Below are 57671 nucleotides of genomic sequence, written 5' to 3' on the forward strand. Positions count from 1 at the left end.
GCGTGCGCCTCATAGATATTTTTTTTAGCCCCCGCGGGGGCCCCCGCGGGGGGGGCCCGCGGGGGGGGGGCGCGGGCCCCCCGGCGCGTGGTCAGGCGTGCGGGGAGGCCGTCCGCAACGCGACCACGTCCTGCAGGGCCCGTACCACCCGGGCCAGGGCCGGGGCGGACTCCGCTCCGCGGCGGGTGGCCGCGATGACGTGCCGGGTGGGGCGGTCGTGGGCGAGGACGCGGACCGCCACGCCCGCGGCCCGGCTCGACACCATGCGGGGGACCAGGGCCACGCCCATCCCCGCCTCCACCATGGACAGGATCGCGGTCCAACCGGCCGCCGTGTGCGCCTGCTCGGGGACGAAGCCGGCGGCCTCGCAGGCCGTGCGGGCGATCTCCTGCCAGGGGCCGCTGCCCCCGTAGATCCACGGGTCGCCGGACAGGTCCGCCAGCCTCAGGCCGGGCGCCTGCGCCAGCGGGTGGTCCGGCGGCAGGGCCACGTCGAGCGGGTCCTCCAACAGGGTGATCCGGGTGAACCGGGCGTCGCGCGCGGTCGGGGCGTGCGCCGCCAGCGACAGGGCCAGGTCGACCGTGCCGGCGGAGAGCAGCTCGTACGACTCCGCGGCCTCGGTTTCCCGGACCCGTACCTCCACCCCGGGGTGGGCGGCGCGCAGGGCCGCGACCGCGGGGACGACGAGCACCGGCACGGCGGTGGAGAAGGCGCCGATCCACACCTCCCCCGCGTCCCCGGCGAGGTAGCCGGCCAGCTCCGCGTCCGCCCGCTCCAGCTGGGCGAACACCGCGTCCGCGTGCCGCAGGACGAGCTGTGCGGCGTCCGTGAGGCGGACCCGGCGGCCGTGGGCCTCCAGCAGCGGTACGCCCAGCTGCCGGGCGAGGTTCGTCAGCTGCTGCGAAACGGCCGAGGGCGTCATGTGCAGCGCCTCGGCCGTCGCGGTCACGGTGCCCCGTTCGGCGAGGGTCCGCAGGATCCGCAGCTTCTTGATGTCCCACTCGGTCACGGGACGAACCTACCGCCGGGCCCCCAGGCCCACGCCGCCCAGGATCAGCGCCATGCACAGCAGTTCGGCCGGGCCGGTGCGCTCGCCGAGCAACAGCAGGCCGAGTCCGGCGACGCACACCGGCTGGAGGTAGTAGACGACGCCCGCGCGGGCCGCGCCGATGAGGGAGACGGCCCTGTTCCAGGCGAAGAAGGCCACTGCGGAGGACATGACGCCGACGTAGAGCAGCATCCCGGCGGTGCCGGGGGTGACCGCGAAGCCGCCCTGGAGCCGCAGCGAGACGGCGTACGCGGGCGCCAGCATCAGCGCGCCGAGGACGAAGGTGGTCAGGAGGAAGGCGAGCCCGCCGAGCTCCGCGGGCTTGCGCCGCAGCAGTGCGCTGTAGGTGGCGAACGACAGGGCGGCGGCGAGCATCCACAGGTCGCCGGCACCGAAGTCGAAGCTCAGGGAGCCGTCCCCGACGAGGAGCAGGACGCCGAGGACGGCGAGGAGCAGGCCGGTGGTGCGCCGGAGGCCGAGCCGTTCGCCGCCGAGGCGGGCGTACAGCGCCATGACGACCGGCGAGGCCGCCATGATCATGCCCATGTTGGAGGCGGAGGTGGTCAGTCCGGCCTGGTGGACGAGGGTGTTGTACAGGGCGACGCCGAACAGCGAGGCGAGGGCGGTGAAGCCGAGGTGCTCGCGGATCAGCGCCCGCTGCCGCCAGGCCTGCCGGGCGGCGAAGGGGGCCACGGCGACGGCGGCGATGATCCAGCGCCAGAAGACGGCCTGGACGGGCGGGACGCTGTCGGCCATGCCGCGGGTGGCGACGAAGCTGCCGGACCAGACGACCGTGGCGGTCAGGGCGAGGAGCACACCGAGCCCGGCGGGCCCGGAGGTCCCGGTGCCCTTGCTCGCTGCCCGGCCTGCGGGCGTGGTGGGGCGGGTGGTGCGGACCCGGTCCATGACGGCCACGGCGTGTCTCCCCCTCGGGGTCTGGTTCTCCGACTGCTGCGGGAGCTACCGTCGCACCCGTCCATCGGTCAGGTCCATCGAAACGTTTTGATCGTTCTTTTCAGTAGAACTGAAAGATCGGGAGGAGCCCGCCGCGGCCGGGGATGTGGCCGGGGCAGCGGCCGCCCGGGCGGCGAACAGCTGACCGGCCACGGTGGCTCCGAAGGCGATCGCCATGCCCAGCAGTTGTACGGGCGTCAGCGCCTGCCCGAGGGCCGCCCAGCCGATGACGGCCGCGGTGAGCGGGGACAGCGGTCCGAGCAGGGTGACCGAGGTGGCGGAGAGCTGCCCGATGCCGCGGAACCAGAGCCAGTACGCGATCCCGGTGTTGATCAGCATCATGTAGCCGTAGCCGAGGAGGGCGTTGCCGTCGAGGGCGGGCGGCGCTCCCTCGACGAGGAGCGCCACCGGGACGATGACCAGCCCGCCGGCCGTGAGCTGCCAGCCGGTCATGGCCAGCGGGCCGACGCCCTCGGGGCGGCCCCAGCGCTTGGTCATGACCGTGCCGGCGGCCATGGAGACGGAGGAGACGAGGCCGGCGGCGATGCCGACCGCGTCGAGCCGGGCCTCGGCGGTGAGGACGACCATGCTGACGCCGAACGCGGCCGTGACGGCGGCCAGTACGGTCCGCAGCCGCGCCCGCTCCCCGAGGAGCAGGGCGGCGAGCCCGACGACGAACAGCGGGCCGACCGAGCCGAGTACGGCGGCGACACCACCGGGCAGCCGGTACGCGGAGAGGAACAGCAGCGGGAAGAAGGCGCCGATGTTGAGCGTGCCCAGCACGGCGGCCCGTCCCCACCACCGGCCGGTGGGCAGGGTCCGGGACAGTGCGGTGAGCAGCAGCCCGGCGGGCAGGGCCCGCATGACGGCGGTGAACAGCGGCCGGTCGGGTGGCAGCAGCTCGGTGGCCACGGCGTAGGTGGAGCCCCAGGAGACGGGGGCGAGGGCGGTGAGGGCGACGGTGGCGAGGCGCTTCATGAGGGGTGACTCCTCGGTCGGTGAGGAACGCGGGTGGAAGTCCGACGGGGTGGTGAGGGGCGGGCGCCCGGTCAGCCGGCGGTCGGCGAGGCCGGGGCGGGCGCAGCACCGCCGGCGCCCCGGGTGGCCGCCGGCCCCTGGGCCAGGGGCGCGGTCGGCGGCTCGGCGTACACAGCCTCGGCCGGGAGGTGCCGCTCCAGGCGGACCAGGGCGAAGGCGGCGCCGACCGCGGCGACGGCGAGGAAGGCCCAGGGCAGCCGGCCGTCGACGGCCAGCAGGGCGGTGAACAGGGAGGGGGCGAGGGCGGTGGCCAGCGAGTAGGACAGCTGGTAGGTGGCGAGGTAGCGGCCGCGCACGGCCTCCGGGGCGGCGGAGACCGACAGGGCTCCGCCCGAGGGGCTGTGCACGAGCTCGCCCAGGGTGTAGACGACGACGATGGCCAGCAGGGCGACCAGGGTGGCGGTCTGCCCGGGGCGCAGCGTGCCGAGCACGATCTGCCCGGTGAAGGCGGCGGCGAAGAGCAGGGCCCCGAAGGCGGCCGAGCGGGTCCGGCGGGCTCCCGAGCGGCGGACCCGGCTCGCGACGAGGACGCCGATCCCGGCGCACAGCGCGGTGTTGACGGTGAACGCGGCTCCGGTGAGGGAGTCGGGGCCGTTCAGCCAGGTGGCGATGTAGAGCGGGAAGAGCACGGACAGGGCGGCGTAGCCCAGCGCGGTCAGGAAGTTGGCGGCGGTGAGCCCGAGGAAGGGCCGGTCGCGCAGCACCGTCCGGTACCCGGCGGATGCCCGCGGGGCACTGCCCGCCGGGGCGCCGACCGGGGCGCCGGCCGCGGGGCGGACCCGGGCGACGAGCAGCCCGGCGAGGGCGAAGGCGAAGGCGTTGCCCCAGGCGGTATGGGTGAAGGCGGAGGTCCCCCAGAAGGCCAGCACGCCGGAGACGATCAGGGCGCCCGCGCCCATGCCGGCGTTCTGCAGGGCCCGGAGGGAGGCCTGGAGCCGGTCGCGGGCGGAGCCGAGCGCCACCTCGCCGATGAGGGACTGCTGGACCACGGGGAAGGAGCGATCGGCCACGGCGGTGACGAGGGCGACGGCGGCGAAGGCGGGCAGCGAGTCGGCGAACGGGTAGAGCGCGAAGCCGACGGCGCGCAGGGCGTAGAGCACCAGGTTGGCCCGCTTGGCGCCGAACCGGTCGACTGCGGAACCGGCGAGCGGCATGAACGCGAGCCCGGCGAGCCCGGTGGCGGTCAGGACGAGCCCGACGAGGGCGAAGGAGAGCCCGGTGACGTGGTGGAAGAAGACCAGCGAGAACGGCACGTACATGCCGATGCCGACGGCACTGATGCCGACGCCGACGAGCAGCGACCGCTCCCCCGCGACGCGCTCCCCCCGCGTCCCCGCCCCTGTCCTTGCGCTGGCCCCTGCCATGGATTCCCCCCGAGTAGGTCGATGGCAAGTAGCTTACCCCTAAGCTACTTTTCGTCAAGCAACTTTCTTGCGAACGATCAGGGAGAGACCGGATACTGCCGCCATGACCACCGAGGCCAACAAGGACGCCGTCGACGCGATCATCAACCAGTGGGCCGCGGTGCGGCCGGACCTGGAAACCGCCCCCATGGAACTCTTCGGGCGCATCTACCGGATCGCCCGGGCCATGGGGGACGCGACCGAGCGGGCCTACGCCCGCTACGGGATCTCACGCGGCGAGTTCGACGTCGTGGGGACGCTGCGCCGCTCCGGCGCGCCCTACACCCTCTCGCCGCGGCAGCTGTCGGCCACGCTCATGCTCACGACGGGCGGCATGACGGGCCGCCTGGACAAACTGGAGAAGGCCGGACTGCTCTACCGCAAGCCCGACCCGTACGACCGGCGGGGACTCCAGGTCGTGCTCACCGACCGCGGGCGCGCCCTCGTCGACGAGGCCGTCAGCGCCGGCCTGGAGGTGCAGCGCGCCGCGGTGACCGGGCTGACCGAGGAGGAGGTCGCCATCCTCAGCGGCCTGCTGCGCAAGCTGCTCGCCGGCCTCTAGCGGAGCACCGCCCGGCCGCCACAGCCGGATCCGGTGACCGGTGCCGGTCCCGGAGCCGGATCCGGAGCCGGAGCCGGAGCACGACAAGGCGCCGGAGGTCCGCACGGGAGCCGATGCGCATCGCATCGGCCCGCGGACCTCCGGCGCCCCGGAAGTCTTGGATACTGCCGGTCCCGGACGGGACCGGCTGCTAGGCCTGCTTCTTCTGCGGCCGGTCGGACTTGTCGAGGACCATCACGAGACCCGTGATGACCAGGAACAGCGCGATCGGCAGGAACACGAACCAGCCGAGGGTCGCGGCCACGCTCAGGCTCGATCCCGGGTCGTCGCCGTCGTCGCGGGTCAGCGCGAGCGCGGGAGACGTCATCAGCAGCATCATCAGCGCCGATCCGGCCGTGACGGCTCCGGCGCGCAGGGCGTTCTTCTTGTCCACGGTGCAAACGTAGCGAACACCTAAACGCAGCGCGCGCCCGGGGGTGCCGTACGGGCGCGCGCGCCCTCCCGCACCGCGCTCAGCAGGGCGTTCGCGCGGGGCGAGGCGGCCAGCTCCTCCAGGGTCAGCGGCCGTCCCGCCGCATCCGCGAGCGGCAGCCGCCAGTTGGGGTACTGGTCCCAGGTCCCCGGCAGGTTCTGCGGCCGCCGGTCGCCGACCGCGTCCGGCAGCCATACGCCGACCAGCCGCGCCGGGGTGCGCAGCAGGAACCCGTACAGGGCCGCGACGGCGGCCTCCTCGCCCTTGGTGTCCAGGCCGAGCTCCGCGAGGGCGTCCAGCCAGCGGGCGGTGTTGGCGGTGTCCTCGGCCCGCTCCTGCTCGACCGGGCGGGTCAGCAGACCGAGCCGGTCGCGCAGTTCGACGTGGCTGCCCGCCAGCTTGGCCGCGGAGGGCGGCAGATCGTGGGTGGTGGCGGTGGCCAGGCAGTCGGCCCGCCAGGCCGCGGGCGGCAGCGGCTCCCCGTCGCCCGCCCAGTCCCGCTCGAACCACAGCACGGAGGTGCCGAGCACCCCGCGCCGCGCCAGTTCCCGGCGCACCCCCGGCTCCACCGTCCCGAGGTCCTCGCCGATGACCAGGGCGCCCGCCCGGTGCGCCTCCAGCACGAGGAGGGCCAGCATCGCCTCCCCGTGGTACGACACGTACGCGCCCTCCGCGGGCGACGCGCCCTCCGGGATCCACCACAGCCGGAACAGGCCCATCACGTGGTCGATGCGCAGCGCCCCGGCGTGGCGGAACACCCCGCGCAGCAGCTCCCGGAACGGCGCGTACCGGGTCGCCGCCAGCCGGTCGGGGCGCCACGGCGGCAGGCCCCAGTCCTGGCCCCGCGCGTTGAAGGCGTCCGGCGGCGCGCCGACGCTGAGGTGCTCGGCGTACAGGCACGAGCCGAAGACGTCCGAACCGTTCGGGTGCACCCCGACGGGCAGGTCGTGGACGATGCCGACCGCCATGCCGGCCCCGCGGGCGGCCTCCTGGGCGGCGGCGAGCTGGCCGTCCGTCAGCCAGACCAGCCAGCGGTGGAAGTCGGCCCGCCCCTTCGGGTCCTCGCCGGCGCGCCCGGCGCACCAGGTCGCGTGGACGTCCAGGGCCGGCCCCTGCCGGGCGCAGAACTCGCGGTAGGCGGTCTCCCGTTCGGGGGCGCGCGGGACGGCGTACAGCAGCTCCAGGGCGGCCCGCTTGAGCTCCCAGACGGCGTCCCGGTCGATCAGGGCACCCTTCTCCAGCACCTCGCGGCGCAGGGCGGCGCCGCGGGAGGCCAGCGCGGCGAGGGCCTCGCGGTCGGGGCAGTCGGCCCACTCGGGGACGTCCTCGATCCGCAGGTGCACGGGGTCGGGGAAGCAGCGCGAGGACGGCCGGTACGGGGACGGGTCGGTCGGCGTCCCGGGCACGGCCGCGTGCAGCGGGTTGACCTGGATGAACCCGACCCCGTGGGTGCGGCCTGCCCAGCGGGCCAGGTCCGCCAGGTCGCCGAGGTCGCCCATGCCCCAGGAGCGGTCCGAGAGCAGGGAGTACAACTGGACGAGCAGCCCGTGGGCCCGCTCGGGCGCGGCCGGGGCCCGCTCCGGGGCGACGATCAGCGTGGCGGCGCCGGTGCGGCCGTCCGGGGTCTCGGCATGGAGCCGGTGCACGCCGAGCGGGGGCACGGTCCCGGAGTCGGGCCGCCACTCGGCCGCGGCCCCCGGCCCGCCGTCCCCGCCGGCCGCGCCGTCGTCCTCCAGCTCCAGCCGGAAGCGCGTGCCCGGCGGCAGTGCGGCCGGCTCGGCGGGCGGCGCGGATCCGGCCCACCACACCAGCACGCGCGGCAGCAGCCGCTCCGCCGCGGCCCGTTCCGCCTCGATGCGCGCGATGCGGACGGCATCCGGGGTGTCGGCGCACACCCCCAGCAGGCCGAGCACCGCGATGACCGTGGCATCCGGGACCCGGACGGTGACGCCCTCGGAGGGCTGGTAGGTGGTGGCGACGCCGTGCAGCGCCGCGAGCCGGGCGAGGTCGTCCATGCGTGTCCCTGGGTCGGTGGAAGGAGTGTTCGGCGGCTAGTCGCCGGCGGCGGCTGCCGCGGCGGGCGTGGTCGGCTCGCTCGTCAGCGGCGCCTCGCCGACGAGCGGGGGCTCGCTGGTCAGCGGTGCGTGTGCGGCGCCGACGAGCGGGGGCTCACTGGTGAGGGGTCCCTCGGCGGGCCCGGCCTGAGCCGGCAGGTGCGCCAGGAGCGGGACCCGGCGCGCTGCCGTGCCGGCGTGTCCGGTACGGGCGGCGGCGGGTGCGGAAGCGGGCGGGACGGCGGCGGTGACGGTGACGGCGTTGGAGAGGTTGGAGGCGTTGACGGCGTTGACGGCGTTGTCCACGGGGCGAGGGCCTTCCTTTGTCCGTACGGGCGGTGAGGACGGGTCAGCATCAGGGAACAACGCCGTTCGACACCGCAGCCATACCCAGCGAACGGCCCGGCATTCCTGGCGGTTCCGGGGCAGAACACCCGCCCGCATTGACACTCCGCCCACGCGGGTGGTGGGCTCGGGCTCGTTCGTACGAGCGGGGGAGCAGGCGGGACGAGGAGGCTTCGTGCAGCTCAGGGGCAGGAAGCGGACCATGGCGGCGGCCATTGCCGTCATCGGGGCGCTGGTGGGCGGTGCGGTGGTCGCCGGACCGCTGGGCTCCCTGGTGGCGTCCAGCGCGCCGGACGCGGCAGGCGGCCCCGGCCCGGGCGTCGGCACCGGCAACGGCGCGGCCGCCGGCCCCGGAGGCGCGCCGTCCGGTGCGGCCGCCGGCCCGCTGCTCGACCCGGGCGCGACCGTGCAGCGCACCGCCGCCGAAGGGCCCGCCGTGTGGCCGCGGCCGCAGTCGATGACCGCCGACCCGGCGCGCGAGGTCCCGCTGGACGGCCAGGCCGTCCTGGTCGCGGCGCCCGACGCCGACCCGTACGCGGTCGACGCGGTCCGCACCGCCCTGCGCGAGGCGGGCGTCCGCATCCTGCACGAGCCGGGCCCTGGGGCGCCGCTGCCCGAACGGGGCACCGTCGTACGGCTGGACGGCCCCGGCGCCGACGAGGCGCTGCGGGCGCTGGGCGCCACCGAGGCCGGGGACCTGCCCCGCGGCGGCTACCGGCTGGCCGTCGGCAAGGTCGCGGGCCGGGACACGGTCGCGCTGGCCGGCGTGGGCGAGGACGGGCTGTTCCACGGGGCGCAGACGCTGCGCCAGCTGCTGGCGGCGGGCGGGGCGAAGGTGCCCGGCGTACGGGTGCGGGACTGGCCGGCCGCGCCGGTCCGCGGGATCACCGAGGGCTTCTACGGGCAACCGTGGACGCAGGAGCAGCGGCTCGCACAGCTGGACTTCATGGGCCGCACCAAGCAGAACCGGCTGTTGCTGGCGCCGGGTGACGACCCGTACCGCACGACGGACTGGCGCGCGGAGTACCCGCGCGCGCAGCAGGACGAGTTCCGGGAGCTGGCCGAGCGGGCCCGCGCCAACCGGGTCGTGCTGGGCTGGGCCGTGTCGCCCGGACAGTCGATGTGCCTGGCCTCGGCCGCCGATCGGGCGGCCCTGGCGCGCAAGCTGGACGCCATGTGGGAGCTGGGCTTCCGCGCGTTCCAGGTGCAGTTCCAGGACGTCAGCTACTCGGAGTGGGGCTGCCGGGCCGACCGGGTCCGGTACGGGACGGGCCCGGCGGCGGCCGCCAGGGCCCACGCGGAGGTCGCGGGGGAACTCGCCGCGCACCTGGCCGCACGGCATCCGGGCGCGGCCCCGCTGTCGCTGCTGCCGACGGAGTACCACCAGAACGGCGCGACGAAGTACCGCACCGCCCTGGCCGACCGGCTCGACGAGCGGGTGGAGGTCGCCTGGACGGGCGTGGGCGTGGTGCCGCGGACGATCACCGGCAAGGAACTGGCCGGGGCCCGCAGCGCCTTCGGCCAGCACCCGCTGATCACCATGGACAACTACCCGGTCAACGACTGGGACCCGGGCCGGATCTTCCTCGGCCCGTACACGGGACGCGAGCCGGCGGTCGCGGGCGGCTCGGCCGGGCTGCTGGCCAACGCCATGCAGCAGGCCTCGCTCTCCCGGATCCCGTTGTTCACCGCCGCGGACTTCGCCTGGAACCCCGGCGGCTACCGGGCCGGGGACTCCTGGGCGGCCGCCGTCGCCGAGCTGGCGGGCCCCGACCAGCGGGCCCGCAAGGCCATGGCCGCGCTGGCCGGCAACACGGCCTCGTCGGCCCTGGCCCTGCCCGAGTCGGCGTACCTGCGCCCGCTGGTGGACGAGTTCTGGCAGGCCCGCGGCACCGGCGACGCCGCGGCCGGGGAGCGGCTGCGGGCGGCGTTCACCGCCATGCGGGAGGCCCCCGACCGGCTGCCCGGCCTGGCCGGCGAGGCCGGGCCGTGGCTGTCGCGGCTGTCGGCGTACGGGAAGGCGGGCGAGCTGGCGGTGGACCTGCTGCGCGCCCAGACCCGCGGGGACGGGGCGGCCGCCTGGCGGACCTCGCAGGCGCTGGCGGAGGCCCGCCGGCAGCTGGCCGAGCCGGACGCCGCCGGGCGCGTCGACAAGTCCGTGCTGGACGCCTTCCTGGCGAAGGCGGTGGCGGAGTCGGACGCCTGGACGGGTGCGGCCCGGCAGACGGGCACCGCGTCGCGGGAGCCGGGCGCCTGGACGGTCCGGCTGGACGCGGCCCGGCCGGTGTCGGCGGTGACGGTCATGACGAACCCGCTGCCGGAGGGCACGCGGGGCGCGGCCGTGGAGGTGCACGTGCCGGGCGAGGGCTGGCGCAAGGTGGCCCAGGCGGCGGCGTCGGGCTGGACCCAGGCGGACGTCGGCGGGGTGGCCGCGGACGCGGTCCGGCTGTCGTGGGCCGGGGACGACCCGGTGGTGCACCGGGTGGTGCCGTGGCTGGCGGACGGACCGGAGGCGGCGTTCGAGCTGCCGGAGTCGGTGGACGTGGAGATCGGCGGGGCCGCGAAGACGGTCACCGCGGAGGTGTCGGCGCTGCGGCCCGGCGAGGTGCGGGGGCCGCTGACGGCGACGGCGCCGCAGGGCGTCGCCGTGAAGCTGCCGGCCGAGGCGAAGGCGCCGCGCGGCACCCGGGTCCAGGTGCCGGTGGCGGTGACGGTCCCGGCGGGCACGCCCGCGGGCAGCTACCGGGTGCCGGTGGCGTTCGCGGGGCAGACCCGGGTGCTCACGGTCCGCGCCGTCCCGAAGACGGGCGGCCCGGACCTGTTCCGCTCGGCGAAGGCCTCCTCGTCGGGGGACGAGACCCCGGCGTTCCCGGCGTCGGCGGCGGTGGACGGGAACGCGGCGACGCGGTGGTCCTCCCCGGCGGCGGACGGCGTGTGGTGGCAGGCGGAACTCGCGTCGCCGGCCCGGATCGGGCTGCTGGTGCTGCACTGGCAGGACGCGTACCCGTCGGCGTACCGCGTGGAGACCTCCACGGACGGGTCGTCCTGGCGCCGGGCGGCGACGGTGACGGGCTCCCGGGGCGGGCTGGAATCCGTCCGCCTGGACCCGGCTGACGCCCGGTTCGTCCGGGTCACCTGCGAGAAGCGCGCGACGAAGTACGGCTGCAGCCTGTTCTCGGCGGAGGCCTACGCCGTCGTCCGCTGACCGGCAGCCACGGCCGGATCCGGGCGTTTCGGCCGGATCCGGTCTGGCACCGGCGCCGGGCGGCGGGCCAGACTGGGGATCATGGAAACCACGGTGTCCGTCGGCAACGGCGAGGTCTGGGCAGAGGATTCGGGCACGGCCGCGGCAGGGGAGGCCGGCGGGCTGCCGCTGGTCCTGCTCCATCCCGGTGTCGCCGACTCGGCGGTGTGGGACCCGGTGCTCCCGACCCTGACCGCGCGGCACCGGGTGATCCGCTACGACGCCCGCGGCTTCGGCCGCTCGCCCGCGCCGACCGCCCCGTACTCCCAGGTCGAGGACCTCACCGCGGTCCTCGACCACTTCGGGCTGGACCGTGCCGTGCTGGTCGGCTCCAGCATGGGCGGCTCCACCTCGATCAGCCTGGCCCTGGCCGCCCCGGAGCGGGTGGCGGGCCTCGCCCTGTTCGTGCCCGGGGTCACCGGCTACGACGGGCTGATGGCGCCCGGGTTCTTCGAGCGGGTGGGCGAGCTGGCCGCCGCCGGTGACCTGGAGGGCATCGTCCGGCTCGGACTCGGCCTGTGGGGGCTGGCCGGCGGCGGCACCCCCGAGGCGGATCCCGTCGCGGCCGACCTGCTCAGGGCGGTGCTGCCCGCCTGGTTCGCCAGTGCCGGGCTGCAGCGGGAGGACGCTCCCGCCTTCGACCGGCTCGGGGAGATCACCGCTCCGGCGCTGCTGGCACTGGGCGAGCAGGACCGGGTCGAGGTCGTGCGGTGCAACGAGGAGATGGCGGCCCGGATCCCCGGCTGCAGCCTGGTCCGCCTGGCCGGTTCCGACCACTACCCGACGCTGCGCGAGCCGGAGGCCGTCACCCGCCTGATCGAGGAGCTCCACGCCGAAGCGGCCCGCTGACCGGAGCGGCGCACCGCGCGAGGGCCCCGGCGGCCGGCCGGGGCCCTCGCGCGTGCCCGGACCGCCGCGCTAGGAAACGGCGGCGGCGGCGCCGATGCGGTCCAGTGCGTCGTCCGCACCGTACGGCTGGAGGTACGGCATCCAGCGGGGATCCCGGTGCCCGGTCCCGATGATCCGCCATGCGAGCCCCGACGGCGGGGCCGGCTGGTGGCGCAGCCGCCAGCCCAGGTCGACCAGGTGCCGGTCGGCCTTGACGTGGTTGCACCGCCGGCACGCGGCGACCACGTTGTCCCACACGTGCTGCCCGCCGCGGCTGCGCGGGATGACGTGGTCGACGCTCGTGGCGACGCCGCCGCAGTACATGCAGCGACCGCCGTCACGGGCGAACAGCGCGCGACGGGTGAGTGGAACGGGCCCCCGGTAGGGGACCCGCACGAAGCGCTTGAGCCGTACCACGCTGGGAGCGGGGACGACCCGGGTTGCACTGTGCAGAAAGGCGCCGGATTCCTCCAGGGAGACTGCCTTGTTCTCCAGGACGAGGACGAGCGCGCGGCGGAGCGGTACGACGCCGAGCGGCTCGTACGACGCGTTGAGGACCAGGACGTGCGGCACGGACTGCCTCCTTGTACGCCGGCGGCGCGTGGCTCGCGCCGGGACGATCTGCTCTCCAGTCTCTCCTTACGGCTGGTCGAAGCGCCACCACGCGCCCGTAACGGGTCGGAGGTGTTTTCAACCACACTTCCTTCATCCCCAGGTGAACCTGGTCTCTCCCTCGAACAAGGCAACGGGGTCACGGGAATGCCCCGTTAGTGTGGATGGCCTGCCCGGCACACCCCTTTCACGGGCAGACCGCTATACCTGGAGGTTCCCGCCGTGCCCTGGCCCGCCGCCCTGTTGCCCCTGGCAGCCCCCGCCCCGGACCCCGCCGCGTCGGTGAAGGAGGCCCACGAGAGCGTCACGAACGCCGCCAGTTTCATCGAGGAGAACTGGGCCGGGTGGCTGTACCTGGGCCTGAAGATCCTCCTGATCCTGGTGATCGCGGCCGCACTCCGCTCCCTGGTCCGCAAGTCGCTGACCAAGCTGATAACCAGGATGAACCGGGGCGCCGAGGCCGTCGAGGGCATGGCGCTCGGCGGTCTGCTCGTCAACGCGGAACGGCGCCGGCAGCGGTCCGAGGCGATCGGGTCGGTCCTGCGTTCGGTGGCTTCGTTCCTGATCCTGGGCACGGCGAGCCTGATGGTGCTCGGCGCCCTGGGCCTCAATCTGGGCCCGCTCCTCGCGAGTGCGGGTGTGGCCGGTGTGGCGATCGGTTTCGGCGCCCGGAACCTGGTGACGGACTTCCTGTCCGGCGTGTTCATGATCCTTGAGGACCAGTACGGCGTCGGCGACAAGATCGACGCGGGGGTGGCCTCGGGCGAGGTCGTCGAGGTCGGCCTGCGCGTGACCAAGCTGCGCGGCGACAACGGTGAGATCTGGTACGTCCGCAACGGCGAGATCAAGCGGATCGGCAACCTCAGCCAGGGCTGGGCGACCGCGGGCGTGGACATCCAGGTCAAGCCCACGGAGAGCCTGCCCCGGATCCGCGAGGTGGTCGATGCCATCTCCGCCCGGATGGCCAAGGAGACCCCGTGGGACGAGCGGCTGTGGGGTCCGGTCGAGGTGCTGGGTCTGGAGGAGGTGCTGCTGGCCTCCATGACCGTGCGCGTGTCGGCGAAGACGATGCCGGGCCAGCAGTTCGCCGTCGAGCGCGAGCTGCGCTGGCGGATCAAGGAGGCCTTCGACGAAGCGGGCATCGGGATCATCGGCGGGCTGCCGCCCGCGGACGAGGAGGAGGCTGCGGCGGACCCGGCGGCGTCCGTGGCCCCGCCGTCCGCTCTGGCCAACCCGGCGTCCCCGCAGGCCCAGGCCGCGGCCCCAATCCCGGCGCCGGCCGCGTCCGGCTCTCCGCGCATCACGAAGTAGCCGGGGAACCCGGGAAGACTGCCCCTGCAGGCCACGGCCTGCGGGGGCAGTCCCGTTGACAGGCGTCAAAAACCGACAGGAAACTTAACTGACAGTTCCCGGACGAGAGCGAGCGCCCGTGGCCGGCACGTCCTCCCGCACACCTCCCGGCCGGCCCCCCGACCCGGGCTCCGGAACGCCCGGTCCCGGAACGCCCGGTCCCGGAACGCCCGGTCTGCTGCGCGCCATGAACGACCGCGCCGCGCTCGACCTGCTGCTGGCCCACGGCCCCCTGTCCCGTGCCCGGATCGGCGACCTCACCGGCCTCTCCAAGCCCACCGCCTCGCAGCTACTGGCCCGCCTGGAGGCCGCCGGGCTCGTCGTGGCCGCCGGCACCACCGCCGGCCGCCCCGGCCCCGCCGCCCAGCTGTACGCGGTCGATCCGCACGCCGCACGCGTCGCCGGTGTGGACGTCACCCCGGGCCGTGTCGTCGCGGCCGTCGCCGGCCTCACCGGCGAGGTGATCGGCAGCCACGCGCTCCCCTATTCCGAGGGCGTCGGGGCCGCCGGCGCCGCCGACCAGGTCACCCGGGCCCTGGACCGGGCCCTCAAGGCCGCCGGACTCCACCGCTGCGACCTCCACCGCGCCGTCATCGCCACCCCGGGATCCTTCGACCCGCGTACTGGAGTCCTGCGCCACGCCGACCACCTTCCGCGCGGCTGGCACTCCCCCACCCTCCGGGAGGAGCTGGCGGCGGCCCTGCCGGTGCCGGTCGCGTACGAGAACGACGTCAACCTCGCCGCCATCGCCGAACAGCGGCTCGGCGCGGCCCGCGGTCACCGGGACTTCGTCCTGCTGTGGAACGAGGAGGGCCTCGGCGCCGCCCTGGTGCTCGGCGGCCGGCTGCACCGCGGCTCCACCGGTGGCGCGGGCGAGGTCGGGTTCCTGCCCGTGCCCGGGCACCCGCTGGTCCGGCAGGCCGCCCGGCTGGGCTCCGGCGGCTACCAGGCGCTGGCCGGAGCGCAGGCCGTGCCGGAGCTGGCGGCCGAGCTGGGCATGGTCCTGCCGCCCGCGGTCCCGGCCGGGGAGCCCGTCGGGGCGGCCGTGGCACTGCTCCGGCAGGCCGCCGCGCACCCCGAGGGCGCGCAGCTGCGGCTGCTCCGGCGGTACGCCACCGCACTGGCGACCGGTCTCGCGTCGCTGGTGGCCGTACTGGACCCGGAGGTCGTGGTCCTCTCCGGCGCGGTGAACGACGCCGGCGGGGACGTCCTGCGCGAGCTGCTCGCCGCCGAGCTCGCCGACCTCGCCCCGTCCCGGCCCCGCCTGGTGCCCGGGACCGTACGCGAACGCCCCGTCCTGCGCGGTGCGCTGGAGAGCGCCCTCGCCGCCACCCGCGACGAGGTCTTCGACACCACCCGCCGCTGACCCCTTCCCGCTCGCCCGCAGGGCATTCTTCGAAGCGTCACCCGACCCGTGCTCGACCCGACTGAAAGGCCGGCGACCGTGACCATGAAACTCGCAGTGGTGGGCGGCGGTTCCACCTACACCCCCGAGCTGATCGACGGCTTCGCCCGGCTGCGCGACACCCTGCCGGTCGGCGAGCTGGTACTGATCGACCCCGCCGCCGAGCGGCTCGGACTCATCGGCGCGCTGGCCCGGCGGATCTTCGCCCGGCAGGGCCACCCGGCCGAGGTCACCACCACCGGCGATCTCGACGCGGGCGTCGAGGGCGCCGACGCGGTCCTGCTCCAGCTGCGCGTCGGCGGCCAGGCGGCCCGGCTGGGCGACGAGACCTGGCCGCTGGAGTGCGGCTGCATCGGGCAGGAGACCACCGGCGCCGGTGGGCTCGCCAAGGCGCTGCGCACGGTCCCGGTGGTCCTCGACATCGCCGAACGGGTCCGGCGGACCAACCCCGACGCCTGGATCATCGACTTCACCAACCCGGTCGGGATCGTCACCCGGGCCCTGCTGCGGGCCGGGCACAAGGCGGTCGGACTGTGCAACGTGGCCATCGGGTTGCAGCGGAGGTTCGCGGCGCTGCTGGGCCTGGCGCCCGCCGACCTCCACCTGGACCACGTCGGCCTCAACCACCTCACGTGGGAGCTGGGGGTGCGCCGGGGTGGCCCGGCCGGGGAGGACCTCCTGCCGGGGCTGCTCGCCGACCACGGGGAGGCCGTCGCCGCCGAGCTGCGGCTGCCGCACGCGGTGCTGGACCGGCTCGGCGCGGTGCCCTCGTACTACCTGCGGTACTTCTACGCCCACGACGAGGTGGTGCGGGAGCTGGGCGGGAAGCCGTCGCGGGCCGCCGAGGTGGCCGCCATGGAACGGGAGCTGCTCGCGCTGTACGCCGACCCGGCGCTGGACGAGAAGCCGGCCCTGCTGGCCCGGCGGGGCGGGGCCTTCTACTCGGAGGCGGCCGTGGACCTGGCGGCGGCCCTGCTCGGCGACGGCAACGGCGCTGGCGCTGGCGCTGGCGGCCCGGGCAGCCCGGGCCGCCCGGGCCGCCCGTCGGCGGGCTCCGTGCAGGTGGTCAACACGCTCAACAACGGGACGCTGCCGTTCCTGCCGGACGACGCGGTCGTCGAGGTGCAGGCCCGCGTCGACCGGTCCGGGCCGGTGCCGCTGGGTGTGCCGCGGCTGGACCCGCTGTACGCCGGGCTGATCGGGCACGTGACGGCGTACGAGGACCTGGCGCTGGACGCGGCTCTGCGCGGGGGCCGGGAGCGGGTGTTCCGGGCGCTGCTGGCGCATCCGCTGGTCGGCCAGTTCGACCGGGCCGAGGGGCTGACGGACCGGCTCCTCGCGCACAACAAGGACTACCTGCCGTGGACGTGAGCAGGCCGCCCGCCGGGGTGCGGGCCGCGGTCCTCGCCATCGACGCGGGCAACAGCAAGACGGACGCGGCCCTGGTCGGCGCGGACGGCCAGGTGCTGGGCACCGGGCGCGCCGGCGGCTTCCAGCCGCAGCTCGCCGGGATCGGCGCGGCCGTGGACGTACTGGAGCAGGCCGTCGCGCAGGCCGCCGGAGCGGCCTGGCCGTCCGGGGCGGGCGGGGCCTCCGGGGCGGGCGGGGGGACGGCCGGTCTCCCGTACGCCGACACGGTCTCGGCCTGCCTGGCCGGCGCCGACTTCCCGGTGGAGGAGCAGCAGCTCGCCGACGCGATCGCGGCCCGCGGCTGGGGCGCGGCCACGCAGGTCCGCAACGACACCTTCGCGATCCTGCGGGCCGGGCTCCCGGCGGGCCGGCCGCCCCGCGGTGTCGCGGTGGTGTGCGGGGCCGGCATCAACTGCGCGGGCATGCTGCCCGACGGGCGCACCGCCCGGTTCCCGTCCGTCGGCACGATCTCCGGCGACTGGGGCGGCGGGGGCGGCCTGGCCCGGGAGGCCCTGTGGTCGGCTGCGCGGGCCGAGGACGGCCGGGGCGGGCCCACCGGGCTGGCGGCGGCGCTGCCGGGCCACTTCGGGCTGGGCTCCATGGCCGCCCTGATCGAGGCGCTGCACCTGGGGCACCTGGCGCAGCGGCGGATCCACGAGCTGGTGCCCGTGCTGTTCGAGGTGGCTGCGACCGGCGACCGGGTGGCCGCCGCCCTCGTGGAGCGGCAGGCGGAGGAGGTGGTGACCCTGGCGTACGTGGCGCTGGCCCGGCTGGACCTGCTCGCACAGGAGGTTCCGGTGCTGCTGGGCGGGGGCGTGCTCACCGCCGGGCATCCGCAGCTGGACGGGCCGATCAGAACCGGGCTCGCCGAACGGGCGCCGCTGGCCCGGGTGTCGGTGGTCGCGGCTCCGCCCGTGCTGGGGGCCGCGCTGCTGGGGCTGGAGGCTGTGGGGGCGCCGCCCGCAGCCCACGCGGAACTGCGTGCCCATTTCGGGTGAACCTGCCCGCGGCGGCCCGGCGTCTGGAACCGTGACGGGCGGGCAGACGTATCGACGGTGAAGGGGAGCGGAGAGGGCGGGGGCGCGTCGGGGGGCGCGTACGGGGCGGTTCGTGCGGGATCCGGCACCGGGTGCTGTGATCGACCGTCCTTCCGGCCATACTGCTTCGAAGCATTTCAGGCACCGAGGGGCAGCACCGAGGGGGAGGTCAGGGTGGCCATCACATCACGCGCGCACGCGCCCGGCAGCGACGCCGCCGGGCCGGCTGCGGGTCCGCCCGCGGCACCCCCGGACGGTCCGGCCCGGCCCGGTACCGCCTGGGCCGAGGGCGTGGAGCGGCTGCGTGCCGCCGCCACGACCGAGCCCGGCCGGCTGCGCATCATCGGCGCCGTACTGGCCGCACTGGTGCTCCTGTTCGGCGTGGTGACCGTGTGGGAGGTGTCCGACCGGGTCGCCGCCGCGGACGACGTGGTGGGCCGCAGCCAGCCGCTGAGCGCGGACGCGGCGAACATCTACCGTTCCCTCGCGGACGCGGACACGGCCTCCTCCAGCGGCTTCCTGGCGGGAGCGGACGAGCCGCGCGAGGTCCGCAAGCGGTACGAGGAGGACATCGCGGGCGCCTCCCGGCTGCTGGTGAGCGCGGCCGCCAACACCGCGGCGGACGAGGACTCCCGCAAGCAGATCGCCCTGCTCGGCGAACAACTGCCCCGCTACACCGGGCTCATAGAACAGGCACGGGCCACCAACAAGCAGGGGCTGCCGCTCGGCGGCGCCTACCTGCGCCACGCCAACGAGCAGATGAGCAGCCAGCTCCTGCCGGCCGCACAGCGGCTGTACGAGGCGGAGACGGGCCGGCTCCACCGCGACCACGACGACGCCCGCGCCCTGCCGCTGGCCTCGCTGGGCACCGGGCTGCTGGCGCTGGCCGCGCTGGTGTGGGCGCAGCACCGCACCTACCGGCGCACGAACCGGGTCTTCAACCACGGTCTCGTCGCGGCGACCGCCGCCTCGCTGGTGGTGCTGCTGTGGCTGGCCGTGGGGCACGGGCTGGCACGGTCGGCGCTGGCCGAGGCGCGCACGGACGGCCAGGAGTCCCTGAAGGTCCTCAACGACGCGCGGATCGCCGCGCTCCAGGCCCGCGCGAACGAGAACCTGACGCTGATCGCGCGGGGCGCCGTCCTGGCCGGGGACAACAAGTCCGACAAGTACGACGTGGACTTCGCGGCCAACATGAAGGACCTGGACGCGGGCCTGGCGAAGGCCGGGCGGCTCGCCGACGACGCCCCCGGCAGGGAGCCCGTGGCCCGCGCGGCGGACGCCGTCCGGCAGTGGAAGCAGCGGCACGCGGCGGCCCGGGAGACGGACCTGAAGGGCGACTACGAGGACGCGCTGCCCCAGGTCATCGGGGACAAGGACCACAAGGACAGCAGCGGGGCCTCGTTCGACCGGGTGGACGCCTCCCTGGAGCAGGCCCTGGCCCACGAACAGCAGGAGTTCACCCTGGCGGCCCGGGACGGGCTCGGCGCGCTGGGCGGTCTGATGACGGGTTCGGCGGCCCTGGCCGTCGTCGGCGCCGGCGCCGCCCTGCTCGGCATAGGGCGCCGGCTTTCGGAGTACAGGTGACAGCGATGCGGATACGCGTGAGCGAGGACGGAAGCGGGGACGGGCACAACCCCGGAGCCGGAGCCGGCGGCGGCCCGACCGCCGGGCGCGCCCGCACGTCCGGGGTGCGCCGCCTGGCGCGCCGGCTACGCGGCTGGGGCGGGGTCAGCGCGATGGCCGCCGCCTGCGCGGTGACGGCGGCGACGGTCCTGCTGCCGCTGGCCCAGGCGTCCCCGGACGGCGGCCGCCCGGCCGTCGTCAGCGCGCCGGACGCGGTGCCGGCCGCCCCGCAGACGCCCTGGACGCTCACCGACACCTGCCCGGACCCGGAGGCCAGCCTGCGCCCGTCCGGCGTGGACGGGCCCACGATCGAACGGATCCGCAAGGCGGGCAAGCTCGTCGCGGGCATCGACCAGAACAGCTTCAAGTGGGGGTACCGCAACCCGGTCGACGGCCGCCTCGACGGCTTCGACATCGCCCTGGTCAAGGCGATCGCCAAGGACATCCTGGGCGACGAGGACGCCGTCATCTACCGGGCGATCCCCACCAGCCAGCGCATCCCGGCGCTGCAGGACGGCCGCGTCGACGTCGTGGTCCGCACCATGACGATCAACTGCAAGCGGCTGGAGGACGTCGCCTTCTCGACCGCCTACTTCGAGGCCGGGCAGCAGGTGCTGGCTCCCAAGGGCTCGCCGATCACCGGCTACAACACCTCGCTGAAGGGCCGCAGGATCTGCACGGCCGCGGGCTCCACCGCCGAGGCCGCCCTGAAGGGCCAGTCGTACGGTGCGGTGCCGGTCCTCGTGCCCAACCAGCTGGACTGCCTGGTCCGGCTGCAACTGGGCGAGGTGGACGGCATCATCACCGACAACGCGCTGGCGGCCGGGCAGGCCGCGCAGGACCCGTCGGTGCGGCTCGTCGGCGCCCCGTTCACCAAGGAGTTCTACGGGGTGGCCATGAACAAGGAGGCCACCGACCTGGTGCGGCGGGTCAACAAGGTGCTGGAGGGCTACCGCGCCGGCGGTGACGGCAGCCCCTGGATGCAGGCCTACACCGCGCACCTCAAGCCGGTGCTGCCCGGTGTGGCCGGGCCGCCCGCGCCCAAGTACCGGGACTGAGACCGGTGGCGCAAGGGAAACCCGACGGCAGGAAGGCGGAGGCGGGTCAGGTGGAGGCTGGTTCGGCCGTGATGAACCGGGACGACGTCGACCGCGCCCTGGCCCGGCTCGGCGCGGAGCACGAGGCCGTGGAGACCTCGTTGCTCGCCCTCCAGGACCACGCCGGGCGCCGGCTGCTGGAGGGGGCCGACCTGACCGGGGTCACCCAGGAGCGGTGGGCGGCCGCCGATGCCGCCATCACCCGGCTGTGGACGTACTTCGACGCCTACAGCGGGGCGCTGAACGCGGCCCGCGAGATAAGGGAGCGGCGCCGCTGGCCCGCCCGCGAGGAGCTGGTCGAGCTGACCGAGCGGCTGCGCGGGCCCGGCGTGCTGATCGCCGGGGCCGGGGCGGAGGGCGCGGCCATGGCGGAGCGGCTCTCCCTCGCCGAGCTGGTGGCCCGGATGAACGAGCTGTACGCGAGCTCGCTGGACGTGGTGGTGGCCGCCGACGCGGTGTGGACGGCGCTGCCCGCCCGGATCGACCTGCTCTCCGCGGAGCTGCGCCGCACCCGCTCCCTCGCCCACTCGGTGGGGGTCCGCCCGGGCGAACACCCCTCGGGTGACGACCTGGAGGCCATCACCGCCGAACTGGCCGGGCTCCGCGCCCGGGTCATCGCCGACCCACTGGCGTTCTGGCAGCCCGCTGCGGGCAGCTCGGCGCCCGGCGGCGGCCGTCCGGACACCGCCCGCTACGACCGGGCCGCGCTCGCGCTGGAGGACGTACGCCGGGAGATCGAGGCGGTGCTGGCCGTCCGGCAGGACGCCGAGCAGCGGCTGATCAGCCTGCGGGACGTGCTCTCGCGGGCCGACCGCACCCTCGCGGAGGCGCGCGCCGCCCGGACCGAGGTGCTCGCGAAGATCGCGGCATCGGAGGTTCCGGTGGTGAGCGGGCCGCCGACCGCACTGCAGGAGCAGCTGGCCCTCGCGTCCGACCACCGGCGCAACTCCCGCTGGCACCGGCTCTCGCCGCTGCTGGAGGCGCTGGAGGTGCGGGCCGAGGAGGAACTGCGACGGGCCCGCGACTCGTTGACCGCGGTGACGGCACCGCTGGCGGTGCGGGCCGAGCTGCGCGGCCGGCTGGACGCGTACCGTGCGAAGGTGGCCCGGCACGGGCTGGCGGAGGACCCGCTGCTGGTGGAGCGGTACGACGCGGCCCGGCGGATGCTGTGGAGCGCCCCGTGCGACCTGCGGGTCGCCGAACAGGCCGTGCTGCGCTACCAGCAGGCGGCCGCCGAGTCACTGGCACCGCAGCAGGACCGGCCCGCAGGGCCGGGTGAGGAGGAGGCATGAGCCTGGCCGGAACCGCGTGCACGCGCCCCGGCTGCCCGGGGGCGTACGAGGACATGGGCGGCGGCGTGCCGTACTGCGACACCTGCGGTCTGGCACCCGTCGGCTCCGTCGCGGCCGGCGCGGAGGAGCTGGTGTCGCCGCCGACCGGGATGACGAGCCCGGCGCGGCAGGCCGACCCGCGGGGTTCGCAGGGCTCGGGCCGGCCGGGGGCGTCGTCGAACTCGTCCTCGGCACGCTCCTCCCGCTCCTCCCGCTCCTCCGGGTCCTCGCGGTCCTCGCGTTCCTCCCGGTCGTCGCGCTCCTCGTCCTCGCGGCGCTCCGTGTCGGGCCGGCTGCCCGGGGTCGTGTCCACCCGCTCGGTGTCGGTGCGCAGTTCGGGCTCCTCGGCCGGCTCCTCGGGCCGCAGCAGGCTCGGGGCCGGGTTGGTCAACGTACCGGAGGTGCCGCGCCCGGACCCGTCGACGGCGGTGCTGCAGAACCCGGAGGTGCCGGAGCGCAAGCGGTTCTGCTCGCGGTCGGACTGCGGGGCTCCCGTGGGTCGGGCCCGCGGGGACCGGCCCGGCCGGACCGAGGGGTTCTGCACCAAGTGCGGGCACCCGTACTCCTTCGTTCCCAAGCTCCGTCCGGGGGACGTCGTGCACGGCCAGTACGAGGTGGCGGGCTGCCTCGCGCACGGCGGCCTCGGCTGGGTGTACCTGGCGGTGGACCGGGCCGTCGCCGACCGGTGGGTGGTGCTCAAGGGCCTGCTGGACACCGGGGACCAGGACGCGATGGCCGCCGCCATATCGGAGCGGCGCTTCCTCGCCGAGATCGAACACTCCAACATCGTCCGGATCTACAACTTCGTGGAGCACCTGGACCAGCGGACCGGTTCGCTGGACGGGTACATCGTCATGGAGTACGTCGGCGGCAAGTCGCTGAAGGAGATCGCGAACGACCGGCGCCGGCCCGACGGCCGCCGCGACCCGCTGCCGGTCGAACAGGCCTGCGCATACGGGATCGAGGCGCTGGAGGCCCTCGGGCACCTGCACAGCCGCAACCTCCTGTACTGCGACTTCAAGGTCGACAACGCGATCCAGCAGCAGGACCAGCTGAAGCTGATCGACATGGGCGCGGTGCGCCGGATGGACGACGACCAGTCGGCCATCTACGGCACGCTCGGCTACCAGGCGCCGGAGGTGGCCGAGCTCGGCCCGTCCGTCGCCTCCGACCTGTACACGGTGGCGCGCACCCTGGCCGTCCTCACCTTCGACTTCCAGGGCTACACGAACGTCTTCGCGGACTCCCTGCCGGATCCCGAGCACATCGAGGTGTTCCAGCGGTACGAGTCGTTCTACCGGCTGCTGGTGCGGGCCACCGATCCGGACCCGGACCGGCGGTTCTCGTCCGCGCAGGAGATGGCGGACCAGCTGACGGGCGTGCTGCGCGAGGTCGTCGCCCTCCAGACGGGCACGCCGCGGCCGCAGCTGTCCACGCTGTTCGGGCCCGAGACCCGGGTTCCGGACACGCGGCTGTTCGCGGACCTGGCCGGAGCGGAGGTGTCCCGGCTGGGCGTCCGGGAGCTGGCGGGGCGCGGGGCCGGTGCAGGCAGCTGGGCCTCGCGGCTCGGCAGGACGGGCCGGGGCGGCGGCGGGGGCGGCCGGGCCCGCAGAACCGGAGCCGCCCCTGCGGTGACGGGAGCAGCCGCCGGCGCGGTGCCGGCAGGAGCTCCCGCGCCGGGTTCCGGGGTCGCGGCGGCACCGCTGGGCTCCGAGGCGACCCGCCGGAGCGGTGGCCCCGCCGCGTCCGTGTTCGTGCCCGCGCCGCGGCAGGAACCGGCGCCCGCTCCTGCACCTGCCCCCGCGCAGACGCAGGTGCCGGAGCAGGCGCTGCTCGCGCCCACCCGGCTGGCGCCGCTCGACGCCCGGGACATGGCGCTGGCGCTGCCCGTGCCGCTGGTCGACGCGGGGGACCCCAATGCCGGGTTCCTGGCCGGGCTGCTCGCGTCCGCGCCGGCCGACCTGCTGACCGCCCTGGGGTCGGCGCCCGCCGACTCGGCCGAACTGCGGCTGCGGGAGCTGCGGGCGCACCTGGAACGGGGTGAACTGGGCTCCGCGGGAGCCGTCCTGACCGACCTGGAGGCCCGCCACCCGGACGACTGGCGGGTCGTCTGGGCCCGCGGCATCGCCTCGCTGGCCGCCGGCGACGACGCCGTGGCCGCACTGTCCTTCGACGCCATCTACGACGCCTTCCCCGGCGAGCCCGCGCCGAAGCTGGCGCTCGGCCTGTGCGCCGAGGTCCTGGGACAGCTGGACAACGCCGCCGAGTACTACCGGCTCGTCTGGATCACCGACCCGGGGTTCGTGAGCGCGGCCTTCGGGCTGGCCCGGGTCCAGCTGGCCAGTGGCGACCGGGATGCGGCGGTGCGCACGCTGGAATCCGTGCCGGAGTCGTCCATCCACTACACCGCCGCACGGGTGGCAGCCGTACGGGCACGTCTGCGCGACCGGTCTCCCGGGCAGGCCCTGCTACCTGACTTGACGGCAGCTGCCGTGCAGGTGGAGGCACTTGAGCGGCTCGGTCTGGACGCGGTGCGCCACGAACGGCTGTCGACCGAGGTTCTGGGCTTGGCCCTGGACTGGGTACTGTCGGGTAGCCGGGGCAGTGACCCCGGTCGCACCACGCTGCTCGGCAGTCAACTGGACGAGCAGGGCCTGCGCTTCGGCCTGGAGCGCTCGTACCGCGTTCTCGCGCGGCTGGCGCAGCGGGGCGAGGACAGGATCGAACTGGTGGAGCGGGCCAACCGTTTCCGCCCCCGGACGTGGGTGTGATTGATGTCGATGCATCGGCCGTCTGGCTGCCCCAGCTGCGCGGAACCCCTGGAGGAAGGGGACCGTTTCTGCGGTGTCTGCGGGTCCCCCGTCAGCGCGTTCCCTCCTCCGCTGCCCCCGGACCAGCCCACCCTCGCCCTCCCGGCCCCGAGCCCGGCCCCGAGCCCGGCGCCGGCCGGAGCCCCCGGCGGCCAGTGGCACCCGGCCCCGCCGCCCGCGGGCGGACCCGTCGCGCTGCCTGCGGCGGTGCCGGCTCCCGCCGCCGCCCGGGAACCCTCGGCGGGCTCGGCGGCACCGGCCGCGGACGGGTATCCCCTCGCGGGTCCGGAGCCCGGGTGGGGCGGAGCCGCAGCCGCGGCCCCGGCCCCCTGGTCCGCTCCGGCGGGCCGGGCGCCGCAGGGCGCGGTGTCCGGCGGCGAGACCCGGCACGACCGCCCGGGCGGCGGTACGCACTGGGGCGCGGACGAAGCCCCGTACGGCAGCGCTCCCGCCGGCCGGGAGAACCCGTACGGCGCCCGGGCGGCGGCCGGACACGAGTCCCGGCACACCGGCGCCCCCGCCGGGCACGAAGACCCCTACGCGGCGGCCCCGCCGGCGCCGGAGCCCGGGTACGCCGGCACCCCCCAGGGCCTGGAGGGCCCGTACGGCGCTCCCGCGGCGGGCGGCGAGCCCCCGCAGGGCAGCGGCCACGTCGTGTACGACGCCCCGTACGGCCCGAGCTCCCCGCAGGGGACCGGCGTCCCGCAGGCGGCCGGCGGGAAGACGTGCGTCGCCTGTCGGGCCGGCCGGGTGGACACCGACGGGTACTGCGAGCACTGCGGGCACGCCCAGCCCCGGGAGCGGGACCACGTCGAGGAGGCGCTGGGCAGCGTGGCCGCCGTCAGCGACCGCGGGCTGCGCCACCACCGCAACGAGGACTCGTTCGCGGTGGCGGCCACCGCCCTGGCCGACGGCTCCACCGCCACCGTGGCCATCGTCTGCGACGGCGTCTCCTCCGCCAGCCGCCCCGACGACGCGTCGGCCGCGGCGGCCGCCGCGGCCAGCGAGGCCCTGCTGGACGCCCTCCCCCGCGGCACCCACCCCCAGGAGGGCATGCACGAGGCCATCCTGGCCGCGGCGGCCGCGGTGACCGCCCTGGCCCCGGAGGTCCCGGGCGCCCAGAACGCCCCGGCCTGCACGCTGGTCGGCGCGGTCGTCTGCGGCGGACTGCTGACCATCGGCTGGGTCGGCGACAGCCGCGCTTACTGGGTGCCGGACGACCGCAGCGCGCTGCCCCGCCGTCTGACCGAGGACGACTCCTGGGCCGCCCAGATGGTCGCGGCGGGGCTGATGGGCGAGGCCGAGGCGTACGCCGACGTCCGCGCGCACGCCATCACCGGCTGGCTGGGGGCCGACGCGTACGACCTGGAGCCGCACACGGCCACCTTCAAGCCGGACCACGGGGGCGTCGTGGTCGTCTGCACGGACGGCCTGTGGAACTACGCCGAGTCCGCGCTGGAGATGGCCCGGGTCCTGCCCGCGGACGCCGCGTTCCGGCCCCTGCACAGCGCACAGGTCCTGGTGGGGCACGCCCTCGACGGCGGCGGCCACGACAACGTGACCGTGGCCGTGGTGCCGTTCGCGGCGCCGCCCGGCGAAGAGCCGGAGGCCAGCTCGGCCGGCACCGCGCGCACGGGCTCGGGCGTGGCCACGGGCACGGGCACGGGCACAGCCAGGGACGCACGCACCGAAGCAGAACCCGAAGCGGAAGCGGAGGCGGCACGCCCGCAGGCCTGACCGGACCTGCCGGACCTGCCGGACCTGCCCGCCCGACCGGGCCGGACCGGACCGGGCTTGACCCGCCCGGGCCGGAGCCGCCCCGCTCCCCCACCCCCTGCTCTAGGAGTCCCCCCGATGGCGAACTTCGCCAAGCCGAGCGCCCCGCGCTTCAGCGTGGAGGTGTACCAGAACGAGTTCCTTCCCGAGGGCGGGCGCGAGGTCCACGCCATCGTCACGGTGACCTCCACCGGCGGCGCCACCGCCACCCGCGCGGCGGCCGCCCGCGGCCCGGCAGCCGTTGTGATCATGGTCGACTGCTCGGGGTCCATGGAGTACCCGCCGGAGAAGATGCGCGGCGCCCGCGAGGCCACCGCCGCCGCGATCGACACCCTGCGCGACGGCACCTCGTTCGCCGTCATCGCCGGGAACCACGCGGCCAAGGAGGTCTACCCCGGCCGGGGCCGCCTCGCCCCCGCCGACCCGGTCACCCGCGCGGAGGCCAAGGAGGCCCTGCGCGGCCTCGAAGCGGGCGGCGGCACCGCCATCGGCACCTGGCTGCGTCTCGCCGACGGCCTGCTGCGCGGGTCCACGGCCCCCATCCGGCACGGCATCCTGCTGACCGACGGCCGCAACGAGCACGAGGATCCGGCCGTGCTGCGCGCCACCCTCGACGCCTGCGCGGGCCGCTTCACCTGCGACGCCCGCGGGGTGGGCACCGACTGGGAGGTCCAGGAGGTCACGGGCATCGCGAGCGCGCTGCTCGGGTCCGCCGACATCGTGGCCGATCCGGCGCACCTCACCGAGGACTTCACGCGCATGATGGAGAAGGTCATGGGCAAGGAGGTCGCGGACGTGGCACTGCGGCTGTGGACCCCGGTCGGTGCGGAGATCCAGTACGTCAAGCAGGTCGCGCCCGCCGTCCAGGACCTCACCGGCCGCCGCACCGGCGCCGGCCCGCGCGCCGGGGACTACCCCACGGGCTCCTGGGGCGACGAGTGCCGCGAGTACCACGTGTGCGTGCACGTGCCGCCCGCGGCGGTGGGGCAGGAGATGCTGGCGGCCCGGGCCTCGATGGTCCTGCCGGGACCGCCGGGCGGGCAGCCGACCGTGCTCGGCCAGGGCCTGGTCCGGGCGGTGTGGACCTCCGATCCGGCCGCCTCCACCGCCATCCACCCGCAGGTCGCGCACTACACGGGACAGGCGGAGCTGGCGCAGGCTATCCAACAGGGCCTCCAAGCACGCAAACTGGGCGATGTCGGCGGGGCCACGGCCAAGCTGGGGCGAGCGGTACAGCTGGCGAGCGTTTCCGGGAACGCGGACACGGCCAGATTGCTCGCGAAGGTGGTGGATGTGGTCGACGCCGCGGCGGGTACTGTGCGGCTGAAGGCGAAGGTCGCGGATGCCGACGAGATGACCCTTGAAACGCGTTCGATCCAGACCGTCCGAGTGAAGAAGATCTGAGAAGACCTGAGCAGGCCTGACGTGACGACGCAGGCTGAAGGGGGAAGAGCCGCCATGCCGACCTGCCCGAACGGGCACCAGTCCGCCTCCGACGACTGGTGCGAGGTCTGCGGCCACCGCATGTCTCCGGCCCAGGGCTCGCCCGCCACGTCCACCGCGTCCGCCGCGCCCGCCGCGCCCTCCTACGGTTACGGCTACCCTCCCACGACGGGTGAGCCGACCGCCCAGGCCGAGCTCTGCCCGCAGTGTCGGGCCCCGCGCGAGGCGATGGCGCCGTTCTGCGAGGAGTGCCGGTACAACTTCCTGACGCGGTCGGCGACCTCGTACTCCCCGCTCGGGCAGGAGGCGGGGGCCGCCGCCGTGCCGCCGCCCCCTCGGCCGGTCCCCGCGCCGGCGCCCTTCCCGCAGGACCCCTTCGACTACCAGGGCTCGCGGCCGTCCCGGGTGAACCGGCCGGCCGAGCCGCTACAGCGGGAGGACGACTGGCTGCTGCAGCCGCCGTCGCACGAGCAGCAGCAGGCTCCGCAGCAGTACCGGCAGCCGGAGTACCAGCAGCAGCACGCGTACCAGCGGCCCCACCAGCCGCAGCACTCGTCGCCCCAGCAGCACCAGCCGCACCAACCGCAGCACCAGTCCCAGCCGCAGCCGCACCCGTCGCAGCCCTTCCCGATGCAGGGCGGCGGCTCCTGGACCGCGACGATCGGACCCGACCGCTCGTACTTCCTGGCGATGATGCAGCGCAGCGGCCCCGAGGCGGCCGCCCTCAGCCTGCCCGCCTACTCCCCGGAGCAGCACCTTCCGCTCACCGGCGGCCAGATCACCATCGGCCGCCGCCGTGCCTCCACGGGCGAGTCCCCCGACATCGACCTGTCCGTGCCGCCGGAGGACCCGGGCGTCTCCCACCAGCACGCGGTGCTCGTCCAGCAGCCCGACCTGAGCTGGGCGGTGGTGGACCAGAACTCCACCAACGGCACCACCATCAACGGTGGCGAGGACCCGATCCAGCCCTACGTGCCGGTCCCGCTCTCCGACGGCGACCGCGTCCACGTCGGCGCCTGGACCACGATCACCATCCGCCGGGGCTGACCCCGGCCGCATCGGTTCCCTCCGCCTCCCCCAGGGGCCACACGTAGGGGCCCTGGGGGTCGTCGAGCCACGACCACTGCCCCTCGGCGCTGACCGTCACCCCGAAGCGTTCCCGGGCCGGCCGGCCCTCGCCGCGCCACAGGTCCAGCGCCTCGCGGGGGTGCAAGGCGCCGGCGGTCAGCATCAGCATGAACTGGAACCGCTCGTTCTCCACCAGTTCGTACGGAAGCCCGTGCGCGGTCCACGCCCCCGCCCCGGACGCGGCTCCCGGCTCGGCCCCCGGGGCGGCCGCCTCCGCGGCCGCGGCCCCGCGCAGCGGGACGAAGTACGCCGCGGCGTGCAGGAAGCGGCCCTCCGCGAATTCGGCGTCCCGTACGCGCAGCGCGATCAGGCCGGTCGACAACGGGGCCAGGATCCGCGCCCCCGGCCGACACTGGCCCAGCCAGGCGTGCGGGATCGTCGGCAGCGTGCAGGTCACCAGGATCCGGTCGAACGGCGCCCGGGCGGGGCAGCCGCGCGCCCCGTCGCCGGTGACCACCGCCGGCCGGTAGCCGAGCCGGGCCAGATGGGACCGGGCGGACTCGGTGATCTCCTCGTCCAGGTCGACGGTGGTGACGTGGTCGTCGCCGAGGCGGTGGCAGAGCAGGGCCGCGTTGTAGCCGGTGCCCGTGCCGATCTCCAGCACGTCGTCCCCGTCCCGCACGTCCAGCGCGTCGAGCATCTTCGCCATCAGGGACGGCTGGCTGCTGGAGGACACCAGCTCGCCGTCGCGCAGCCGGGTCGCGAGCGGCGCGTCCGTGTAGACCCCGCGCAGCCAGCGGGCCCGGCGGGCCGGGTCCGGGTCCTCGCCCCACAGCCGCTCGTGCCCGGCCCCCCGGCCGGTGAAGAACCAGGGGACGAAGACGTGCCGGGGCACCGCCGCGAACGCCGCCCGCCAGGCCGGGTCCGCCAGCACCCCGGCAGCGGTCAGCTCGCGCACCTGGGCGGCGTGCGCGGTGGCCAGCAGGTCCCGCGCCCCGGTGTGCGCGGACCGCGCGGACCGTGGGGAATGTGCGCCCATGGCTCCACTGTCCTGCGGTGGCCCCCGGGAGGCGAACCGTGGTCCGCCGCCGGTCCACCCCGGGTCCGCAGCGGGCCCGGGCGTGGTCCTAAGACCTCCGTCCTCCGTCCGGGCGTCTGAGACGATGGTCGGGTGAATGAGATTCCGCGGGACACGCTTCAGGAGCAGACCTTCTACGAGCAGGTGGGCGGCGAGGAGACCTTCCGCCGTCTGGTCCGGCGCTTCTACGAGGGCGTGGCGCAGGACCCGCTGCTGCGCCCGATGTACCCGGAGGAGGACCTGGGGCCGGCCGAGGAGCGGTTCGCACTGTTCCTGATGCAGTACTGGGGCGGTCCGACCACCTACAGCGAGAACCGGGGCCACCCCCGGCTGCGGATGCGGCACGCCCCCTTCCAGGTGGACCGGGCCGCGCACGACGCCTGGCTGCGCCACATGCGCGAGGCCGTCGACGAGCTGGACCTGGCGCCCGAGCTGGAGGCGCAGCTGTGGCGCTACCTGACGTACGCCGCGGCCTCGATGATCAACTCCGGGGACTAGTCGGCCCCCGCCTCCCCGCGCAGGTGCCGGCGCAGGTGCCCGTGCCGGGCCGGCGCCGCGTTGTGCACGGCTCCGTGCAAGCGGCCGTACAACAGCCCTCGTAGGAGCGTCCGCGCCAGGTCCGTACGGGGCACGGGTGCACGCCGCGCGGTACGCGGCGTCCCCTCCCGGGAACCTCTTCGCCGGACCCTGCCGACGGAGATTGGAGGTCCCATGTCCCAGGAGACGGACGAAGCCGTGACTCCGAAGACCGATGCGGACGAAGCGGCCCTGGAGCGTGCTCTCACAGCGGGCCGGTCCGGCGCTCCCCCCGGCCGGACGGACAACGGCAGCCCTGCAGGGGCTCTGACCCGGTCCGACGGAAGCCCCGCTGCCCGCAGGCAGCCGGGCGGGGAGTAGGAGGCAACGCGATGGCGCTGAGGTTCAAGAACAACTACGAGCGCGAGATCTGGGCGATGGTCGAGCGCTACCAGCCCAACTGCTCCTCGAGCAGCGACTGGTTCAAGGAGGGCTGGTGGAAGATCGCACCCCAGCAGAGCATCGTCGTCTACGGCGGTGACGCCCGCGCCGTGAACCCGATCTGGTACTGCTACGCCTACTCGGAGGACGGCGTCGAGTGGCGGGACAAGTACCAGGAGTCGGTCCCGCCCCGGATCTTCGAGTGGTGTTCGAACGTCACTGACTCGACCTGCCGGACGATCCACATGCTGGAGATGACGGTGACCCACCCGAACTACACGTTCAACTTCAACCCGCCGGCCTGACCGGACCGTGCCGGCCCGGCCGGCCCGGCCGCCCGCCCCGCACCCCGCGGGGCGGGCGGTCCGCGTGTCAGACCGGACGGACCTGGAGGGCGCCCAGCCCGGCCGCCCCGCCGGGGCGGCGCACGGCGATCGAACCGTACGGGGTGCGCAGGCGTAGCCAGCCGCCGGACGCGAGCAGCGCCACCGGGTCGGGGGCGGCCGCGGGCCCCGGCCCGGCGGGCCCGGCCGCGACGGCGGACCGGACGGGGCGCAGGAAGCCCAGGGACTGCGCGGCGTGCACGGCGCGCAGCGGGAGATCGGTGTCGCCGAGCGTCCGGGACCAGATGTCGCGGCCGATCCGGTCCCGCTCGGACCGGGTGCGGTGCTGCGGGGGCAGGGCCTCGTCCCGGGCCCGGAACTCAGCCACCGCACCGGCCACGGCGGCCCGCATCGCCTCGGAGCCGGGCAGCCCGGCCACCTGCCGCCAGCCGCCGCGGGGCGGGAGCACCCCGGCCCAGGGCGGGCCGGTGACGGCCGCGGGCACGACCGCGGCCGCGGCGCCCTCGTCCACGGATTCCAGCAGCTCACCGGCGGACACGGTGACGTCCAGCGGTGTCCCGACGGGCGCGGCGAGCCGCACCGTGCGGATGGCCAGGACGTCGAACGACGGCGGCCGCCCGAAGACGGCCAGCGCGCCGCCGCCCGCCTGGAGGCGGACCGCGGCGGCACGGTCGTAGTGCACCAGCCGGCCCAGGAAGGCGGCCAGGTCGGCCGCCTCCCCGGAATCGGCGAAGCGCAGCTGCCCGGTCATGCCGCCAGGCGCCCTTCGGAACGCTTCGCGGACGACCCCTTGGGCGCGGGCTCGTCGAGGTACTCCTCCAGGAAGCGGCGCTCCTCGTCGCTGATGCGGCGGGGCCGCCCCTCGACGAGGTTGTACGGCACGACGACGGTCTCGGCGCGCACGTACACCGTCTCGGGCCGGTCCTCGGTCGCCTCGTCCTTGACCTCGTAGCGGATGGTCAGGGACGCGGCGCCGATCCGGGTCACCCAGGACTCGATGAGCACCGGCTCGTGGCGGTGGACGAGGGGCAGCTTGTAGTCGATCTCGTGGCGGGCGACGACGGAGCCGCCCGTGAACGATTCGCTGCCCTCACCCGGCGCCAGACGGAACATGAAGTCGATCCGCGCCTCCTCCAGGTAGCGGAGGAAGACGACGTTGTTGACGTGCCCGAAGGCATCCATGTCCGCCCAACGCAGGGGGCACCGGTAGTGGTGTCTGGCCATTGCCGACTCAGCCTCGCGTGAGCTTCTTGTAGGTCGCGCGGTGCGGACGGGTCGCGTCCGGGCCGAGGCGCTCGACCTTGTTCTTCTCGTAGGACTCGAAGTTGCCCTCGAACCAGAACCACTTCGAGTCGCCCTCGTACGCCAGGATGTGCGTGGCGATGCGGTCGAGGAACCAGCGGTCGTGGGAGACGACCACCGCGCAGCCCGGGAAGTCGAGCAGCGCGTTCTCCAGGGAGGACAGGGTCTCGACGTCGAGGTCGTTGGTCGGCTCGTCGAGGAGCAGCAGGTTGCCGCCCTGCTTGAGGGTGAGCGCCAGGTTCAGGCGGTTGCGCTCACCGCCGGAGAGCACGCCGGCCGGCTTCTGCTGGTCCGGGCCCTTGAAGCCGAACGCGGAGACGTAGGCGCGGGACGGCATCTCGACCTGGCCGACGTTGATGTAGTCCAGCTCGTCCGAGACGACCGCCCACAGGGTCTTCTTGGGGTCGATGTTGGCACGGGTCTGGTCGACGTAGGAGATCTTGACGGTCTCGCCGACCTTGATGTCGCCGGAGTCCGGGGTTTCGAGGCCCTGGATCATCTTGAACAGCGTGGTCTTGCCGGCGCCGTTCGGGCCGATGATGCCGACGATGCCGTTGCGCGGCAGCGTGAAGGACAGGTCGTCGATGAGGACCTTGTCGCCGAAGGCCTTGGAGAGGTTGTTGACCTCGACGACGATCGAGCCCAGGCGCGGGCCCGGCGGGATCTGGATCTCCTCGAAGTCCAGCTTCCGCATCTTCTCGGCCTCGGCGGCCATCTCCTCGTAGCGCGCGAGGCGGGCCTTGGACTTGGCCTGGCGGCCCTTGGCGTTGGAGCGGACCCACTCCAGCTCTTCCTTGAGGCGCTTCTGGCGCTTCTCGTCCTTCTTGCCCTCGACCTTGAGGCGCTCGGCCTTCTTCTCCAGGTAGGTGGAGTAGTTGCCCTCGTACGGGTGGGCCCGGCCGCGGTCGAGCTCCAGGATCCACTCGGCGACGTTGTCGAGGAAGTACCGGTCGTGGGTGACCGCCACGACGGCGCCCTTGTACTGGGCCAGGTGCTGCTCCAGCCAGTTCACGGACTCGGCGTCGAGGTGGTTGGTGGGCTCGTCGAGGAGCAGCAGGTCGGGGGCCTCCAGCAGCAGCTTGCAGAGGGCGACGCGGCGCTTCTCACCACCGGAGAGGGTGGTCACCGGCCAGTCGCCGGGCGGGCAGCCCAGCGCGTCCATGGCCTGCTCCAGCTGGGCGTCGAGGTCCCAGGCGTTGGCGTGGTCCAGGTCGTCCTGGAGCTTGCCCATCTCCTCCATCAGCTCGTCGGTGTAGTTGGTCGCCATTTCCTCGGCGATCGCGTTGAACCGGTTGAGCTTGCCCTTGATCTCCGCGACGCCGTCCTCGACGTTCTCCAGGACGGTCTTGGACTCGTCGAGCTTGGGCTCCTGCATGAGGATGCCGACGGAGAAGCCGGGCGCCAGGAAAGCGTCACCGTTGGACGGCTGCTCGATGCCCGCCATGATCTTCAGGACGGTGGACTTGCCGGCGCCGTTCGGGCCGACCACGCCGATCTTCGCCCCCGGCAGGAAGTTCAGGAAGACGTCGTCGAGGATCACCTTGTCACCGTGCGCCTTGCGCGCCTTGCGCATGGTGTAGATGTACTCAGCCAAGAGAAACCGTCCGGCAGATCGATGGATGGGCAGATACACCCCATAGTGCCAGCCGTCCAGCCCGGGGCGGAAACCCGTATGGTCAGGGTCACTGATCAGCGGCGGACCGGGGCCGGCCGTGGCGATCAGGTCACGGGGGTCGTCACGGGTGGTATTCGGCCCGCCCGCCCGCCCCCGATCCGGGACACTGCGATGACACCGAAGGCACGAGGTCGTCCAGGGGGGTCCAGTGGGGAGCGCACTCATCGGGTTGGCAGCGGCGGTGGTGGGTGTCACCGGCACGCTCATAGCGGCCGTACTGTCACCGCGCATGCTGGCCCGCGCCCAGGCGGAACAGTTCGCACGTCAGCAGCAGGTGGCGGAAGCCCAATGGCTGCGTGAGCAACAGGTGGTCGAACTGGCGCGCCGACGCGATGGCTACAAGAACGTCAATGCCGCGTTCCGGCGCTACCGGACCCATCTCATGAACTTCCTGTGGACGGTCCACAAGGACGCGGTGACCGCCGAGGCGAGGGAGGCCCTCGAAGAGGCCCGTCGTGACCACCACTCAGTTCTCGCCGAAGCCCAGTTGGTGGCGTCGGGCGAGGTCTTGCGCGAACTGAACGACATGACGAAGTCCTTGTCCGAGGCCTACCGAAGGATCATGTGCCTGGAGGAGGGCACTCCCGATCCGGACGGATCGTTCGACGAGCTCCGAGCCGACTTCGGCCGGCTCTGGGAACAGTGGGAGGCCATGCTCGACACGATGCGGGCCGATCTCGGCGTGGAGGACGGCACGACCACGCCGACGCCGACCGGAGGTCGGCTGCCGGTGCCTTCCCCGCCGGACGGCCCGGGGACGGCCCGGGCGGCCTGACGCGGCTGCGGTCCGCGGCTCCCCCCGCAGGCGGGGCGATGCTCCGCGGTTCGGCGGCCGGACACCCCGCTCGGGGGGAACCCGTTCACCGGCGGCGGGGGACCGGGCGGCCGTCCCGGGCGCTCCGCGCGCTGCGGGAGGGGGCCGGAGCCTGCGCCGGAGCCGGGGGAGCGTTCCGGTACACGGTCAGCGCGCCCGGGAGCTTGTCGAGCCGGAGCGAGCCGGGGGCCGGGGCGTATTCGCCGTCGTACGCGAGCGGGGTGCCGGGCGGGATCGCGCCGATGTGCAGGCTGCGCAGGCGGGTGGCGGTGTGCACGGGGGAGCGCGAGAGCGGTCCCGCGCAGGCCGCGGCGAGGAGGCGGGGGCCGGGACGGCCGCCGCCGTGGACGAGGCGGACGTCGAGCAGGGCCTCGCCGAGGCCGTCCCGGCGGCGCGGGGCCGCGCCGCTGCCGTGGTACGTGCCGTTGCCCGCGAACAGCAGCCAGACGCTCCGGGGCCGCCCGGCCAGCCGGAGCCGCACGGGACGCTGGGTGCGCAGTACGTGCCAGGAAGCGAGCAGCGCCGCGGGCAGGTAACCCAGCCGCGGCTCCCAGCGCAGCCGGTACTGCAGCAGCTCGGGATAGGCCCCGATGCTGAAGGTGTTCAGGAAGTACCCGGCTCCTTCGCCCCCGCCTCCTCCGGAGCCGTCGGGAAGCGAGCCGCCGTCGTCGACGCTGCCCGGCCACTCCTCGGCCGCGGACCCGTCACCCCCGGGCGGGGCCACCCCGTCGAGCGGGGCCCCCGTCCCGAGCGGGAACGTCGGGTCGGGCAGCGGCCCCGAACGGAACGGTGACGCCGGATCCAGCGGCGACACCGGACCGGGCAAGGGGCCCCGACCGAACGGCGGGACGGGCCCCGGCGGGGACACCGGCCCCAGCGGAGCCGCCGGGTCGGGCAGCGGTCCCGCACCGAGCGGTGACGCCGGCCCCGACGAGGGCCCCGACGAGGGCCCCGACGAGGGCCCCGGGCCGGGCAAGGCCCCCGGATCCCCCGGAAACGTCGGACCGGACGCGGGGGTCGGACCCGTCGGCGGGACGCCACCGGGCAGCGAGGTCGGGGGTTCGTGAGCGCCGGACGGGGACGTCGGGGGTCCGGAAGCGGCGGGTGGAGGGGGCTCGGCGGGCGACGTGGGGGTGAAGCGGCCGACGGCGACGCGGACCGCCCGGCCGGTGGCGACCGCACGGCAGGTGTCCTCGGCTCCGGTCAGGCCGAGGTCCTGCGCGAAGTGGTTGAGCGTGCCGCCGGGAAGCACCGCGAGCGGCACCCCGGCCCGCAGCGCGGCGGTGGCGGCCGCGTTGACCGTGCCGTCACCCCCGCACACCCCCAGCACGACGGCCCGGGAAGCCGCGTCCGCCAGCACCCCGGCCAGCTGCGCAGCCTCGCACTCGACCACCTCGGCCTTGGGCAGCCGGGCCCGCAGGACGTCGAGCCCCGCGGCCGCGGCGCTGCCTGCCCCGGCATTGACCACGACGACGAGTCCGGCCCCGTCCGGCAGCGCGGGCGCATCGGCGTCCGCGGGCTCGTCTCCGGGCCGGGCCCGGGCCGCCTCCACGCGCGCCGCGATGCGGCGTACGGCGAACCCCGCGGCAACACCCAACGCCGCCCCCGCGACCACGTCGGAGGGGTAGTGCACGCCCGTGTACACGCGGGAGAACGCCACGGACGCCGCCACCGGCGCCAGTGCGGCGCCCCAGCCCGGCGCATGGAGCGCCAGCCCCGTGGTGAACGCGAACGCCGACGCCGAGTGCCCGGACGGGAACGAGGTGGTGACCGGCTGCGTGGCCAGCTGCCGCACCGCGGGGACCCCGTCCAGCACCGGCCGCGGCCGGCGCACGGACCACTTGCCGACGGTGTTGATCGTGGCGGAGGCCAGGGCCAGCGAGCCGGCCGCGCGCACCGCCGCCTGGCGGGCCGTGGCCGAGCCGAACGCTGTGATCACCGCGGCTGCCCCGCCCCACAGCACCCCGTGGTTCGCGGCCCGTCCGAGCCGCGGCAGCACCCGTTCACCCCCCGGCCAATGCCGCTGGGCCACCACATCGAACAGGGCCCGGTCCCATCGCGCGGCGGCACCCCGCCAGGTCAGCTCGTGCTCGGCCATGAAGCGCGCCTACCCCGGACGCCGCCCGAGAATCACCCCACCACCCGAACACGTCCCGCACCCCACCCGCCCGGGTGCCGACCCCGGCGTGGTGACCGCCCCGCCGGGCCGGAAGGGACCGAAGGGGTCGGAAAGGCCGGAAGGGCCGGGAGCTAGGCGCGGTCCTCCTCGTCCAGGGGGCGCTTGCGGACCATGAGGACCACCAGGCCGCCCAGGACCACCAGGCCCACCGCCAGGGAGGCGATCACCGGGGTGGCGGCGGAGCTGCCGCTGGTGGCGAGCCGCTCCTCCTCCGGGCTGGACGAGGCCGGGGCCGGGGCCGCGGCCGCCGCAGCGGCCGCCTCTGTGACCGGGGTGCTGTCGCCGGGCGTGGCCGCCGCGGCCACCAGTGGCTGCGGCCAGACCCCCGTCGCCTGGGCCGCGGTCGCGGACTCGCTGGAGCCGGCCACGATCTGCGCCTGCGTCGGGAGGCCGCTGGTGAAGACCCGGCCGACCGGCACCTTCGTGGAGCCGTGAACGGTGAGCGAGGCGGTTCCGTCCGGGGTGCCCGCCGGCACCTCGAAGTACAGCCGGCTGCCGTTGGCCGCCGCCGTGACCGGCTTCCCCTCGGCGTCGACGACCCGTACGCCCATGGCCGCGGCTGCCGCGTCCGGGATGACCGTCACGCTCTGCGCACCGGTGCGCACGGTGACGGGCCCGATCCGCCCGCCGACCTGTCCGGACGCACTCCCCGGTTCCAGCTTCAGCGAGGCCGGCGGCTCCGGCAGCCGGCCCGCCGCCCGCTGGAGGTAGTCGGCCAGCTTCTCCGCGTCCGGGTCGGTGGCCTCCACCTGTGCCCCGTCCGCCAGCCGCCAGATCGCCACCTGCGTCCCGGCCGCCGCGCTCTCCGCGGTGAGCGCTCCGGCACCGGCCGCCTTGGCGAGCCCGGCGAGATCGTTCAGCTGGGGGTAGGAATGCTCCAGGACCCATCGGATCCGGCCGGCCTCGGCGTTTCCGCCGAGCGGGCTGCTGCTCCACCCGCTCTCCGTGTACCGGGCCTGCGGCTGGGCGTTGCCCGCCACCCCGACCCCGTACGTCTGGAGCATCCCGCCGCCGTCGACCCGCATCTCGTAGAGCCCGGCGGAAATCTGCCGGAGCGACCCGTCGGGGGCGCGTAGGACGGCCTGCCCGTAGGTCTTGAGCCCGTCCAGTACGGCGCTCGCGCCCTCCGGCGACCGGGGGGCAGGGGTCCCGGTGTCGGCGGCGGCGCGGACGCTGGGCGCGGCCGTGAGGGCCGCGGCCAGCAGCGCCACGGCCAGCGGACGCCGCGCGGACGCCCGTCCGCCGGCTGCCGCCCCGACAGCAGCTGCCCCGACAGCAGCCGGCCCGGCAGTCGACCCGGCAGTCGCAGGCGCCGCGGGATGGACCGCAGCAGTGAGCGAAGTAGGAGAGGAATTAGAAGCGGAGGATGCGGGAACGCCAATCGACACAGTCTTCCCCTTCGGGCCAGTGACCCAGGTGCCCGTGAGTACCGGGGAATCCTAGCTGCCTCGAACACTCAGACCACCGCCGCCTTCTGAGTGACCATCAGTGCGGGTTCGGCCCTGACGACCCTCCGGAACGCGGCCGTTCCCCGATTGAGGTCGTGGCCGATGGCGGTCGCGTCGATCTCCGCGGAGAACCAGCGGTTGCCCTCGGCGTCCGGCGGGTCGTCCCGCACCCGTAGCCGCCCGTGCACCACCAGTGGTTCCCCGACCGAAACGGATCCGGTCAGATTCACCGCGAGCGTGCGCCGGGCCCACACGGTGTAAAAACTGGTCGATCCGTCCGCCCAAGCGTCCTTGCGACGATCAAAATACCGTGGCGTCACAGCGAAACGGAACCTGGCCGACGGCCCGTTGGCCGTTTCCTTGTAGTCAATCTGCGTGGCCACGTGGCCGATCAGCGTCACCAGGGTGTCGTTCATCCCGGTCCCCTCCCCCGCGTCTCCCCGCACCTGCGGCGTGCGAACCGGCGCGGACCTTCCGCACCGGCCACCGCCATGCTGGACCGCACCCGCCCCACTCCGCTCGCCGCTGTGGACTACTGACGGGTTGTGGACAACTCCGCCACCGCCGCGTACTGCTCCCGCACCTCCCGGTAGCGCAGCAGCTCCGCCGCCACCGGCTCCAGCACCCGGGCCCGCCCGCAGCCCGCGGCCGCCTGCCGCAGCCGCCGCTCCGCGTCCTGCCCGTACCGCCGAGCCGGGCCCCGGGCCGCGATCGAGCAGGCCCACTCCACCAGCGGCCCGCCCACGATGCCCGACGCCATCAGCAGCACCGGCGTCAGCAGGTGGGACTGCAGGACCCCGATGATCTGCCCGACCAGCCACAGCCCGCCGTAGACCTGGACCAGCGTCATGGCCGCCTGCGCCAGCACGGCGACCGGCCACCACGCGGGCCGCGGCGGTTTGGCGCCCGGCACCGCGGAGGCCGCGCCCAGCGTGACCGCGATCTCGTCCAGCGCCTCCGGCAGCTGATCGCCGCCGCGCACCGCGGTCTCCCGCACCGCCTGCGCCCAGGGGTCGGGCAGCCCGGCGGCCGCCGCGTCGGCGACGGCCCGTACGGCCTGTTCCACCCGCTGCCGCGCGGTCACCTCCACCTCGGGCGGCGGCTGCGCGCCCGCCCCTCCCCGGCTGCCGGCCGCGCCGCCGATCACGGCCAGGGCGGCCAGGCCCGCCAGGGTGCGCGGGGCCCGTCGGCCCTCGTACCAGCGCCACAGCCGCAGCCACGGGGTCCCGCACGCCTTCCCGGCGTTGCGCCGCCAGGCCCGCTCGGCGGCGAGTCCGGCCGCGTAGGCCCCGACCGCCTCCGCGAGCCGGTCCTCGAACTCGGCGCGCGCCACCTCGCCGATCTCGGGCCCCGGGTGCCCGTCGGCCACGTACAGCGGGCGCAGCCGCGCGGCAGCGCCGTCCACGTCGGCGGCGATCCGCCGGGTGGCGGCGCCCCGCTCCTGCGTGAACTGTGCGAGCAGGTCCTTGAGTTCCCCGACGCCCTCGCCTGTGAGCGCGGACAGCCCGAGGACGGTGGCCCCGGGCTCGTCGTGCTCACCGAGCGCGATGCCGTCCTCGTCCAGCAGCCGCCGCAGGTCGTCCATGACGAGGTCGGCAGCCTCGCCGGGCAGCCGGTCCATCTGGTTGAGCACGACGAACGTCACCTCGGCGTGCCCGGCCAGCGGCCGCAGGTACCGCTCGTGGAGCACCGCGTCCGCGTACTTCTCCGGGTCCACCACCCACACCACCGCGTCGACCAGCGCCAGCACCCGGTCCACGTGCTCGCGGTGCGCGCCGACCGCGGAGTCCAGGTCGGGCAGGTCCACCAGGACCAGCCCGCGCAGCGCCCCGGCCTCGGAGGTCTCGCGGGGCCGGCGCCGCAGCCGCCCCGGGATCTCCAGCCGGTCCAGCAGACCGGCGGCCCCGTCGGACCAGCTGCAGGCGATGGGGGCGGCGGTCGTCGGCCGGCGCAGTCCGGTCTCGGAGATCTGCACTCCGGCGAGCGAGTTGAAGAGGGTGGACTTGCCGCTTCCGGTGGCTCCGGCGATCGCGACGACGGTGTGCTGCGAAGACAGCCCGCGCCGGGCCGCGGCCTCGTCCAGCACCCGCCCGGCCTCGGCGAGGGTCTTGCCGTCGAGCCGGGTCCGGGAGAGCGCGACGAGCTGGCGCAGCGATTCCAGCCGGGTGCGCAGGGCCTGCGCGGCGGGGCCGGACGGGGGCGGGGGTGTGCGACCTCCGTCGCCGCCGGCCCCGGACAGGGCCCGGACGAGCGCCTCGTCGCCCTCGTCTCCCTCATAGCCCTCCTCTCCGTCCTGTCCATCGCTCCGGTCGCCCCGGTCACTACGGTCACGCCGATCGATCCGGTCGATCCGGTCGATCCGGCCGGTGCCCCCGACCCGGTCGGCCCGGTCCATTCCGTCCATGCCATCGAACCCGTCGAGCCCGTCGATGCCGTCGATGCTGTCCATCCCGTCGTCGAAGCTGCCGTCGCCGGTGGGCCGCGGGCGGCGCGAGCGGGCGATGAAGCCGTCGTCCCAGCGGTCGTCGGTGCGGTCGGCCAAGGCGGACACCGCGTCACCTCTCCTTCTGCAGTACGGACAGGGCGGCGATCAGCTCGGCCTGCGGCTCGGGGGTCACCTCGAGCGCCTCCAGCGGGGCCAGCCTCCGGTCCCGTTCGGCGCGCAGCACCTCTTCGAGGTGGTCGGCGACGAGCTCGCCGCCCCGGTCGCGCAGCCGTACCGCGGCCTGTGCGCCGATCCGCTCGACCAGCTTCTCGCCGGCGGGCCGGGCCCGCTTCCCGCCGAGGAGGGACGCGACCAGCAGGGCGGCGACGGCGTCGGGGTCGGGCGGGGGCTGCCGGTCGAGCTTGGCGACCTCCTCCTCGGCGAGCTCCTCCAGTACGCGCCGCCAGCGCCGGACCGCCATGCCGATGCGCTCCGCCGCCTCCCGGTCGGGCCCCGGCAGCGGCACGGCGCCGGCGGCCGGTTCCCGCCGCCAGACCGCGGCGATCCGCTCGTCGGCCGCCGCGACCGCGCACTGGAGCAGCGCGGACAGGGACTCGGCGAGCGAGTCGAGGAGCTCGTCGGCGGTGGTGTCGAGGGGGTAGCCGCGCCACCGGGTCAGCGCGTCCCCGGCGAGGACGGCGCCCTGGTCGAGCCGGCCCCGGACCCGCTTGCCCTCCTGCCGGTACGCGTCCTCCACCGCCGCGGTGAGCCGTACGGAGGCGGCGTACTGGGCGGCGACGGCGGACGCCAGCTCCGGCATCCGGCGCCTGAGCGAGTCCAGCGCGCCGAACGCGGTGCGGCTGACGGCGTACTGCCGGGCGGCCGGGTCCTGGACGTGGTGGGCGAGCCAGGCGCCCAGCGGTGCGACGGCGCTGGCCGGCAGCAGGCCGCCCCCACCGGCCGACTCGGGGAGCTCGGGCACGGTGAAGCGGGGTACGTCGCCCAGCCCGGCCCGGGTGAGCAGGGCCGCGTACTGCCGCGAGACCTCGGCGAGCACCTGGTGCGGGACCCGGTCGAGGACGGTGACGAGGGTGGCCTTGTACTGCTTGGCTGTGCGCAGCAGGTGCCAGGGCACGGCGTCGGCGTACCGGGAGGCGGTGGTGACCATCACCCAGACGTCGGCGGCGCAGATGAGCTCGGCGGCGAGGACCCGGTTGTCCACGACGAGGGAGTCGATGTCGGGGGCGTCGAGGAGGGCGAGGCCGCGCGGCAGCCCGGTGACGGTCTCGATCCGCAGCTCGCGCGCCCCGAAGGCGGAGCCGCCGGCGCGGGCCCCCGGACGTCCGGCGGCGGGCTTCCTGGGGGCGCGGGCGGGCTCGTCCTCCCCGGGCGGCGCCCAGACCCGCAGCAGATCGGGCAGCACCCGCATCCCGGCGAACCAGTGGTGGTCGTCCGGGTGGCAGACGAGCACGGGGACGCGCGTGGTGGGCCGCAGCACACCGGCTTCACTCACCTGGCGGCCGACCAGGGAGTTGACGAGGGTGGACTTACCGGCTCCGGTGGACCCGCCGACGACGGCCAGCAGCGGCGCCTCCGGCGACTTCAGCCGCGGTACGAGGTAGTCGTCGAGCTGCGCGAGCAGCTCGGCTCTGGTCTGCCGGGCGCGCGGGGCGCCGGGCAGGGGCAGCGGCAGACGCACGGACGCGACCCGGTCGCGCAGGGCGGACAGGGCATCGAGCAGCTGAGGCCGAACATCCAAGGTCACCACATGCGAAGAATGCCCAATTTAGGACCATTTTTGAAGCTTATACACCCTCTGCGCGCCGACCGCGACTCCAGAGGGACCTTCCGGTCAGAGCAGACGGAGTGGGGCGCAGGCATAACGAGTGCACAACACCCAGGGCGCCGCGGCGCAAAAGCGGTGCGAGAATCGCACCTGCCTGCGATTATCGGGACCGCTTCACCGAACCTCCACATCGTGGCACGCGGGTGAAGCAACCGGGACAAGGCGACCGGAGCCCTATCCTTGACCCGGCACGGACGACAGTCCCACCCCCACCCCGGGGCTCCAGGCCACTACGGCCACCTTCCGGCCCCCGTAGCTCAGTGGATAGAGCAGGTGCCTTCTAAGCACTTGGCCGCAGGTTCGAGTCCTGCCGGGGGCGCTCTTCGGTTCATCATTTCGGGGCCCTCCCTTCGGGGAGGGCCTTCGTGCGTCCGGGTGGGGGCGCCGCCTTCCGGCGGGCCGTGCGGGGCGGTCCGGTATGGCCGGAAACGATCCTCTCAGAGGGTTGCCGCTCGGGCGCGCAGTTGACGTTTGTCCGGTTTGCCCTGGGGGGTCAGGGGGATCTCCTCGTGCCAGAACACCGCCGTGGGACGGTAGGCCGGGGAGAGGGCCCGCTCCACCAGGTCGCAGGCCTCGGCTGCCGTCGCGGCGTCCGGGGTGCGGCCGGGCACCGGGACCAGGAAGGCGCAGACCTCCTCACCGGTACGGGGGCTGGGGCGGCCCACCACGACCGCCTGCGCGACCGCGGGGTGGCGGGCCAGGGCGGCCTCCACCGGCAGGGTGTGGACGTTGTCCCCGTCGACCAGCACCGCGTCGGCGATCCGGTCGTCGAGGTGGAGGTAGCCGTCCGGGTCGAAGTGCCCCAGGTCGCCCGTGCGCAGCCACTCGTCCCGGATCGCGGCGGACGTGAGGTCGGGCCGCCCCCAGTAGCCGGTCATCATCGCCGCGGACCGCGTCCACACCTCGCCCGTCCAGCCCGCGGGCAGCGGCCGCCCTGCCGTGTCGCGCACCTCGACCCGCACCCCTGCCGCCGGGCGCCCCACCGAGGAAAGCAGGCCGGGCCGGTCGGTGACGGCCGCCTCGTGGTCGGCGGCGGTGAGGCGGCAGATCACCGCGGACTCGTTCATCCCGTAACCCTGCTGCCAGCGGCCGCCCCAGCGGGTGACCGCCTGTCGCAGCCGCTCCGGCAGGATCGGCGCGGCGCCGTACGAGACCACGCTCAGCCCGGGGATCCCGTGGGCCGTCGCCGGGTCGTCGAGCAGCCGGTAGACCATGCCGGGCATCAGGTACGTCGCCACGGGCCCCAGCCGCCGGCAGGCGGCCGCGAAGGCTCGGGGCTCGAAGGGGGCCAGGATCTCGGTGCGGCCGCCGGAGCGGAGCTGCTCCAGGCAGCGTCCGCCGGCGCGGTGGGCGAGCGAGGTGACGGATACGTAGGCGGGCGGGGCGGCGGATTCGGCAACCCGGCCGCCGCCTGAACCGGCCCCCGTCCCGGCCGCCGCTCCTGTCCCCGTCCGGGCCGCCGTTCCGGCCACCGTGTCGGGCCGTCCGGCCTCGCGGCCCGCGCGGCCGTCGGTCCGGGCGGCGAGTGCCCGGAACGTGGACGCCACGCCCTTCGGCACCCCGGTCGTGCCGCCCGTGTACGTCACCCGGGCGATGTCGTCCTCCCGCGCCGCCACCGGCAGCGGTACCGCCTCCCGTTCGGCCGCGGCCCGCAGCAGCTCGTCCAGGCCGAGCCGGGCCGCTCCGGTGTCCGGGACCGGCACGTCGTGCACCACGAGGTCGGGGCGGCAGTCCCGCAGGACGAAGTCCAGGCCGACGGTGTACGCGTCCGTGACGACCTGGGTCAGCCGCGCGCCCAGCAGGTGCGCCGCCAGCCGCACCTGCACCACCTCCGCCCGGTTGCCGCCGAACACGCAGGCCAGCCCGGTGCCGCGGCCGACTCCGCGGTCCGCCAGCTCGCCCGCCAGCCGGTACACGAGGCCCAGCAGCCCGGAGAAGTCCAGCACCGGGCCTCCCGTCTCCCCGAGCGCGGGCCGGGCCCCGTACCGTTCCAATGCACCCACCAGGTCTCCGACGTACCGTGCTGTCACGCCCCACCCCTCCGCCCTCGCCTCGCGCGTGGAGGCGACCGTACAAGGTCCGCACGGGATCCGGATCCGTGCCCTTCGGCGCGCCGAAGCGCGGTGCCGCCGCGCGGTGTTGACGCCGTGGGCACCCCGCCGCCGACCATGGGTGCCATGACCGACGCATCGGACGCATCCCGTGCACGCTCGTTCGGCTCCGCGGCCACGCGCTACGCCGACCACCGGCCCGCCTACCCGCCGGCGCTCCTCGACGCGGTGGAGGACCTCGCCGGCTTCCGGCTGACCGGTGCCCGTGTCGCCGACGTCGGCGCCGGCACCGGCATCGCGACGGCCCTGCTCCTGGACAGGGGCGCCCGGGTGGTGGCGGTCGAGCCGGGCGAGGGCATGGCGGCCGAGCTGCACCGCCGCAATCCGGCGGTGCAGCTCGTGCGCGGGGACGGCAACCGGCTGCCGTTCGCGGCGGGTTCCCTCGACCTGCTGACGTACGCACAGTCGTGGCACTGGACCGACCCGGCCCGTTCGGTGCCCGAGGCACTGCGCGTGCTGCGGCCCGGCGGGGCGTTGGCCGTCTTCTCGAACGACCCGGACGTCGAGGTCGAGTGGATCGCCGGCCAACAGGCGCGGATCGAGGAGGCCTTCGGGCCGGGCTGGTACATCAACGAACGCGCCCGCTCGCAGGGCGGCCTGGAGTTCACCACCCGCCTGCTGCGCTGGTCGCGCCGCCTCCCGGTCGACGCGCACCTCGCGAAGCTGTCCACCCATTCCCTGTTCCTGATCGGCGAACCCGGCACGGACGCCTTCCTCGCCGCCGAACGGGTGCGCTTGCTGGAGCAGTTCCCGGACGGCTGGATCGAGGAGCACTACGTGGTCGACCTGAGCCTCGCGGTCCGCCCCGCGTCCCCGCCGGGACGACGAGACCCCTGGGAGGCGGGCGGAGCCCGCAGCGCGGGCGATCCGTGATCGGCGACTCGCTACTGCGGCCGCTCGCCGCGGCGGGCCGGGACGCTGACCGCCGCGGGCGAGGAGTGATGCGACCGGTCCCGCCCGACGGGGGTGCGGGCGGGACCGGTGGTCAGGGGGCGGGTGCGGTCCGCGGGGGGCGGAGCCAGGTGGGGGCGGGTTTGGGCGGGTTGGGCGGGTGGGTGGGGTGCGGTCAAGCGGCGGCCGGGGAGCCGTCGACGGGGGCGTCCTGGGGAGAGACGCCGAAGGCCTTGACGGCTTGGTAGTACGTCCAGGCAGTGCTGTCGCAGGAGGTCTTCTTGGCGCCCGTGTACGCCGCGCACACCCGCTTCAGGTCCGCGTAGAAGGCGTCGTCGACGCGGGACTTGTTGGCCGGGAAGGCGCCGGCCGCCTTGAAGTTGCGGTAGCCGAAGTCGTGGCGGGCACACGCCGTCTGGAAGGGGAAGCCGAAGGGGTTGTCGGGCGAGGAGGAGCAGTAGTCCGTCGACCAGTCGAAGCCGTACGCCGCCCACCGGCCCTGGTTCGCGCGCGCCGCGACCCAGGCGTTGTAGCTGGTGAGGCTGGTCTGCGTCCAGCTGCTCAGCACCTGCGGCTTGTCGGCCGGCGCGGCGGACGCGGGCGCCGCGAAGACGAGGACACCGGCCGTGGCCGCGGCCGCGGAGGCGAGGACGGGAGCGAGACGGCGGCGCATGGGATTCCTCCAGGACGGAGTCGGGGGAAACCGCCCCGGGCAACTCCCGTAGCGGCGACGGGATCCAGGTTGGGAGCGGGCCATATCGCCGATCCCCACGACGCCTATAACGGAGCGTGTCGCCACGGGTGTCGGGGGAGCCCGGCCGGGCCGGGTGCGGTAGTCGTTCCCGTCCTCAGGTACGACTCGGCATCAGACTTCAGACAGAGCCGACGTTCGTCCTGCGGAGGGACGCGCATCTCGGGCATCCTGCCGACACTGGGTCATATGAAGCGCCGTCCCCTCGCCATCGCCACCGCCACCGCAGGAGTCCTCGCCACGGCCGCCTTCGCGCTGCCGCACCTCCCGCCCAACCCCGTGACCGACTCGATCAACGACCAGGTGTTCAAGGAGAAGAGCAGGCGGTACGCGACCGCCACCGACGCCCGCGCCGGCAATGCGCCCAGGCCCGCCGGGCACACGCAGACCGACCCGACGTCGGCATCGGCATCGGCATCGGCGCTGCCGTCCTGGGTGCCCAAGGACGCCACGGACATACGCATACGCGCGCGCCGCAGCGGCGAAGCCCGCCTGATCCGCTTCACGCTGGGCGCGACCCCGCTGAACGGGCCGCAGTGCACCACCGGCGTGCCGAAGCGGCTGCACGGGCGGGTGCTGGACGCGCGGTGGTGGCCGCGCGACACCAGGGCCGAGGAGCGGCCCGAGTGCCGGGACGTCCACCAGTACCAGGTGGCGGTCCGCGGCAAGCGCGTCTACGCCTGGACCGACGGGACCCTCTCCCCCGGGGTGAAGGCGCCCGCCCCGGCCGCTGTCGGCGCGGCGGCCCGCTAACGCGTCAGCGCGGCCGCGGTGGCCCGGACGAAGCCCTCCGGGTTGTCGAGCATGATGGTGTGCCCGCAGTCCGGGACGGGGACCACGGCGACGCCGGCAGCCTCCAGCGCCTCGGCCCCGGCGAGGGGGCCGTCGGCCTCGGGCAGGAGATAGGTGCGCGGAACCTTCAGCTCCAGCAGGAGTTCCCGCATGGTCGGGGTCGTGCCCGCCGCGAGGTGGACGGCGGAGCGGTACAGGGCGGTGCGGCCGGCCAGCCGCATCGTGGACCACCAGTGCGCACCCACCCGGTCGCGGACCTCGGCCCAGCCGCCGGCCAGGAACTCCTCCTCAGTGTAGGAGGCGATGCCGCTGCTGCCGGTGGTCCGGGGGACGACCGGTACGGGGTCCAGGTTGGCGTCGACGAGCACCAGCCGGGAGACCAGGCGGGGGTGCCGGTGGGCCAGCACGACGGCCACGGCTCCGCCCATGCTGTGGGCGATCACCTCGGAGTCGGCGACACCGGCCGCGTCGAGGGCGGCGGCAAGGGCGTCGGCGTGCGCTTCGAGGGTGTAGGGGAAGTGCTCGGGGCGGTCGCTGTGCCCATGCCCGAGCAGGTCGACCAGCAGGGAGCGCCGGCCGGCCAGCAGCGGGTGTACGGCGCTCGCCGTGAAGTAGGCGGGTGAGGTCGCTCCGAGGCCGTGCACGTACACCCGGGCGGGCTCGGCTCCGGGCAGTTCGACCCAGCGGATCCGGTCATCTTCCGGTGTGACGGCGGCACTTCGCACCCTGCGCTCCCTTGGTCGTTGGACGCGGACGACCCTAACCGGGACGGGGCCTGCCTCGTCTACCCTCGTCGGGTGAGTACCCATCTGAACCTGCTCGGCGGGGACGTGCCGCCGGGCACCGGCGAGCCGCTCGCGGGAGCAGCCGTGGCGGTGTGGTCCCTCGACACGACCCTCGACGTGGTCGGCGGGCACCGCGTCGAGGAGGCGCTGGCCCTCCTGGACGCGGAGGAGCGGGACCGGAGCGCCCGGTTCGTGCGGCCCGTCGACCGCCACCGGTACCTCGCCTCGCACATCGGGCTGCGGGTGCTGCTCGGCGGCTACCTGGGGACGGCCCCGGAGGAGGTGACCCTGGTCCGGGACACGTGTCCGTGCTGCGGCGCCCCGCACGGCCGGCCGGCGGTGGCCGGCGGCGGCCTACAGTTCTCGCTCTCGCACAGCGACGACCTGGCGTACCTGGCCTTCGCGGCGGTGCCCGTCGGTGTCGATGTCGAGAAGCACCCGAGTGCCCAGGCGGTGGCCGACGTACTGGGCACGTTGCACCCTGCGGAGACCGCGGAGCTGACCGCCGCGCCCGAGGAGGAGCGGCAGATGCTGCTGGCCCGGCTGTGGGCCCGCAAGGAGGCCTGCCTCAAGGGCCTGGGCACCGGGCTGGCCCTGGGGGTGGCCGAGCCGTACGTGGGCAGCGGCTCCGCCCCGGCGGAGGTGGCGGGCTGGCACCTGACGGACCTTCCCGCCCCGGGCGGGTACGCGGCGGCCCTCGCCGTCCGCACGCCCGCCTGACGGCCCCTCTCCCCCACCCGCACCCGGCCGCACCGGCCCGCCCGGCGCCGCACCAGGCCGCACGGCCATGCCCGGCCCTCCACCAGGCCGCACGGGCAGCCACGCCCGGCCCCGCACCCCGCCGCACGGCCGGGCCCGGGGTGGTCGTCCCGGCAGGCGGCCGCCACGCCGCGGCGGCGTCAACGGCCCCGTTCCCCACGAGGGCCGTTATCGTGACCGCCATGGACATCCGCCCCGCGCGTACCGTCGCCGAACTCCAGGCCGCGGAGGGCCTCTTCGACGGACCCGTCCGCCTGGACTGGTCCGAGCGCTTCCTCTCCTCGCCGGGACACCTGATGTTGATCGCGTACGTCGACGACGTCCCCGCCGGCATGGTCACCGGGGTCGAAATGAGCCATCCCGACAAGGGCACCGAGATGTGCCTGTACGAGCTCTCCGTCGACGAGGGCTACCGCCGGCGCGGCATCGGCCGGGCCCTGACCGAGGCGCTCGCCGACGCGGCCAAGGCGCGCGGCTGCTACGGCATGTGGGTGGGCGTCGACGCCGACAACGAGGCCGCCCTGGCCACCTACTCCGCCGCCGGCAGCCGCGACGAGGGCGTCTTCGCCATGCGCGGCTGGCCCCTGTCGGGCTGACTCCCCCGGCGGCGGCGTGTCGTGCCGCCAGTCGGCGCACCCTCCGCGCGGCCGGCCCCCGCCTGGCCGAGCATCGGCGCATGACCGCATTCACCGCCCTGCTCCCGGCCACCGCCCTGCTGGCGGCGGCCACCGCCCTGCCCCCACACCCCTCAGCCTCAGCCGCCGTCGCCTCCGCCCGCGCGGGAGCCGCCACCGCCGCCTACGTCGTGGTCCTCAAGGACACCACCCCGCGCGCCCCGGCCGCCCGCGCCGTGGCCGCCGAGGCCGCGGACGCCGGCGACGAGGTCGGGGCCGTGTACGACACCGCGCTCAGCGGCTTCTCGTTGCGCACCACCGCCGCGCGGGCCGCCGCCCTGGCGGCGGATCCACGGGTGGCCTCGGTGGAGCCGGACGCCGAGTTCCGGATCAGTGGGGCGCAGAGCCCGGCGCCCTGGCCGCTGGACCGGATCGACCAGCAGGACCTCCCGCTGGACGACTCGTACACGTACCGCGGCACGGGCCGGGGCGTCACCGCGTACGTCGTGGACTCCGGGATCAACACGCTCCACGAGGAGTTCGGGGGCCGGGCCCGGGCCGGCTACAACGGGGTCTTCCTGGAGGGTGCGGCAGACTGCAACGGCCACGGCACGCACGTCGCGGGGACGCTGGGCGGGTCGGTGTACGGGGTGGCGAAGGAGGTCTCGCTGGTCGGGGTGAAGGTCGCCAACTGCCGCGGGGAGGCGACCCTGTCGTCCATCCTCGGCGGCCTGGAGTGGGTGGTGAAGGACGCGGCGAAGGCCCCGTCGACCCCGGCCGTCGCCAACATGAGCATGGGCGGCACCCGCAGCTACGCCCTCGACGCGGCCGTCGCCCGGGCGGTGTCCGCCGGGATCACGTTCACCGCGGCCGCGGGGAACTCCGCCGCGAACGCCTGCACCGGCTCCCCCTCGGGCGCGCCCGCTGCGCTGACCGTGGGGGCGACGGACTCCGCCGACCGCTGGGCCCCGTTCTCCGACTACGGCTCCTGCGTGGACCTCTCCGCGCCCGGGGTGTCCGTGGTCTCCGCGTGGAAGGGCTCCACCACCGCCCTCGCCCGCGCCTCCGGCACCTCCATGGCCGCCCCGCACGTGGCCGGCGTCGCCGCACTGCTCCTCTCGGAGGGGCTCGCGGGCGGCACGGTGAAGACCCCGGCCGCAGTGTCCGACGCGCTGCTGCGGGGCGCCGTGCGCGGCCGGATCACCGGGGCCCCGGCCGGCACCTCCGACCGGCTGCTCACCATCCCGGCGGCCGGGTGAGCCGCCGCGGGCACCGCGGCACCATGGCACCGGATCTGATGGGACATCAATTTCTGTGTGTTTCGGACGAAAGGAAGTCATTGACTTCTCATGACCGTGACGCGTCAATGTCGGCCACCGCACCGGCTCGGCCTCCTCCCCACAGCGGGTGGGGGGAGGGGTTCGTCTGACGAAGGAGTCGCGACCCAGTGAGTACAACGTTCCGACGAAGAGTGCTGGCCGGGGTGGGCGCGCTGTCCCTGGCGCTGACGGGCGGCGTGGTGGGCCTGGCCGGTACGGCACAGGCGGCCACCAGGACCACCCCCGTCTTCGAGAACTGCGACGCCCCGGCACCGCAGCCGGACGGCTCGGGAACCCAGAACTACACGGTCACCCTGCCCGACACCGCGAAGGCCGGCGATGTCGTGCCCATCACCATCGACCCGGGTGCGAGCCCGCTGATCCCGGGCTTCTCCGTGACGACGGTGAACACCACCAAGATCACATTGAAGGTCGGGGCGACGACGCAGGTGGTGACCAGTCCCCCCGAGACCGTCAGCGTCGTGGCCGGCACCCCGCTCGACCCCAAGCCGTTCTCCGGAACCGTCCGGATCCCCGACGGCAGCGAGGGCACCTCGGTCGACGTCAAGCTCGACCTGGCCGTCACGGACGCGGACCTGAGCGGCTCGGTCTTCACCACGACCTGCACCCCGGCGCCCCGGCCCAGCGCCAGCCTCGGTTCCGTCGCCGTCGAGGCCCTGCCCAAGGATCCGGTCACCACCAGGCTGACGCCGAACAGCGGCGGGGCCGGCACCGCGGTCGTCGTGAACGGCGCCAACTTCCCGGCGGGGCCGGTCACCTGTTCCGCACTGCTGGCGGGCGCGGCGACCGGCGACACGGGCTCCGGCACGGCGGACGCGTCCGGCGCGGCGACCTGCACCGTCACCGTCTCCAAGAAGGCCGACGCCATCAAGATCGACGGCTCGGTCGCACCGTACAAGTCGTTCGTGTTCCTGGAGGAGCAGGCGGGCGTGAAGAACCCGATCGACATAGAGGTCCTGCCCGGCCCGCTCGCGCTCGGCCCCAAGGACGGGCAGCCGGCCGTCTCCTTCCCCTCCGTCACCATCAACGGCAAGTCCCAGTCGGTCGTCGGCGTCTTCAACGCCGCCACCGTCCAGGACTTCCGCGGCGGCACGCTCGGCTGGGACGTGACGGCGACCCGTACGCCGTTCCTGAACCAGACGACCGGGCACTCGATGGCGAAGGCGCAGCTCGGCATCCAGCCGTCCTGCACCGTGACGAACCCGGACAGCCCGAGCACGTGCACCGCGGGCGCGCCGGGCGCGATCACCGACACGCCGATGAAGGTGGCCTCGCAGGCGGCCGGCGGCGACGAGCTGACCGGCGGTGAGTTCGCCGTCGGGGGCGCCGGGATGATCCAGCTCCCGCCGTTCATGTTCGCCGACACCTACCAGACGGTCGTCACGTTCTCGATCGCCTGACCGGCAACACCCGACCGGCTCCGGTCCGGGGGTGGTGCGGCGCCCCGAAGCGCGCTGCACCACCCCCGCATCCGCATCCGCATCCCGCGTCCCGCGTCCCGCGTCCCGCATCCCGCACCTCGTATCCCGCATCCGCCACCGCCGACGGGAGAGCCCATGCGCCGCCGCACCCGCACGTCCCCACCCGGCCCGCCCGGCCCGCCCGGCCCGTCCGGCCCGTCCCGCCCGCTCCTCGGCCTGCTGCTCCTGCTCACGGCACTGCTCCTGCCCGCCGCCCAGCCGCACCCGGCCGCGGCCGCGGACAACGGCACCTGGGGCGTGTTCCCGACGCCGCCGGCCGGCGCCGCGGTGACCGACCGCGCCTACTTCTTCCACCAGGGGGTGGCGGGCACCACCATCAGCGACAGCGTGACGATCGTGAACTCCTCCGACCGGGAGCGGACGTTCCGGGTCTTCGCCACCGACGCCGTGAACACCCCCGTCGGCGGCGCCTTCGCCCTGCTGCCCGCGGACCGCACGCCCAGGGACGTCGGCGCGTGGGTCGCACTGGCGCCGCAGGCCGCGAGCACCGTCACCGTGCCGGCCCGGGGCCGCCTGGACCTCCCGTTCACCGTGCGGGTCCCGCAGGACGCGGCCCCGGGCGACCACGTCGGCGGGATCGTCGCCCTCGGCACCGAGGTCGAGGGCATCCAGCAGGACGGCAAGGTGCAGGTCGGGGTCAAGCGGCAGGTCGGCGCCCGGCTGTACTTCCGCGTCCCGGGACCGCTGGCGCCCGGGCTGAGCGTGGAGGACGTGCGGGTGCGGCGGTCCGCGCCCCTGCTGCCGTGGGTGCGCAAGGCCCGCGCCACGGTCTCGTACGCCCTGGTCAACCGTGGCAACGTGGTGATCGAGCCGCGGGTGGCGGTCAGGGCCGAGGGGCTGTTCGGCCGCACCGTGCTGGACCGGCCGGCCCGCGAGCAGCGGCTGGTGCTGCTGCCGGGACAGCGGATCGGGCTGACGGAGCCCTGGCCGGACGCCCCGCAGTCGGACCGGGTCACCGTCAGGGTCTCCGCGGGGGCGGCGGCCCACCCGGACCTGGCCGCGGAGTCCGTCGTACGGTTCACCGCCGTGCCGTGGCCGGCGCTGGCCCTGCTCCTGCTGCTCGCGGCCGCGGCCGTCACCGCCCGCACCCTGCACCGCCGCCGCAGCACACCCGCCCCGGGCCTCGACCTCGACCCCGACCCCGACTCCGCCCCCGCCGCGGACCCGGCCCCGACCCGCTGAACCGCGCGAACCCCCGTCCGCGGGGGGGGCGGCCGGGGGTTCGCGCGGGTGGCGGGTTCCGTCAGCGGGCGGGTGTCAGGAGCCTGCCCGCCGGGCGGTCAGTGGTTGCGGGGGAAGCCGAGGTCCACGCCCGCCGGGGCCTCGGAGGGGTCGGGCCAGCGGGTCGTGACGACCTTGCCCCGGGTGTAGAAGTGGATGCCGTCGTTGCCGTAGATGTGGTGGTCGCCGAAGAGGGAGTCCTTCCAGCCGCCGAAGGAGTGGTACCCCACCGGCACCGGGATCGGCACGTTGACGCCGACCATGCCCGCCTGGATCTCCAGCTGGAAGCGGCGGGCGGCGCCGCCGTCCCGGGTGAAGATCGCGGTGCCGTTGCCGAACGGCGAGGCGTTGATGAGGGCCACGCCCTCCTCGTAGGTCTCGGTGCGCAGCACGCACAGCACCGGGCCGAAGATCTCGTCGCGGTAGGCGTCGGAGTCGGTCCGGACGTGGTCGAGCAGGGACAGGCCGATCCAGTGGCCGTTCTCGTGGCCGTCGACCGTGTAGCCGGTTCCGTCGAGGACCACCTCGGCGCCCTGGTCGGCGGCGCCCTTGACGTACGAGGCGACCTTGTCGCGGTGGGCGGCCGTGATCAGCGGGCCCATCTCGGACGTGGGGTCGTTGCCCGGGCCGATCTTGATTTTCTCGGCGCGCTCGCGGATCTTCTCGACGAGGGCGTCGCCGATGGAGCCGACGGCCACGACCGCGGAGATCGCCATGCAGCGCTCGCCGGCCGAGCCGTAGGCCGCCGAGACCGCGGCGTCGGCGGCCGCGTCCAGGTCGGCGTCGGGCAGCACCAGCATGTGGTTCTTGGCGCCGCCCAGGGCCTGGACGCGCTTGCCGTGGGTGGACGCGGTGGTGTGGATGTAGCGGGCGATGGGGGTGGAGCCGACGAAGGAGACGGCCGCCACGTCCGGGTGCTCCAGCAGGGCGTCGACGGCGACCTTGTCGCCGTGCACCACGTTCAGCACGCCGTCCGGCAGGCCGGCCTCCTTGGCCAGCTCGGCCAGCTTGTTCGCAGCCGACGGGTCCTTCTCGCTCGGCTTGAGGACGAAGGTGTTGCCGCAGGCGACGGCCAGCGGGAACATCCACATCGGCACCATCGCCGGGAAGTTGAACGGGGTGATGCCCGCGACGACGCCGAGCGGCTGGCGGATGGCGGCGACGTCGACGCGGTGCGACACGGACGTCGACAGCTCGCCCTTGAGCTGCGTGGTGATCCCGCAGGCCAGCTCGACGATCTCCAGGCCGCGGGCGACCTCGCCGAGGGCGTCCGAGTGGACCTTGCCGTGCTCGGCGGTGATCAGCTCGGCGATCTCGTCGCGGTGGGCGTCGAGCAGGGCCCGGTAGGCGAAGAGCACCTTGGTGCGGGCGGCCAGCGAGGACTGGCCCCAGGTCTGGAAGGCCTCCTTGGCGACCCGTACGGCCGCGTCGACCTCGGCCGCGGAGGCGAGGGCGACCTGGGTGGTGACCTCGCCGGTGGCGGGGTCGGTGACCGGGCCGTAGTTGCCCGACGCGCCCTCGACGGTCGTGCCACCGATCCAGTGGTTGACGGTCTTCATTGCCTTTGCTCCTTCACAGATGGCGACGTCGCTGAGCGGCTTGCCGGTCGTACTCCTCGCGGGCCCGGACCGCTGCCGCACGGGTCGCGGTCTCGGCCACAGGAACATCCCACCACGCCTGTGCCGGGGGCGGGCCCGACACAGTGTCGGGTGTTCGGGTCTGTGTGTAGACACATGTGGGACGGTCGGCGTCCCGCGCCTCGGCGAGGGCTTTGCGCAGGTCACCGATGGTGTGGGCGCGGATCACGGCCATGCCGAGGGAGGAGGCGTTGGCCGCCAGGTCCACGGGCAGGGGCGGTCCGGTGTACGAGCCGTCGCCCGCCCGGAAGCGGTACGCGGTCCCGAAGCCCTCGCCGCCCACGGCGTCGGAGAGGCCGCCGATGGAGGCGTAGCCGTGGTTGTCGAGGATCACCACCTTGATCGGGACGCCCTCCTGCACCGCGGTGACGATCTCGGTCGGGTTCATCAGGTACGAGCCGTCGCCGACGAGCGCCCACACGGGCCGGCCGGGGTCGGCGAGGGCGACGCCGAGGGCGGCCGGGATCTCGTAGCCCATGCAGGAGTAGCCGTACTCGACGTGGTACTGGTGCGGGGAGCGGGCCCGCCAGAGCTTGTGCAGGTCGCCGGGGAGCGACCCGGCCGCGTTGATGATCACGTCGGTGTCGTCGACCAGGGCGTCGAGGGCTCCCAGGACCTGGGCCTGGGTGGGGCGGGCGTCGTCGTCGGGGGCGTGGAAGGCCTGGTCGACCAGGGCCCCCCAGTAGGTCTTGGCCTTGCGGTAGGTCTGCTCGTACGCGGGGTCCACCCGGTGGCCGGCCAGCTCGGCGCGCAGGGCGTCGAGGCTCTCGCGGGCGTCGCCGACGAGGGGCAGTGCGGCCTGTTTGTGCGCGTCGTACGGGTCGAGGTTGAGGCCGAGGAAGCGGACCCCAGGGTCCTGGAAGAGGGTGGACGAGGCGGTGGTGAAGTCGGTCAGCCGGGTGCCGGCGGCGATGACCAGGTCGGCGGCGCGGGCCAGGTCGTCGGCGGTGGCGGTGCCGGTGTGGCCGACGGCCCCCACCTCGGCGGGGTGGTCGTGGCGCAGCGCGCCCTTGCCGGCCTGGGTGGCGGCGACGGGGATGCCGGTGGCCTCGGCGAAGTCGCGCAGGGCGTCCTCGGCGGCGCTGTGGTGGATGCCGCCGCCGGCGATCAGCAGGGGGCGGCGGGCTGCGCGGACCGCCGCGGCGGCGGCGTGCAGCTCGGCGGTACCGGGCCGGGGCCGGCGTACGGTCCACACCCGCTCGGCGAAGAATTCCTCGGGCCAGTCGTAGGCCTCCGTCTGGACGTCCTGCGGCAGGGCCAGGGTGACCGCGCCGGTCTGCACGGGGTCGGCGAGTACCCGCATGGCCTGGAGGGCGGCCGGGACGAGGGCCTCGGGGCGGGTGATCCGGTCGAAGTGGCGGGAGACCGGCCGCAGGGTGTCGTTGACGGACACGTCGCCCGCGTGGGGCACCTCCAGCTGCTGGAGCACGGGGTCGGCGGGCCGGGTGGCGAAGGTGTCGCCGGGCAGCAGGAGGACGGGAATCCGGTTGATGGTGGCGAGGGCGGCGCCGGTGACCAGGTTGGTGGCGCCCGGGCCGATCGAGGTGGTGACGGCGTGCGCGGAGAGCCGGCCGCTGTGGCGGGCGTAGCCGACGGCGGCGTGCACCATGGCCTGCTCGTTGCGGCCCTGGAGGAAGGGCATGTCCGGCCGGCCGGTCTCCAGGAGGGCCTGACCGATGCCGGCGACGTTCCCGTGTCCGAAGATCCCCCAGGTGGCCGCGACCAGCCGCCGGCGGCGGCCGTCCCGCTCGGTGTACTGACGGGTGAGGAAGCGGACGAGGGCCTGGGCGACGGTGAGCCTCATCGGGTCGGGTCCTCCGCTCGGTAGAAGGGCAGCCGGGGGTCCACGTCCTGGCCGGGCCAGGTGTCCCGGATCCAGGCGTGGTCGGGGTGGTCCCGGATCAGCCACTCCCGTGCCCGGTCCGGTCCCGCCATCACGTTGAGGTAGTACATGTCGTGTCCGGGGGCGGCGATGGACGGCCCGTGCCAGCCGTCCGGGATGAGGACGGCGTCGCCCGTGCGCACCTCGGCGAGGATGTCGGTCTTCCCGGCCGGGGAGGGGCTGACACGCTGGTATCCGAGGCCGGGCGTGTCGCCGTGCGGGGCGATCTCGTAGTAGTAGACCTCCTCCAGGCGGGACTCCCGGCCCGGCTCGTGCTCGTCGTGCTTGTGCGGCGGGTACGAGGACCAGTTCCCGCCGGGGGTGAGCACCTCGACCGCGATGAGCCGGTCGCAGGCGAAGGCGTCGGCG

46 protein-coding genes, 1 tRNA gene and 1 pseudogene (1 of these 48 running past the window's edge) are annotated in these 57671 nt (G+C 75.0%); 25 read left to right on the forward strand and 23 right to left on the reverse strand.

Annotated elements, in window-relative coordinates:
• Positions 1–91 precede the first annotated feature (91 nt).
• The 4 genes from ACFVGY_RS27720 to ACFVGY_RS27735 form a co-directional block, all read right to left on the reverse strand.
• Positions 92–1009: a LysR family transcriptional regulator gene (locus ACFVGY_RS27720; protein ID WP_385681890.1), complete on the reverse strand. Its 918-nt coding sequence runs from the start codon at positions 1007–1009 to the stop codon at positions 92–94.
• Positions 1010–1018: 9 nt separating this feature from the next.
• A complete protein-coding gene (locus tag ACFVGY_RS27725) occupies positions 1019–1963 on the reverse strand; it encodes a DMT family transporter (RefSeq protein WP_385681892.1) in 945 nt (314 codons plus the stop codon).
• A gap of 45 nt (positions 1964–2008) precedes the next feature.
• A complete protein-coding gene (locus ACFVGY_RS27730) occupies positions 2009–2980 on the reverse strand; it encodes an EamA family transporter (protein WP_385681893.1) in 972 nt (323 codons plus the stop codon).
• Between the two features lie 71 nt (positions 2981–3051).
• A complete protein-coding gene (locus ACFVGY_RS27735) occupies positions 3052–4404 on the reverse strand; it encodes an MFS transporter (protein ID WP_385681895.1) in 1353 nt (450 codons plus the stop codon).
• 103 nt (positions 4405–4507) lie between these two features.
• Here ACFVGY_RS27735 and ACFVGY_RS27740 point away from each other — a divergent pair, with 103 nt between their 5' ends.
• A complete protein-coding gene (locus tag ACFVGY_RS27740; protein WP_385681897.1) occupies positions 4508–5005 on the forward strand; it encodes a MarR family winged helix-turn-helix transcriptional regulator in 498 nt (165 codons plus the stop codon).
• Positions 5006–5195: 190 nt separating this feature from the next.
• Here ACFVGY_RS27740 and ACFVGY_RS27745 read toward each other — a convergent pair whose 3' ends face one another.
• The 3 genes from ACFVGY_RS27745 to ACFVGY_RS27755 are packed head-to-tail and all read right to left on the reverse strand — an operon-like array spanning position 5196 to position 7837.
• Positions 5196–5438: a hypothetical protein gene (locus ACFVGY_RS27745; protein WP_385681899.1), complete on the reverse strand. Its 243-nt coding sequence runs from the start codon at positions 5436–5438 to the stop codon at positions 5196–5198.
• 20 nt (positions 5439–5458) lie between these two features.
• Positions 5459–7492: a 4-alpha-glucanotransferase gene (locus tag ACFVGY_RS27750; RefSeq protein WP_385681901.1), complete on the reverse strand. Its 2034-nt coding sequence runs from the start codon at positions 7490–7492 to the stop codon at positions 5459–5461.
• Positions 7493–7528: 36 nt separating this feature from the next.
• Entirely contained in the window at positions 7529–7837 is a 309-nt protein-coding gene (locus ACFVGY_RS27755; RefSeq protein WP_385681903.1) for a hypothetical protein, read from the reverse strand.
• 241 nt (positions 7838–8078) lie between these two features.
• Between ACFVGY_RS27755 and ACFVGY_RS27760 the strand changes: the two genes are divergently transcribed.
• A complete protein-coding gene (locus ACFVGY_RS27760) occupies positions 8079–11081 on the forward strand; it encodes a beta-N-acetylglucosaminidase domain-containing protein (RefSeq protein ID WP_385681905.1) in 3003 nt (1000 codons plus the stop codon).
• Between the two features lie 81 nt (positions 11082–11162).
• Entirely contained in the window at positions 11163–11969 is an 807-nt protein-coding gene (locus ACFVGY_RS27765) for an alpha/beta fold hydrolase (RefSeq protein ID WP_385681907.1), read from the forward strand.
• A 69-nt stretch (positions 11970–12038) separates the two neighbouring features.
• On the opposite strand, the gene ACFVGY_RS27770 is transcribed toward ACFVGY_RS27765, so the two are convergent.
• Entirely contained in the window at positions 12039–12581 is a 543-nt protein-coding gene (locus ACFVGY_RS27770) for an HNH endonuclease (RefSeq protein ID WP_385681909.1), read from the reverse strand.
• Between the two features lie 261 nt (positions 12582–12842).
• On the opposite strand from ACFVGY_RS27770, the gene ACFVGY_RS27775 reads away from it, so the two are divergent.
• The 11 genes from ACFVGY_RS27775 to ACFVGY_RS27825 all read left to right on the forward strand — a co-directional run bounded on the left by ACFVGY_RS27775 (position 12843) and on the right by ACFVGY_RS27825 (position 28949).
• The gene (locus tag ACFVGY_RS27775; RefSeq protein WP_385681911.1) at positions 12843–13931 is read left to right on the forward strand and encodes a mechanosensitive ion channel family protein; all 1089 of its coding nucleotides are present in this window, start codon (positions 12843–12845) and stop codon (positions 13929–13931) included.
• Positions 13932–14157: 226 nt separating this feature from the next.
• Complete coding sequence (locus ACFVGY_RS27780; protein WP_385681913.1) at positions 14158–15336, forward strand: ROK family protein; 1179 nt, start codon at positions 14158–14160, stop codon at positions 15334–15336.
• An 84-nt stretch (positions 15337–15420) separates the two neighbouring features.
• Positions 15421–16746, forward strand: coding sequence for a 6-phospho-beta-glucosidase (locus ACFVGY_RS27785; protein ID WP_385681979.1), 1326 nt, complete (start codon positions 15421–15423; stop codon positions 16744–16746).
• On the forward strand, positions 16737–17783 hold the full coding sequence (locus ACFVGY_RS27790; protein WP_385681915.1) for an N-acetylglucosamine kinase: 1047 nt from the start codon (positions 16737–16739) through the stop codon (positions 17781–17783). The genes ACFVGY_RS27785 and ACFVGY_RS27790 overlap by 10 nt, the downstream gene beginning before the upstream one ends.
• A 330-nt stretch (positions 17784–18113) precedes the next feature.
• Positions 18114–19406, forward strand: coding sequence for a hypothetical protein (locus ACFVGY_RS27795; protein ID WP_385681981.1), 1293 nt, complete (start codon positions 18114–18116; stop codon positions 19404–19406).
• 152 nt (positions 19407–19558) lie between these two features.
• Positions 19559–20503: a glutamate ABC transporter substrate-binding protein gene (locus tag ACFVGY_RS27800; RefSeq protein WP_385681983.1), complete on the forward strand. Its 945-nt coding sequence runs from the start codon at positions 19559–19561 to the stop codon at positions 20501–20503.
• A gap of 71 nt (positions 20504–20574) precedes the next feature.
• Entirely contained in the window at positions 20575–21834 is a 1260-nt protein-coding gene (locus ACFVGY_RS27805; protein WP_385681985.1) for a hypothetical protein, read from the forward strand.
• The gene (locus ACFVGY_RS27810) at positions 21831–24644 is read left to right on the forward strand and encodes a tetratricopeptide repeat protein (protein ID WP_385681917.1); all 2814 of its coding nucleotides are present in this window, start codon (positions 21831–21833) and stop codon (positions 24642–24644) included. The genes ACFVGY_RS27805 and ACFVGY_RS27810 overlap by 4 nt, the downstream gene beginning before the upstream one ends.
• 246 nt (positions 24645–24890) lie before the next feature.
• Positions 24891–26420 carry a PP2C family protein-serine/threonine phosphatase gene (locus tag ACFVGY_RS27815; protein ID WP_385681919.1) on the forward strand — a complete coding sequence of 510 codons (1530 nt, stop codon included), beginning with the start codon at positions 24891–24893 and terminating at the stop codon, positions 26418–26420.
• A gap of 117 nt (positions 26421–26537) precedes the next feature.
• Positions 26538–27863, forward strand: coding sequence for a VWA domain-containing protein (locus ACFVGY_RS27820; protein WP_385681921.1), 1326 nt, complete (start codon positions 26538–26540; stop codon positions 27861–27863).
• A gap of 54 nt (positions 27864–27917) precedes the next feature.
• On the forward strand, positions 27918–28949 hold the full coding sequence (locus ACFVGY_RS27825) for an FHA domain-containing protein (protein WP_385681923.1): 1032 nt from the start codon (positions 27918–27920) through the stop codon (positions 28947–28949).
• On the opposite strand, the gene ACFVGY_RS27830 is transcribed toward ACFVGY_RS27825, so the two are convergent.
• Positions 28930–30009: a methyltransferase domain-containing protein gene (locus tag ACFVGY_RS27830; RefSeq protein ID WP_385681925.1), complete on the reverse strand. Its 1080-nt coding sequence runs from the start codon at positions 30007–30009 to the stop codon at positions 28930–28932. The genes ACFVGY_RS27825 and ACFVGY_RS27830 overlap by 20 nt on opposite strands.
• Positions 30010–30141: 132 nt before the next feature.
• Here ACFVGY_RS27830 and ACFVGY_RS27835 point away from each other — a divergent pair, with 132 nt between their 5' ends.
• Together ACFVGY_RS27835 and ACFVGY_RS27840 are read left to right on the forward strand one after the other, a co-directional pair.
• Complete coding sequence (locus ACFVGY_RS27835; protein WP_385681927.1) at positions 30142–30546, forward strand: globin; 405 nt, start codon at positions 30142–30144, stop codon at positions 30544–30546.
• Between the two features lie 410 nt (positions 30547–30956).
• Entirely contained in the window at positions 30957–31310 is a 354-nt protein-coding gene (locus ACFVGY_RS27840; protein WP_385681929.1) for a hypothetical protein, read from the forward strand.
• A 67-nt stretch (positions 31311–31377) separates the two neighbouring features.
• On the opposite strand, the gene ACFVGY_RS27845 is transcribed toward ACFVGY_RS27840, so the two are convergent.
• From ACFVGY_RS27845 to ettA, 3 genes are read right to left on the reverse strand one after another with little or no spacing between them, the layout of a single operon-like run.
• Positions 31378–32100, reverse strand: coding sequence for a hypothetical protein (locus tag ACFVGY_RS27845; protein WP_385681931.1), 723 nt, complete (start codon positions 32098–32100; stop codon positions 31378–31380).
• Complete coding sequence (locus ACFVGY_RS27850; protein WP_385681933.1) at positions 32097–32573, reverse strand: acyl-CoA thioesterase; 477 nt, start codon at positions 32571–32573, stop codon at positions 32097–32099. Before ACFVGY_RS27850 ends, ACFVGY_RS27845 begins: the two co-directional genes overlap by 4 nt.
• Before the next feature lie 7 nt (positions 32574–32580).
• Positions 32581–34245, reverse strand: coding sequence for an energy-dependent translational throttle protein EttA (gene ettA / locus ACFVGY_RS27855; protein ID WP_385681935.1), 1665 nt, complete (start codon positions 34243–34245; stop codon positions 32581–32583).
• 310 nt (positions 34246–34555) lie between these two features.
• On the opposite strand from ettA, the gene ACFVGY_RS27860 reads away from it, so the two are divergent.
• Complete coding sequence (locus tag ACFVGY_RS27860; protein ID WP_385681937.1) at positions 34556–35101, forward strand: hypothetical protein; 546 nt, start codon at positions 34556–34558, stop codon at positions 35099–35101.
• A gap of 1171 nt (positions 35102–36272) precedes the next feature.
• Here ACFVGY_RS27860 and ACFVGY_RS27865 read toward each other — a convergent pair.
• From ACFVGY_RS27865 to ACFVGY_RS27885, 5 genes and pseudogenes are all read right to left on the reverse strand, one after another.
• A pseudogene (locus ACFVGY_RS27865) lies at positions 36273–37238 on the reverse strand (bifunctional phosphatase PAP2/diacylglycerol kinase family protein); the annotation flags it as partial.
• Between the two features lie 152 nt (positions 37239–37390).
• On the reverse strand, positions 37391–38536 hold the full coding sequence (locus ACFVGY_RS27870; RefSeq protein ID WP_385681987.1) for a thioester domain-containing protein: 1146 nt from the start codon (positions 38534–38536) through the stop codon (positions 37391–37393).
• A gap of 239 nt (positions 38537–38775) precedes the next feature.
• Positions 38776–39183, reverse strand: coding sequence for a single-stranded DNA-binding protein (locus ACFVGY_RS27875; protein WP_385681939.1), 408 nt, complete (start codon positions 39181–39183; stop codon positions 38776–38778).
• Positions 39184–39299: 116 nt separating this feature from the next.
• Positions 39300–41318, reverse strand: coding sequence for a GTPase (locus tag ACFVGY_RS27880; RefSeq protein ID WP_385681941.1), 2019 nt, complete (start codon positions 41316–41318; stop codon positions 39300–39302).
• Between the two features lie 4 nt (positions 41319–41322).
• Complete coding sequence (locus tag ACFVGY_RS27885) at positions 41323–42951, reverse strand: dynamin family protein (protein WP_385681943.1); 1629 nt, start codon at positions 42949–42951, stop codon at positions 41323–41325.
• Positions 42952–43284: 333 nt separating this feature from the next.
• Between ACFVGY_RS27885 and ACFVGY_RS27890 the strand changes: the two genes are divergently transcribed.
• Positions 43285–43357 (forward strand) — tRNA-Arg (locus ACFVGY_RS27890).
• A gap of 118 nt (positions 43358–43475) precedes the next feature.
• On the opposite strand, the gene ACFVGY_RS27895 is transcribed toward ACFVGY_RS27890, so the two are convergent.
• On the reverse strand, positions 43476–45068 hold the full coding sequence (locus ACFVGY_RS27895; RefSeq protein WP_385681945.1) for a class I adenylate-forming enzyme family protein: 1593 nt from the start codon (positions 45066–45068) through the stop codon (positions 43476–43478).
• 147 nt (positions 45069–45215) lie between these two features.
• Between ACFVGY_RS27895 and ACFVGY_RS27900 the strand changes: the two genes are divergently transcribed.
• Positions 45216–46022, forward strand: a complete 807-nt coding sequence (locus ACFVGY_RS27900) for a class I SAM-dependent methyltransferase (RefSeq protein ID WP_385681947.1) — start codon at positions 45216–45218, stop codon at positions 46020–46022.
• A gap of 193 nt (positions 46023–46215) precedes the next feature.
• On the opposite strand, the gene ACFVGY_RS27905 is transcribed toward ACFVGY_RS27900, so the two are convergent.
• Complete coding sequence (locus ACFVGY_RS27905; RefSeq protein WP_385681949.1) at positions 46216–46713, reverse strand: phospholipase; 498 nt, start codon at positions 46711–46713, stop codon at positions 46216–46218.
• Between the two features lie 267 nt (positions 46714–46980).
• Here ACFVGY_RS27905 and ACFVGY_RS27910 point away from each other — a divergent pair, with 267 nt between their 5' ends.
• Positions 46981–47544 (forward strand): hypothetical protein, encoded by a 564-nt coding sequence (locus ACFVGY_RS27910; RefSeq protein ID WP_385681951.1) that lies wholly within the window; start codon positions 46981–46983, stop codon positions 47542–47544.
• Here the strand turns inward: ACFVGY_RS27910 and ACFVGY_RS27915 are convergent.
• Positions 47541–48308: an alpha/beta fold hydrolase gene (locus ACFVGY_RS27915; RefSeq protein WP_385681953.1), complete on the reverse strand. Its 768-nt coding sequence runs from the start codon at positions 48306–48308 to the stop codon at positions 47541–47543. The genes ACFVGY_RS27910 and ACFVGY_RS27915 overlap by 4 nt on opposite strands.
• A 72-nt stretch (positions 48309–48380) precedes the next feature.
• Here ACFVGY_RS27915 and ACFVGY_RS27920 point away from each other — a divergent pair, with 72 nt between their 5' ends.
• The 5 genes from ACFVGY_RS27920 (at position 48381) to ACFVGY_RS27940 (ending at position 53744) form a co-directional block, all read left to right on the forward strand.
• On the forward strand, positions 48381–49088 hold the full coding sequence (locus tag ACFVGY_RS27920) for a 4'-phosphopantetheinyl transferase family protein (protein WP_385681955.1): 708 nt from the start codon (positions 48381–48383) through the stop codon (positions 49086–49088).
• 221 nt (positions 49089–49309) lie between these two features.
• On the forward strand, positions 49310–49723 hold the full coding sequence (locus tag ACFVGY_RS27925; RefSeq protein ID WP_385681957.1) for a GNAT family N-acetyltransferase: 414 nt from the start codon (positions 49310–49312) through the stop codon (positions 49721–49723).
• An 80-nt stretch (positions 49724–49803) separates the two neighbouring features.
• Positions 49804–51000: a S8 family peptidase gene (locus ACFVGY_RS27930; RefSeq protein WP_385681959.1), complete on the forward strand. Its 1197-nt coding sequence runs from the start codon at positions 49804–49806 to the stop codon at positions 50998–51000.
• Between the two features lie 188 nt (positions 51001–51188).
• The gene (locus ACFVGY_RS27935) at positions 51189–52481 is read left to right on the forward strand and encodes a hypothetical protein (RefSeq protein ID WP_385681961.1); all 1293 of its coding nucleotides are present in this window, start codon (positions 51189–51191) and stop codon (positions 52479–52481) included.
• Between the two features lie 156 nt (positions 52482–52637).
• A complete protein-coding gene (locus tag ACFVGY_RS27940) occupies positions 52638–53744 on the forward strand; it encodes a DUF916 domain-containing protein (protein WP_385681963.1) in 1107 nt (368 codons plus the stop codon).
• A 98-nt stretch (positions 53745–53842) separates the two neighbouring features.
• Here the strand turns inward: ACFVGY_RS27940 and ACFVGY_RS27945 are convergent, their stop codons facing one another.
• The 3 genes in view from ACFVGY_RS27945 to iolB are tightly spaced (at most 13 nt apart) and all read right to left on the reverse strand, a layout consistent with a single transcriptional unit that may run on beyond the window.
• Positions 53843–55342 (reverse strand): CoA-acylating methylmalonate-semialdehyde dehydrogenase, encoded by a 1500-nt coding sequence (locus tag ACFVGY_RS27945; RefSeq protein WP_385681965.1) that lies wholly within the window; start codon positions 55340–55342, stop codon positions 53843–53845.
• 13 nt (positions 55343–55355) lie between these two features.
• Complete coding sequence (iolD, locus tag ACFVGY_RS27950; RefSeq protein WP_385681967.1) at positions 55356–57224, reverse strand: 3D-(3,5/4)-trihydroxycyclohexane-1,2-dione acylhydrolase (decyclizing); 1869 nt, start codon at positions 57222–57224, stop codon at positions 55356–55358.
• On the reverse strand, positions 57221–57671 hold the 3' portion of the coding sequence (gene iolB / locus ACFVGY_RS27955) for a 5-deoxy-glucuronate isomerase (protein ID WP_385681969.1). The gene runs 407 nt beyond the window's last position; only the last 451 of its 858 coding nucleotides appear in the window; the start codon falls outside the window, past its right edge; the stop codon is at positions 57221–57223. The genes iolD and iolB overlap by 4 nt, the downstream gene beginning before the upstream one ends.

Source organism: Streptomyces sp. NPDC127106 (assembly GCF_042677605.1).
Classification (GTDB): Bacteria; Actinomycetota; Actinomycetes; order Streptomycetales; family Streptomycetaceae; genus Streptomyces.

What these genes read in the sequence shown, in the direction of transcription:
- ACFVGY_RS27730 (WP_385681893.1), bottom strand. Translation starts at nt 2,980, where the DNA reads ATGAAGCGCCTCGCCACCGTCGCCCTCACCGCCCTCGCCCCCGTCTCC.
- ACFVGY_RS27735 (WP_385681895.1), bottom strand. Translation starts at nt 4,404, where the DNA reads ATGGCAGGGGCCAGCGCAAGGACAGGGGCGGGGACGCGGGGGGAGCGC.
- ACFVGY_RS27740 (WP_385681897.1), top strand. Translation starts at nt 4,508, where the DNA reads ATGACCACCGAGGCCAACAAGGACGCCGTCGACGCGATCATCAACCAG.
- ACFVGY_RS27750 (WP_385681901.1), bottom strand. Translation starts at nt 7,492, where the DNA reads ATGGACGACCTCGCCCGGCTCGCGGCGCTGCACGGCGTCGCCACCACC.
- ACFVGY_RS27760 (WP_385681905.1), top strand. Translation starts at nt 8,079, where the DNA reads ATGGCGGCGGCCATTGCCGTCATCGGGGCGCTGGTGGGCGGTGCGGTG.
- ACFVGY_RS27765 (WP_385681907.1), top strand. Translation starts at nt 11,163, where the DNA reads ATGGAAACCACGGTGTCCGTCGGCAACGGCGAGGTCTGGGCAGAGGAT.
- ACFVGY_RS27780 (WP_385681913.1), top strand. Translation starts at nt 14,158, where the DNA reads ATGAACGACCGCGCCGCGCTCGACCTGCTGCTGGCCCACGGCCCCCTG.
- ACFVGY_RS27785 (WP_385681979.1), top strand. Translation starts at nt 15,421, where the DNA reads ATGAAACTCGCAGTGGTGGGCGGCGGTTCCACCTACACCCCCGAGCTG.
- ACFVGY_RS27800 (WP_385681983.1), top strand. Translation starts at nt 19,559, where the DNA reads ATGGCCGCCGCCTGCGCGGTGACGGCGGCGACGGTCCTGCTGCCGCTG.
- ACFVGY_RS27805 (WP_385681985.1), top strand. Translation starts at nt 20,575, where the DNA reads ATGAACCGGGACGACGTCGACCGCGCCCTGGCCCGGCTCGGCGCGGAG.
- ACFVGY_RS27810 (WP_385681917.1), top strand. Translation starts at nt 21,831, where the DNA reads ATGAGCCTGGCCGGAACCGCGTGCACGCGCCCCGGCTGCCCGGGGGCG.
- ACFVGY_RS27820 (WP_385681921.1), top strand. Translation starts at nt 26,538, where the DNA reads ATGGCGAACTTCGCCAAGCCGAGCGCCCCGCGCTTCAGCGTGGAGGTG.
- ACFVGY_RS27825 (WP_385681923.1), top strand. Translation starts at nt 27,918, where the DNA reads ATGCCGACCTGCCCGAACGGGCACCAGTCCGCCTCCGACGACTGGTGC.
- ACFVGY_RS27830 (WP_385681925.1), bottom strand. Translation starts at nt 30,009, where the DNA reads ATGGGCGCACATTCCCCACGGTCCGCGCGGTCCGCGCACACCGGGGCG.
- ACFVGY_RS27840 (WP_385681929.1), top strand. Translation starts at nt 30,957, where the DNA reads ATGGCGCTGAGGTTCAAGAACAACTACGAGCGCGAGATCTGGGCGATG.
- ACFVGY_RS27845 (WP_385681931.1), bottom strand. Translation starts at nt 32,100, where the DNA reads ATGACCGGGCAGCTGCGCTTCGCCGATTCCGGGGAGGCGGCCGACCTG.
- ACFVGY_RS27850 (WP_385681933.1), bottom strand. Translation starts at nt 32,573, where the DNA reads ATGGCCAGACACCACTACCGGTGCCCCCTGCGTTGGGCGGACATGGAT.
- ACFVGY_RS27860 (WP_385681937.1), top strand. Translation starts at nt 34,556, where the DNA reads ATGCTGGCCCGCGCCCAGGCGGAACAGTTCGCACGTCAGCAGCAGGTG.
- ACFVGY_RS27875 (WP_385681939.1), bottom strand. Translation starts at nt 39,183, where the DNA reads ATGAACGACACCCTGGTGACGCTGATCGGCCACGTGGCCACGCAGATT.
- ACFVGY_RS27900 (WP_385681947.1), top strand. Translation starts at nt 45,216, where the DNA reads ATGACCGACGCATCGGACGCATCCCGTGCACGCTCGTTCGGCTCCGCG.
- ACFVGY_RS27905 (WP_385681949.1), bottom strand. Translation starts at nt 46,713, where the DNA reads ATGCGCCGCCGTCTCGCTCCCGTCCTCGCCTCCGCGGCCGCGGCCACG.
- ACFVGY_RS27910 (WP_385681951.1), top strand. Translation starts at nt 46,981, where the DNA reads ATGAAGCGCCGTCCCCTCGCCATCGCCACCGCCACCGCAGGAGTCCTC.
- ACFVGY_RS27925 (WP_385681957.1), top strand. Translation starts at nt 49,310, where the DNA reads ATGGACATCCGCCCCGCGCGTACCGTCGCCGAACTCCAGGCCGCGGAG.
- ACFVGY_RS27930 (WP_385681959.1), top strand. Translation starts at nt 49,804, where the DNA reads ATGACCGCATTCACCGCCCTGCTCCCGGCCACCGCCCTGCTGGCGGCG.
- ACFVGY_RS27940 (WP_385681963.1), top strand. Translation starts at nt 52,638, where the DNA reads ATGCGCCGCCGCACCCGCACGTCCCCACCCGGCCCGCCCGGCCCGCCC.
- ACFVGY_RS27945 (WP_385681965.1), bottom strand. Translation starts at nt 55,342, where the DNA reads ATGAAGACCGTCAACCACTGGATCGGTGGCACGACCGTCGAGGGCGCG.
- iolD (WP_385681967.1), bottom strand. Translation starts at nt 57,224, where the DNA reads ATGAGGCTCACCGTCGCCCAGGCCCTCGTCCGCTTCCTCACCCGTCAG.